This window comes from Kitasatospora sp. NPDC089913 (assembly GCF_044748625.1).
Lineage (GTDB): Bacteria > Actinomycetota > Actinomycetes > Streptomycetales > Streptomycetaceae > Kitasatospora.
Window position 1 is genome coordinate 1 of the sequence record NZ_JBIVGI010000006.1, and the last position, 55109, is coordinate 55109.

54 protein-coding genes, 2 tRNA genes, 1 other RNA gene and 2 pseudogenes (1 of these 59 running past the window's edge) are annotated in these 55109 nt (G+C 73.3%); 37 read left to right on the forward strand and 22 right to left on the reverse strand.

Annotated elements, in window-relative coordinates:
• From ACIPYS_RS11570 to ACIPYS_RS11610, 9 genes and pseudogenes are all read left to right on the forward strand, one after another.
• Positions 1-549: pseudogene (locus ACIPYS_RS11570) on the forward strand (ATP-binding protein); the annotation flags it as partial.
• Positions 550-778: 229 nt separating this feature from the next.
• Positions 779-988: a hypothetical protein gene (locus ACIPYS_RS11575; protein WP_400745489.1), complete on the forward strand. Its 210-nt coding sequence runs from the start codon at positions 779-781 to the stop codon at positions 986-988.
• Positions 985-1260 (forward strand): hypothetical protein, encoded by a 276-nt coding sequence (locus tag ACIPYS_RS11580; protein ID WP_400745491.1) that lies wholly within the window; start codon positions 985-987, stop codon positions 1258-1260. Before ACIPYS_RS11575 ends, ACIPYS_RS11580 begins: the two co-directional genes overlap by 4 nt.
• Before the next feature lie 11 nt (positions 1261-1271).
• The gene (locus tag ACIPYS_RS11585; RefSeq protein WP_400745492.1) at positions 1272-1451 is read left to right on the forward strand and encodes a hypothetical protein; all 180 of its coding nucleotides are present in this window, start codon (positions 1272-1274) and stop codon (positions 1449-1451) included.
• A 111-nt stretch (positions 1452-1562) separates the two neighbouring features.
• Complete coding sequence (locus tag ACIPYS_RS11590; RefSeq protein ID WP_400745494.1) at positions 1563-1769, forward strand: hypothetical protein; 207 nt, start codon at positions 1563-1565, stop codon at positions 1767-1769.
• Positions 1770-1855: 86 nt separating this feature from the next.
• Positions 1856-2710, forward strand: coding sequence for a bifunctional DNA primase/polymerase (locus ACIPYS_RS11595; RefSeq protein WP_400745495.1), 855 nt, complete (start codon positions 1856-1858; stop codon positions 2708-2710).
• Positions 2711-2712: 2 nt separating this feature from the next.
• Positions 2713-4188 (forward strand): ATP-binding protein, encoded by a 1476-nt coding sequence (locus ACIPYS_RS11600; protein WP_400745497.1) that lies wholly within the window; start codon positions 2713-2715, stop codon positions 4186-4188.
• A gap of 437 nt (positions 4189-4625) precedes the next feature.
• A complete protein-coding gene (locus ACIPYS_RS11605) occupies positions 4626-4862 on the forward strand; it encodes a helix-turn-helix domain-containing protein (protein WP_400745499.1) in 237 nt (78 codons plus the stop codon).
• A 13-nt stretch (positions 4863-4875) separates the two neighbouring features.
• Positions 4876-6120 (forward strand): tyrosine-type recombinase/integrase, encoded by a 1245-nt coding sequence (locus ACIPYS_RS11610; protein WP_400745501.1) that lies wholly within the window; start codon positions 4876-4878, stop codon positions 6118-6120.
• Positions 6121-6178: 58 nt separating this feature from the next.
• Here ACIPYS_RS11610 and ACIPYS_RS11615 read toward each other — a convergent pair whose 3' ends face one another.
• The 5 genes from ACIPYS_RS11615 to ACIPYS_RS11635 form a co-directional block, all read right to left on the reverse strand.
• On the reverse strand, positions 6179-6394 hold the full coding sequence (locus tag ACIPYS_RS11615; RefSeq protein ID WP_400745503.1) for a hypothetical protein: 216 nt from the start codon (positions 6392-6394) through the stop codon (positions 6179-6181).
• 160 nt (positions 6395-6554) lie between these two features.
• Positions 6555-6644, reverse strand: a tRNA-Ser gene (locus ACIPYS_RS11620).
• Positions 6645-6654: 10 nt separating this feature from the next.
• Positions 6655-7221 (reverse strand): tRNA adenosine(34) deaminase TadA, encoded by a 567-nt coding sequence (gene tadA / locus ACIPYS_RS11625; protein ID WP_400745505.1) that lies wholly within the window; start codon positions 7219-7221, stop codon positions 6655-6657.
• A 57-nt stretch (positions 7222-7278) separates the two neighbouring features.
• Entirely contained in the window at positions 7279-7776 is a 498-nt protein-coding gene (locus ACIPYS_RS11630) for a hypothetical protein (protein ID WP_231978635.1), read from the reverse strand.
• Positions 7777-8065: 289 nt separating this feature from the next.
• Positions 8066-8302 (reverse strand): hypothetical protein, encoded by a 237-nt coding sequence (locus tag ACIPYS_RS11635; protein WP_093861049.1) that lies wholly within the window; start codon positions 8300-8302, stop codon positions 8066-8068.
• A 173-nt stretch (positions 8303-8475) separates the two neighbouring features.
• Here ACIPYS_RS11635 and upp point away from each other — a divergent pair, with 173 nt between their 5' ends.
• Entirely contained in the window at positions 8476-9111 is a 636-nt protein-coding gene (upp, locus tag ACIPYS_RS11640) for a uracil phosphoribosyltransferase (protein ID WP_093861048.1), read from the forward strand.
• 89 nt (positions 9112-9200) lie between these two features.
• Here the strand turns inward: upp and ACIPYS_RS11645 are convergent, their stop codons facing one another.
• Together ACIPYS_RS11645 and ACIPYS_RS11650 are read right to left on the reverse strand one after the other, a co-directional pair.
• Positions 9201-9869 carry a LytR C-terminal domain-containing protein gene (locus tag ACIPYS_RS11645; RefSeq protein WP_231978794.1) on the reverse strand — a complete coding sequence of 223 codons (669 nt, stop codon included), beginning with the start codon at positions 9867-9869 and terminating at the stop codon, positions 9201-9203.
• 243 nt (positions 9870-10112) lie between these two features.
• A complete protein-coding gene (locus ACIPYS_RS11650) occupies positions 10113-10409 on the reverse strand; it encodes a type II toxin-antitoxin system VapB family antitoxin (protein WP_030061387.1) in 297 nt (98 codons plus the stop codon).
• 192 nt (positions 10410-10601) lie between these two features.
• Between ACIPYS_RS11650 and ACIPYS_RS11655 the strand changes: the two genes are divergently transcribed.
• Positions 10602-12200 (forward strand): helicase HerA-like domain-containing protein, encoded by a 1599-nt coding sequence (locus tag ACIPYS_RS11655; protein WP_400745508.1) that lies wholly within the window; start codon positions 10602-10604, stop codon positions 12198-12200.
• A 15-nt stretch (positions 12201-12215) separates the two neighbouring features.
• Here ACIPYS_RS11655 and ACIPYS_RS11660 read toward each other — a convergent pair whose 3' ends face one another.
• The 3 genes from ACIPYS_RS11660 to ACIPYS_RS11670 form a co-directional block, all read right to left on the reverse strand.
• Positions 12216-13214 (reverse strand): hypothetical protein, encoded by a 999-nt coding sequence (locus ACIPYS_RS11660; RefSeq protein WP_400745510.1) that lies wholly within the window; start codon positions 13212-13214, stop codon positions 12216-12218.
• Positions 13215-13324: 110 nt separating this feature from the next.
• The gene (locus tag ACIPYS_RS11665; protein ID WP_400745512.1) at positions 13325-14488 is read right to left on the reverse strand and encodes a hypothetical protein; all 1164 of its coding nucleotides are present in this window, start codon (positions 14486-14488) and stop codon (positions 13325-13327) included.
• Between the two features lie 99 nt (positions 14489-14587).
• A complete protein-coding gene (locus ACIPYS_RS11670; RefSeq protein ID WP_400745514.1) occupies positions 14588-15265 on the reverse strand; it encodes a rhomboid family intramembrane serine protease in 678 nt (225 codons plus the stop codon).
• 119 nt (positions 15266-15384) lie between these two features.
• Here ACIPYS_RS11670 and ACIPYS_RS11675 point away from each other — a divergent pair, with 119 nt between their 5' ends.
• Positions 15385-15903 carry a YbhB/YbcL family Raf kinase inhibitor-like protein gene (locus ACIPYS_RS11675; RefSeq protein ID WP_093861043.1) on the forward strand — a complete coding sequence of 173 codons (519 nt, stop codon included), beginning with the start codon at positions 15385-15387 and terminating at the stop codon, positions 15901-15903.
• A gap of 86 nt (positions 15904-15989) precedes the next feature.
• Here ACIPYS_RS11675 and ACIPYS_RS11680 read toward each other — a convergent pair whose 3' ends face one another.
• The gene (locus tag ACIPYS_RS11680; protein ID WP_093861042.1) at positions 15990-16955 is read right to left on the reverse strand and encodes a YafY family protein; all 966 of its coding nucleotides are present in this window, start codon (positions 16953-16955) and stop codon (positions 15990-15992) included.
• 228 nt (positions 16956-17183) lie between these two features.
• On the opposite strand from ACIPYS_RS11680, the gene ACIPYS_RS11685 reads away from it, so the two are divergent.
• Positions 17184-18602: an MFS transporter gene (locus tag ACIPYS_RS11685; protein ID WP_400745855.1), complete on the forward strand. Its 1419-nt coding sequence runs from the start codon at positions 17184-17186 to the stop codon at positions 18600-18602.
• A gap of 118 nt (positions 18603-18720) precedes the next feature.
• Here the strand turns inward: ACIPYS_RS11685 and ACIPYS_RS11690 are convergent, their stop codons facing one another.
• Positions 18721-19341 (reverse strand): HhH-GPD-type base excision DNA repair protein, encoded by a 621-nt coding sequence (locus ACIPYS_RS11690; RefSeq protein WP_093861041.1) that lies wholly within the window; start codon positions 19339-19341, stop codon positions 18721-18723.
• Positions 19342-19487: 146 nt separating this feature from the next.
• Positions 19488-20054: a class IV adenylate cyclase gene (cyaB, locus tag ACIPYS_RS11695; RefSeq protein WP_400745517.1), complete on the reverse strand. Its 567-nt coding sequence runs from the start codon at positions 20052-20054 to the stop codon at positions 19488-19490.
• Positions 20055-20334: 280 nt separating this feature from the next.
• Here cyaB and ACIPYS_RS11700 point away from each other — a divergent pair, with 280 nt between their 5' ends.
• From ACIPYS_RS11700 to ACIPYS_RS11710, 3 genes are all read left to right on the forward strand, one after another.
• The gene (locus tag ACIPYS_RS11700; RefSeq protein WP_400745518.1) at positions 20335-22830 is read left to right on the forward strand and encodes a germacradienol/geosmin synthase; all 2496 of its coding nucleotides are present in this window, start codon (positions 20335-20337) and stop codon (positions 22828-22830) included.
• 148 nt (positions 22831-22978) lie between these two features.
• A complete protein-coding gene (locus ACIPYS_RS11705) occupies positions 22979-23782 on the forward strand; it encodes a VOC family protein (protein ID WP_093861039.1) in 804 nt (267 codons plus the stop codon).
• Positions 23779-24300, forward strand: a complete 522-nt coding sequence (locus ACIPYS_RS11710) for a DinB family protein (protein ID WP_093861038.1) — start codon at positions 23779-23781, stop codon at positions 24298-24300. Before ACIPYS_RS11705 ends, ACIPYS_RS11710 begins: the two co-directional genes overlap by 4 nt.
• A gap of 62 nt (positions 24301-24362) precedes the next feature.
• Here the strand turns inward: ACIPYS_RS11710 and ACIPYS_RS11715 are convergent, their stop codons facing one another.
• Positions 24363-25127, reverse strand: a complete 765-nt coding sequence (locus ACIPYS_RS11715; protein ID WP_093861037.1) for a helix-turn-helix transcriptional regulator — start codon at positions 25125-25127, stop codon at positions 24363-24365.
• 144 nt (positions 25128-25271) lie between these two features.
• Here ACIPYS_RS11715 and ACIPYS_RS11720 point away from each other — a divergent pair, with 144 nt between their 5' ends.
• Positions 25272-26078, forward strand: coding sequence for an isocitrate lyase/phosphoenolpyruvate mutase family protein (locus tag ACIPYS_RS11720; RefSeq protein WP_400745521.1), 807 nt, complete (start codon positions 25272-25274; stop codon positions 26076-26078).
• Positions 26079-26099: 21 nt separating this feature from the next.
• On the opposite strand, the gene ACIPYS_RS11725 is transcribed toward ACIPYS_RS11720, so the two are convergent.
• Positions 26100-26588, reverse strand: coding sequence for an Lrp/AsnC family transcriptional regulator (locus tag ACIPYS_RS11725; protein ID WP_231978632.1), 489 nt, complete (start codon positions 26586-26588; stop codon positions 26100-26102).
• Positions 26589-26746: 158 nt separating this feature from the next.
• On the opposite strand from ACIPYS_RS11725, the gene ACIPYS_RS11730 reads away from it, so the two are divergent.
• Complete coding sequence (locus ACIPYS_RS11730) at positions 26747-28393, forward strand: histidine decarboxylase (RefSeq protein ID WP_400745523.1); 1647 nt, start codon at positions 26747-26749, stop codon at positions 28391-28393.
• Here ACIPYS_RS11730 and ACIPYS_RS11735 read toward each other — a convergent pair.
• Together ACIPYS_RS11735 and ACIPYS_RS11740 are read right to left on the reverse strand one after the other, a co-directional pair.
• The gene (locus tag ACIPYS_RS11735) at positions 28390-29100 is read right to left on the reverse strand and encodes a response regulator (protein ID WP_400745524.1); all 711 of its coding nucleotides are present in this window, start codon (positions 29098-29100) and stop codon (positions 28390-28392) included. The two genes, ACIPYS_RS11730 and ACIPYS_RS11735, sit on opposite strands and share 4 nt — an antisense overlap.
• Positions 29097-30365, reverse strand: a complete 1269-nt coding sequence (locus ACIPYS_RS11740) for a sensor histidine kinase (RefSeq protein ID WP_400745526.1) — start codon at positions 30363-30365, stop codon at positions 29097-29099. The genes ACIPYS_RS11735 and ACIPYS_RS11740 overlap by 4 nt, the downstream gene beginning before the upstream one ends.
• 260 nt (positions 30366-30625) lie before the next feature.
• Here ACIPYS_RS11740 and ACIPYS_RS11745 point away from each other — a divergent pair, with 260 nt between their 5' ends.
• On the forward strand, positions 30626-32833 hold the full coding sequence (locus ACIPYS_RS11745; protein ID WP_093861031.1) for an MMPL family transporter: 2208 nt from the start codon (positions 30626-30628) through the stop codon (positions 32831-32833).
• 62 nt (positions 32834-32895) lie between these two features.
• Here the strand turns inward: ACIPYS_RS11745 and ACIPYS_RS11750 are convergent, their stop codons facing one another.
• Positions 32896-34359, reverse strand: a complete 1464-nt coding sequence (locus ACIPYS_RS11750; protein ID WP_400745527.1) for a PLP-dependent aminotransferase family protein — start codon at positions 34357-34359, stop codon at positions 32896-32898.
• A gap of 271 nt (positions 34360-34630) precedes the next feature.
• Between ACIPYS_RS11750 and ACIPYS_RS11755 the strand changes: the two genes are divergently transcribed.
• From ACIPYS_RS11755 to ACIPYS_RS11790, 8 genes are all read left to right on the forward strand, one after another.
• On the forward strand, positions 34631-35419 hold the full coding sequence (locus ACIPYS_RS11755) for a B3/4 domain-containing protein (RefSeq protein WP_093861029.1): 789 nt from the start codon (positions 34631-34633) through the stop codon (positions 35417-35419).
• 55 nt (positions 35420-35474) lie between these two features.
• On the forward strand, positions 35475-36695 hold the full coding sequence (locus ACIPYS_RS11760) for an ATP-grasp domain-containing protein (protein ID WP_400745529.1): 1221 nt from the start codon (positions 35475-35477) through the stop codon (positions 36693-36695).
• A 5-nt stretch (positions 36696-36700) separates the two neighbouring features.
• Positions 36701-38077, forward strand: a complete 1377-nt coding sequence (locus ACIPYS_RS11765) for an MFS transporter (protein WP_400745531.1) — start codon at positions 36701-36703, stop codon at positions 38075-38077.
• A 52-nt stretch (positions 38078-38129) separates the two neighbouring features.
• Complete coding sequence (locus ACIPYS_RS11770) at positions 38130-39431, forward strand: TrpB-like pyridoxal phosphate-dependent enzyme (protein ID WP_360011105.1); 1302 nt, start codon at positions 38130-38132, stop codon at positions 39429-39431.
• A gap of 126 nt (positions 39432-39557) precedes the next feature.
• Positions 39558-40262, forward strand: coding sequence for a flavodoxin family protein (locus tag ACIPYS_RS11775; protein ID WP_093861025.1), 705 nt, complete (start codon positions 39558-39560; stop codon positions 40260-40262).
• A gap of 104 nt (positions 40263-40366) precedes the next feature.
• Positions 40367-40756, forward strand: coding sequence for an AraC family ligand binding domain-containing protein (locus ACIPYS_RS11780; RefSeq protein ID WP_400745534.1), 390 nt, complete (start codon positions 40367-40369; stop codon positions 40754-40756).
• On the forward strand, positions 40753-41145 hold the full coding sequence (locus tag ACIPYS_RS11785; RefSeq protein WP_093861023.1) for a chorismate mutase: 393 nt from the start codon (positions 40753-40755) through the stop codon (positions 41143-41145). Before ACIPYS_RS11780 ends, ACIPYS_RS11785 begins: the two co-directional genes overlap by 4 nt.
• Positions 41142-42617, forward strand: a complete 1476-nt coding sequence (locus ACIPYS_RS11790; protein ID WP_400745536.1) for a UbiD family decarboxylase domain-containing protein — start codon at positions 41142-41144, stop codon at positions 42615-42617. Before ACIPYS_RS11785 ends, ACIPYS_RS11790 begins: the two co-directional genes overlap by 4 nt.
• Before the next feature lie 23 nt (positions 42618-42640).
• Here ACIPYS_RS11790 and ACIPYS_RS11795 read toward each other — a convergent pair whose 3' ends face one another.
• Positions 42641-44179 carry a PLP-dependent aminotransferase family protein gene (locus ACIPYS_RS11795; protein ID WP_400745538.1) on the reverse strand — a complete coding sequence of 513 codons (1539 nt, stop codon included), beginning with the start codon at positions 44177-44179 and terminating at the stop codon, positions 42641-42643.
• A gap of 168 nt (positions 44180-44347) precedes the next feature.
• Here ACIPYS_RS11795 and ACIPYS_RS11800 point away from each other — a divergent pair, with 168 nt between their 5' ends.
• The 3 genes from ACIPYS_RS11800 (at position 44348) to ACIPYS_RS11810 (ending at position 46012) form a co-directional block, all read left to right on the forward strand.
• Positions 44348-45187, forward strand: coding sequence for an NmrA family NAD(P)-binding protein (locus ACIPYS_RS11800; RefSeq protein WP_400745540.1), 840 nt, complete (start codon positions 44348-44350; stop codon positions 45185-45187).
• Between the two features lie 145 nt (positions 45188-45332).
• Positions 45333-45617: a hypothetical protein gene (locus ACIPYS_RS11805; RefSeq protein WP_400745542.1), complete on the forward strand. Its 285-nt coding sequence runs from the start codon at positions 45333-45335 to the stop codon at positions 45615-45617.
• Positions 45599-46012, forward strand: coding sequence for a DNA-binding protein (locus ACIPYS_RS11810; protein WP_400745544.1), 414 nt, complete (start codon positions 45599-45601; stop codon positions 46010-46012). The genes ACIPYS_RS11805 and ACIPYS_RS11810 overlap by 19 nt, the downstream gene beginning before the upstream one ends.
• Before the next feature lie 185 nt (positions 46013-46197).
• On the opposite strand, the pseudogene ACIPYS_RS11815 reads toward ACIPYS_RS11810, so the two are convergent.
• A pseudogene (locus tag ACIPYS_RS11815) lies at positions 46198-46605 on the reverse strand (hypothetical protein); the annotation flags it as partial.
• A gap of 116 nt (positions 46606-46721) precedes the next feature.
• Complete coding sequence (locus ACIPYS_RS11820) at positions 46722-47669, reverse strand: SDR family NAD(P)-dependent oxidoreductase (RefSeq protein WP_093864964.1); 948 nt, start codon at positions 47667-47669, stop codon at positions 46722-46724.
• A gap of 131 nt (positions 47670-47800) precedes the next feature.
• Between ACIPYS_RS11820 and ACIPYS_RS11825 the strand changes: the two genes are divergently transcribed.
• The 3 genes from ACIPYS_RS11825 to ACIPYS_RS11835 all read left to right on the forward strand — a co-directional run bounded on the left by ACIPYS_RS11825 (position 47801) and on the right by ACIPYS_RS11835 (position 51388).
• Positions 47801-49060 (forward strand): sensor histidine kinase, encoded by a 1260-nt coding sequence (locus ACIPYS_RS11825; RefSeq protein WP_400745546.1) that lies wholly within the window; start codon positions 47801-47803, stop codon positions 49058-49060.
• Complete coding sequence (locus ACIPYS_RS11830; protein ID WP_400745548.1) at positions 49057-49740, forward strand: response regulator; 684 nt, start codon at positions 49057-49059, stop codon at positions 49738-49740. The genes ACIPYS_RS11825 and ACIPYS_RS11830 overlap by 4 nt, the downstream gene beginning before the upstream one ends.
• Positions 49741-49855: 115 nt before the next feature.
• Positions 49856-51388 (forward strand): ricin-type beta-trefoil lectin domain protein, encoded by a 1533-nt coding sequence (locus ACIPYS_RS11835; protein WP_400745550.1) that lies wholly within the window; start codon positions 49856-49858, stop codon positions 51386-51388.
• A 134-nt stretch (positions 51389-51522) separates the two neighbouring features.
• Here the strand turns inward: ACIPYS_RS11835 and ACIPYS_RS11840 are convergent.
• A tRNA-Ser gene (locus ACIPYS_RS11840) sits at positions 51523-51607 on the reverse strand.
• Positions 51608-51740: 133 nt separating this feature from the next.
• Between ACIPYS_RS11840 and ffs the strand changes: the two genes are divergently transcribed.
• The 4 genes from ffs to recR all read left to right on the forward strand — a co-directional run.
• Positions 51741-51831: signal recognition particle sRNA small type (ffs, locus tag ACIPYS_RS11845), an RNA gene on the forward strand.
• A gap of 77 nt (positions 51832-51908) precedes the next feature.
• Entirely contained in the window at positions 51909-54146 is a 2238-nt protein-coding gene (locus tag ACIPYS_RS11850; RefSeq protein ID WP_400745552.1) for a DNA polymerase III subunit gamma and tau, read from the forward strand.
• Positions 54147-54204: 58 nt separating this feature from the next.
• Positions 54205-54543, forward strand: a complete 339-nt coding sequence (locus tag ACIPYS_RS11855) for a YbaB/EbfC family nucleoid-associated protein (RefSeq protein WP_078879765.1) — start codon at positions 54205-54207, stop codon at positions 54541-54543.
• A 295-nt stretch (positions 54544-54838) separates the two neighbouring features.
• Positions 54839-55109: the beginning of a recombination mediator RecR gene (gene recR, locus ACIPYS_RS11860; protein WP_030392621.1), read on the forward strand. The gene runs 329 nt beyond the window's last position; 271 of the gene's 600 nt are visible here — the first part of the coding sequence; its start codon is at positions 54839-54841; its stop codon lies beyond the right edge, outside the window.

A 55109-nucleotide genomic window follows, 5' to 3' on the forward strand; every position in this document is an offset into this window, starting at 1 on the left:
CCGAAGATGGTCCGCGAGGGCGCCCACATTCGCGCGTCCCTGGTGCTGGGCACCGAGGAGCAGGCGCGAATGGCGCTGGGCGAGAAGGCCGTGGATGGTGGCGCCGCCCCGCACAAGCTCCGCCAAGGGCTCGACAAGGGCACGCTGGTGGTGGCCGGGGACGGCGTGAAGCTCGCCCCCGGGCAGAGCAGCATCACCATCCGCACGCACTTCGTCTCCGGCGAGCACGCCGCCGAGATCGCCGGCCGGGCCAAGGCCCGGCGTGCCGGGGTCACGACCCGGTCGTCCGTGGACCGGCCGGACGAGACGGATCCGCTCGCGGACGTCGCGGCCGTGCTCGGCGACGAGAAGCGCATGCGGACCCAGGAAGTGCTTTCCGGTCTCGCCGCCCGGGATCCGGGCGCCTACCGGGAGTGGACGTTCGGGGACCTGAAGACCGTGCTGGACGCGGTCGGCGCCGCCCCCTACAAGTCCGACGGACAGATGGTCGTCTCCCGCGCCAAGGTCGAATCCGCCCTCCAGCTCCGCGCCGAGGACGCCGGAGCGTAACCGAAGCGCGTGAGGGAGGCCGGAGGGAGGCAGGGAGTTCTCCCTGACCGCCTCCCTGAACCCCCACCCTGCCCCTGATCAGCGCAGATCAGCGCGCCAGGGAGGCAGGGAGGCGCCACCCCCACCCCTGCTGGGGCCCCGGAAACCGGCTCTTCGGCCCGGGGGCCCTCTCCCTCCCTGTCCGAACGCCGTCACTCTCCGCATCCATTGACGAGAGGGGATCCACCGCATGAGCACCCCCGTCCGCGTGCGGCCGCTGGCCGCCGTCCACCTGCGCGACGCGCTCACCGCCGCTGCCGACCATCGGCCGGCCGCCGCCCTCGCGGCCCTGCTCCACATCGACCCCGAGTCCTGGACCGGCATCGAGCAGCGCGCCGCCGCGCTCGGCACCACCGTCCTGGACCTGCTCGCCACCGCCACCCGGGAGGGAACCCAATGAGTCTCACCACCGACGCGATCACCGCCGCCGTCCTCTTCGGCCCCGGCGCCGTCCTCGGCGCCGCCGCCCTCATCTCCCAGCGCGGCGACAGGGCTGAATCCGCCGCCGTCCGGCAGGTGCTCGCCGAATCCGCCGCCGAACGCGCCCACCGCGCCGCCCGGCAGGCGAGCGCCCCGCCCGACGGCGGCGAGGGCGCCCCCACCCCCACCACCGAGCAGCACGTCCCGCTCGCCACCGTCCTGCCCTTCCCTGCCGCCCGCCGCGCTGCCTGAAAGGACTTCCCGTGTTCGACGACTTCGACTGTGCCCCCGACGAGGACACCGAGGACTGGACGCCCGGCGAGTGTGACCACTGCCCCGGCGGCGAGCCCATCCGCGTGCCGTTCGGCTTCATCTACTGCGCCTGCCGGATCGGGCAGGGCGCCGACCCCGAGGACTGCGTCTGCGGCTCCGAGAGCGAGTGACCCGGCCTGTGCCGAGCCCGGTTCCGCCCGCCCCTCGCCCCTGCCGGGCGCGGTGCGGGCGGTGCCGGGGACGGACAGCCCGCTCCCACCCAGTTGCCCCGGGAGGGCCGCATGGCCAAGCGCACCTATCTCGACCCCCGCCAGATGGGCGCCGACAACATCGGCGACGCCGCCCGCCTGTTCCTCATCGGCGTGCGCGTCGTCCGCGCCGAAAGCCGCGGGAAGTCCACCAAGCGGCTGGAGAACCGCGCCGACCGCATCCAGCAGGAGGCGTTCGACCGCTGGGACGCCAAGTACGGCGCCCCCGACGAGAGCTGACTCAGCCCGGAGCGGCCGGCACATCCCGCCAAGGCTTCCGGCCGCTCCGGTTCCCCTGCTCAATCGAGATGAGGAGACCACCCAGCATGACCCATCCGACCACCATCCGGGGAGAGCACCTGCTCGCCGCTCTCTCCCTCGCCGCCTCCGGCGTTCCCGTGCTGCCGCTGCGGGCCGGGAAGGTGCCGTTCGGCAACTGCCCGCGCTGCGTCGACGGCGCGTGCGGCGGCCGGCCGAACATGAAGTCCCCCGGGGCCTGCGCCTGCCCGTTCCCGTGCCACGGTTGGGCCGCCGCCACCACCGACCCCAACGTCCTGACCAGCCCGGAGTGGGCGCGGACGTGGCGGGACGCGGCGGCCGTCGGCTACCACCCCGGTGGCGCGGGCGTGACCGTCGTCGACCTCGACGACGCGCAGGCGATCGCGTGGGCGCGGGAGACGCTGCCCGCCACCCGGGTGGTGCCGACCACCCGGGGCGAGCACTGGCTCTACCGGGGCGCCATGCCGTCCGCCAACGCGGTCCGGCCCGGCGTGGACGTCAAGTCGTCGATGTCCTACGCCCGGTGGCTCGGCCCCGGCACGGGCACCATGGCGGCCCTGCCGGACGTCGTCCGCGCCCTGGTCGTCAGGGAGCCCATCCCGGTCCGGCCGGCGGCCGTCACGGTGTCCGTCCCGGGCGGGGGCGGGAAGTGCCCGCACCGCACGCCCACGTTCCTGGCGCGGGGCATCGCCATGGCCGAGCAGCGCATCAGCGAGGCCGCCGCCGCCGTGCACAACACCGTGTTCGGGGTGTTCCTCGCCGTGCTGTCGACGCACGGGCGGTGCGGGTGCCTGACCGTGGCCCACACGGAGCGGCTGTTCGCCGCCGCGCAGGCCAAGGGGGAGTCGCCCCGGCACTGCGCCGACGCGTGGGCGAACGCCTTGATCCGGTTGGGGCTGTAGCCGTGGCCGATGACGAGAAGAACCCGGCGCGGGAGATCATCACTGAGTACGCGCAGGCACACTTCCGGTACTTCCGCACCGCCGACGGCACCGTCTACGCCCAGCGCAACGGCCACCCGGTGGCCCGCCCGATCCGATCCCAGGGCACCACCGGCAGCCACCGCCAGGAACTCCTGGTAGGCCTGTACAAGGATGGGCGCGGTGTCTTCAACGGAACCTCGATGAAGGAAGCGCTGGACCTGATCGAGGCTCTGGCCCTGACCGAGGAGGTGCAGCCCGTCCACATCCGGGTGGCCCCCGGCCACGACGGGGCGACGTGGCTGGACCTCGGGCGCGCCGACGGCCTGTCCGTGCGCATCCACCCCACCGGGTGGGACACCGTCGTCCCCGACCCGCGCGAAGTCTGCTGGCGCCGTACCCAGCTCACCGGTGAGCTGCCGGTTCCGGTGAAGGACACCGACGGCAAAGGCATCGACCTGTTGCTGAGGCTGACGAACTTCACCGACGCCCAGACCGAGTGCCTGGCCATCGCGTGGCTGATCGGGTGCCTCGGGCCCGGGGTGCCGGTCCCGGCCCCGTTCCTCACCGGACCTCAGGGGGCCGGGAAGTCCACGGCCGGCCGGATGATGGTGCGGATCATCGAGGGCATGAGCGGGGACCTGCGCCGGGCCCCGAAGGACGAGGAGAACCTGGTCGCGGCCGTCGCGGCGGGGTGGGTCACCGCCCTGGACAACCTCTCCCACATGACCCCGGACCTGTCCGACGCCATGTGCTGCATCGTGACCGGCATCGAGTCCGTCAAACGGGCGCTGTTCACCGACGGGGACGTCCACCGCTCCGCCTACCGCCGGCCCCTGCTCCTGACCGGCATCGACGTCGGCGTCATCCGCCCCGACCTCGCCGAACGCCTCCTGCCCCTGCGGTTGGAGCGGCCCAAGGTGAGGCGCACCGAAGCGGAGCTGTGGGCCGAGTACGCCGAGGTGCTGCCCGTCGTCCTCGGGTCCCTGCTCGACCTCACGGTCCAGGTCCGCGCGGCCGAGGTCGACACCCCCACCGACCTGCGCATGGCCGACTTCGCGCACCTGTGCGCCCAACTCGACGCCGCGACCGGGTTCGGGGTGCTCCCGGTCTACCGGGCCAGCCTGAACGACCTGAATGACGACGTGATCGAGGGCGACCTCTTGGCGCAGACCGTCCTGCGGCACGCCGAGACCATCGAGCCGGGCGGAGCCCAGCGCATGACGTCGACCGAGTGGCTGCACTGCCTCGGGCGCCTCCACAGCGGCGACGACTTCCGCGCCCTGCCCAAGGGCTGGCCGACCACCGGAAAGGTGCTGTCCGACCGGCTCAAGCGCCTTCAGCCCACCCTCGCCGCCCGGGGCGTCCTCATCGACACCGGCCGCACCCACGAAGGCCGCTACCTCGAAATGGCCCGCCCCGCCCCCGCCCCGACGCACGAACAGCCCGAGCTGGGCTGACCGCCCGAACAGCAAGAGGAGCACCGGCGTCGCCGACGGGTGCTCCTCTTGCTGTTCGGCGAAGCCGCCCCAGGAGCGCGCCGCGAAGCGGCTCCGCTTCATGCCCTGAGGCGCACCGAACCACAGCAGAAACCCCCTCCCTTTTTCCTAAGAGAGGGAACGCTGCGTCATGTGCGACATGGAGACCGGCAGACGGCCGCTGACCTGCGACGAAGGCCATGACGCAGGCGCCGGACGCTGCGTCATCCTGCGTCATGTGCGACATGCCATGACGCAGCCCATGACGCACCCATGACGCGGCCCCCGGGCGCCGCGTCATACAAAGGCGCAGGTCAGAGGCCCGCATGTCGCTGATGACGCAATGACGCAGAAATCCCCACCTCGGACAAACGCGCTCGGACCTCACCAACGGCTCCCCTCGCCAAGGAGTAACCACCATGACCACCACCGCGCCCGAGGACACCCCCGAATACGACCCCACCCTCGTCGCTCTCAGGGTCGAGGAGGCTGCCCGCCGACTCAGCATCGGCCGCACCACCATGTACGCCCTGATCCGCGACGGTGAAATCGAGACCATCCCGATCGGCCGGGCCCGCCGAGTGCCGGCCGAGGCCGTCATCGAGTTCACCCGCCGCCGCATGCAGCAGCACGCCACCACCCCCATCGCAGCCTGAGGAGGCAGCACCCTTGGCGACCCGTCAGCCGAACGGCGCATCGAGCATTTACCAGGACAAAGACGGCAAGTGGCACGGCCGGGTGACCGTCGGGGTCAAGGACGACGGCACGCCGGACCGTCGGCACGTCCGGGGGAAGTCCCGGGCGGAGGTGACCAAGAAGGTCCGGGAGCTGGAGAGGAAGCGGGACGACGGCAACGTCCAGAAGGCCGGCAAGAAGTGGACCGTCGCGGCCTGGCTCACCCATTGGGTGGAGAACATTGCCGCGCTGCACGTCCGACCGAACACCCTCGCCGGGTATCGGGTGGCGGTGAACGTCCACCTGATCCCCGGGGTCGGCGCTCACCGGCTGGAGAAGTTGGAGCCGGAGCACCTCGAACGGCTCTACAAGAAGATGCAGGACAGCGGGAGCAAGCCCGCCACCGCCCACCAGGCGCACCGCACCATCCGGACAGCGCTGAACCAGGCGATCCGACGCGGGCACCTCACCCGGAACGTCGCGTCGCTGGCCGTCGCGCCCAAGGTGGAGGAAGAGGAGGTTGAGCCGTACGAGGTGGAGGAGGTGCAGGCGCTCCTCCTGGAGGCGGGCAAGAACCGGAACAGCGGTCGGTGGGCCATCGCGCTGGCGCTCGGCCTGCGGCAGGGGGAGGCGCTCGGGCTCCAGTGGCGGGACATCGATCTGGAGCGGGGCAGTCTGCGGGTGCGGCAGGCCCGACAGCGACCGAAGTACCGGCACGGCTGTACGACCCCGTGCGGGCGGAAGCACGCCGGCAGGTGCCCGGAGCGGGTGCAGACGAACGCCGATGCTGCTCTCACGAAGTCGCGGGCGGGTAAGCGGCTGATCGGCCTTCCGGATCAGCTGGTGAAGCTGCTCAGGCTCCACAAGGAGGAGCAGGACCGGGAGCGGCTGGCCGCCCGTCAGGAGTGGGTGGAAGGTGGGTGGGTCTTCGCCTCCGAGACCGGCCACCCGCTCATCCCGCGCACGGACTGGGATCGATGGAAGGAACTGCTCGCCGCCGCCGGCATCCGGGACGGGCGCCTGCATGACGCTCGTCACACCGCCGGGACGATCCTCCTCCTGCTCGGCGTCCCCGAGCGCATCGTGATGGACATCATGGGGTGGTCCAGCACCGCCATGACGCATCGGTACCAGCACGTGACGGCCCGGATCCGGCGGGACGTGGCGATGCAGATCGGCGGCCTCATCTGGGAGGTGGCCAAGGAGGCTGACGCGGGTGGCGTGCTGCCACGTGACTGATGGAGGTTCGTGTATCGACCTGCAGCGCGACACATGAGTCCCGGCATCCACTGCGGACTCAGCAGCCCTGACCCCTGACGCACTTGTTCTCAGACGTGCGGTAGTGATGGCACGATCGGCACATCCAGCCCTTGTCGAGCCCGATCGTCTCAGCCATTGAGCCGGTGATTTCCATAGCGAGGCCCAGGTGCTCGAACGCTTCCGCGAGCCTCACCTTGATGTGGTCGGTGATCGTCTTGCATCTGTGGCAGTAGTGGTCTCTGCTGTTCGCCATGCCACTTCCCCTTGCCGCGCGAGGTCGAGTTGCCTAGGTCACATCGTGGCAATCATCTGGCTTCCCCGTGGCGGAACTGGTTGAACTGAGACCAAAACTGAGACCAGACGACGAGGGCCCCCGACCGTTCCCGGTCGGGGGCCCTCGTTTGTCCTGCTCGTGGCGGTAGCGGTGGGATTCGAACCCACGGTGAAGTTGCCCCCACACACGCTTTCGAGGCGTGCTCCTTTGGCCGCTCGGACACGCTACCGAGGGGAACTCTACCGGACGGGTGGCGCGGGAACGAAATCCTTGTCCGGGGCGGCCGCGGGGGTGGGTCCGCGCTGGGTGTCGAAGAAGGCGCGGAGCTGCTCGCCGCATTCGTCGGCGAGGACGCCCGGGATCACCTCGGGGCGGTGGTTGAGCCGCCGGTCGCGCATCACGTCGAAGAGCGAGCCGGCCGCGCCGGCCTTCTCGTCGAGGGCGCCGTAGACCACGCGGTCGATCCGGGAGAGCACGATCGCGCCCGCGCACATGGTGCACGGCTCCAGGGTGACGACGAGGGTGCAGCCGCTCAGCCGCCATTCGCCGACCCTGCGCGCGGCCTCGCGGACCGCGACCACCTCGGCGTGGCCGGTCGGGTCCCCGACGGCCTCGCGCACGTTGTGGCCCCGGCCGATGATCTCGCCGTCGGGGCCGAGGACGAGCGCCCCGACCGGGACGTCACCGGTGGCCGGCGCCAGGGCGGCCTCGGCGATGGCGAGGCGCATCGGCGCCGCCCAGCGGTCGCGGACCGGATCGGGGCGGACGGGAGCGGGCAGCGGCGGGATCGGGCGGGCGGACTGCATGGCATCCAGTGTCGGGCATGGCGGGGGTCCGGCCGTGCGGGCGGTGGACACGGGGTGTTACCGGACGGCCTCCAGCACCTCGCCGCAGCCGAGCGCCTCGGCGATCTCCTCCAGGGCGTCGCCGGGCACCGCGCCCTCGCCGCTGAGGGAGAGCAGGGCGTCCGCGGCGAGTCCGAACTCGGTCAGCAGGTGCGCGTCGCCGAGCGGGCCGACCGGGACACCGTTGTGGCCCTCGCCCTCCTCGTCGTCCTGCTCCTCGGCCTCGGCCTCCTCCTCCAGCTCGGCGACCAGGTTGTCGAGGTCGCCGAACTCGCTCTCGCCGGCCTGGTCCACCAGTTCGTCGGTGAGGACCGAGCCGTAGGAGCTGCGGGCGGCGGCGGCGCCGTCCGACACGAAGATGCGCGGGTCCTCCTCGCCGTCCACCCGGACGATGGCGAACCAGGCGTCCTCCTGTTCGATGAAGACCAGGACGCTGTCGTCGTCCTGGGCCGCCCCGCGGGCCAGATCGGCCAGGTCGGCGAGGGTTTCGACGGAGTCGAGCTCCGTCTCGCTCACGTCCCACCCGTCCTCGGAGCGAGCAAGCACTGCAGCGAAGTACGCCACCAGGGACACTCCCAAGATCTCGTCTCGGCTGTCGGCGCGCTCGGGCGACGCGGAACTGGCCGCCCCCGCGCCAGAGGCGGCCCGCTGTTCGGACCGTCCCATCGGAATCGTGACAGAAAGCCAGGCTCTGCGGGGGGTGTTCTGCAGCGCGTCTTTGCAGGTCGTGTCGGAAGGGTTGGCCGCCGGACGGTGTACGGCGACCGGGTGGCAGCGGGACTGTGGAGAACCCGTGGAGAGCCCGTCAGATCCGGAAGGTTCGCATCCGCATCGCCTCGCGCATCCGGCGTTCCTTGGTGCGGCGCGGCTGGACCCGCTCACGCAGTTCGCGGGCCTCGGTGAGTTCGCGCAGGAAGACAGCGCGGCGCCTGCGGCGCTCCGCCTCGGTCTCCGGACGGTCCGGGGGCGGGCCCGAGAGGCCGCCCGACGAGGTCGGGGCCCCGTCCGCCGAGCCGTTCCCGTGGTGCGGGTTGCTCGTCATAGGACCTGACTTTCCCAGATCGGCCGGGTTGATACCACAGGAGGCCGTTCCGTCCGGACATTCGCGGTGCGTCACCGCGCGTCACGGCAGAGTGAGGGCCGGTCCGGGCGGCGCGCGGCGCGGTCTGGCACGGCGTGTCGTACGGGCGTCCGGGCGCGGGCTAACCTCGACGCATGCGGATCCACGTCGTCGACCACCCCCTGGTCGCCCACAAGCTCTCCACCCTGCGCGACGAGCGCACCGACTCGCCGACCTTCCGTCGCCTGACCGACGAGCTGGTGACCCTCCTCGCGTACGAGGCCACCCGGGACGTCCGCACCGAGGAGGTGGAGATCACCACCCCGGTGGCCGTCACCACCGGCACCCGGCTGTCCTACCCGCGCCCGCTGGTGGTGCCGATCCTGCGGGCCGGCCTCGGCATGCTGGACGGCATGACCCGGCTGCTGCCGACCGCCGAGGTCGGTTTCCTGGGCATGGTGCGCAACGAGGAGACCCTGGAGGCCTCCACCTACGCCACCCGGATGCCGGACGACCTGTCCGGCCGCCAGGTGTACGTGCTCGACCCGATGCTGGCCACCGGCGGCACGCTGGTCGCGGCGATCCGGATGCTGATCGAGCGCGGCGCCACCGATGTCACCGCCGTGGTGCTGCTGGCCGCCCCGGAGGGCGTCGAGGTGATGGAGCGCGAGCTGTCCGGCCTGCCGGTCACCGTGGTCACCGCGGCCGTCGACGAGCGGCTGAACGAGAACGGCTACATCGTCCCGGGTCTCGGCGACGCGGGCGACCGCCTGTACGGCACCGCGGGCTGAACCCGTCCGGACACGGATGCGACGGAGCCCCCCGGTGGTGAACCGGGGGGCTCCGTCGCGTTCGGGTCCGGGGTCGGGCCCCGGGCGGGTCAGCAGCTGCCGGTGCTGCTCGGGGCGGGGACCGGCCGGGTGGCCAGGGCCAGCGCGGCGGCGGCCTGGGTGTCGTCGAGCAGCGTGTTGTAGCTGTCGCCGATGACGAAGTCCACGGTGCCGTCGGTCCGGGCGTCGGCGGTGCTGGTGGCTCCGGCGATCACCGAGCCGACCAGGGTGGCCGCTCCGGCGCCGGCCGGGCCGGCGACCACCTGGGCGGTGCCGGGCACCTTCTTGTCCAGCTCCGCCGGGGCGTTGCCGACCTTGCCGATGGTGAAGCCCCGCTTCTTGAGCTCCTCGGCGGTGCGGGCGGCCAGGCCCGCCTTGGCGGTCGCGTTGTAGACGTTCACGGTGACGGCCGCGGGCTGCGGGACCGCCGCCGGGTCGATCGGGGCGGCGGCCGTGCCGGGGACGGTCGGCGCCTCCGGGGTCGGGGCAGCCAGCGGCTTGCCGGAGGGTCCGGCGCAGGCCTGGGCGGAGGCGTTCTTGCCCTTGCCGCTGAAGATGTCCCAGAGCTGGACGCCGCCGAGGCCGATCAGCGCCAGCGCGAGCAGCGCGCCGAGCAGTGCGAACACCTTGCGGCTCTTCTTCGGCGGGCGGCCCAGTCGCGGATAGGCGTTGCCGGTGATCCGGTACTGCTTCCCCTTCAGACCTTGGGGAGTCAACATGCTCACGGTTTGTCTCCCCCTCGTGCCGGGGCGGGGATCGGGTGAAGGTGCGGCGCGGCGTCGCGGGAAGGCGATCGCGGCCGTAGTCAGCAGATTAGTGCCGTACTGCCGCGAAGGTACTAAACGATCATCATCCGGGGTACTCCGGGACCCGAATGGCGGCACCCCGGTACGAACGGACCGCCCCCCGGTACTGACCGGGGGGCGGTCCGACACGTGCGGCCGGGTGAACCGGCCCGGTGGTCATTCCATCTCGAGGACACGGGCGTGCAGCACCTGGCGCTGCTGGAGCGCGGCGCGGACCGCGCGGTGCAGTCCGTCCTCCAGGTACAGGTCCCCGTGCCACTTCACGACGTGCGCGAAGAGGTCCCCGTAGAAGGTGGAGTCCTCCGCCAGGAGGGTCTCCAGATCCAGTTGTCCCTTGGTGGTCACCAGCTGGTCGAGTCGCACCGGGCGCGGGGCGACGTCCGCCCACTGGCGGGTGCTGGTACGGCCGTGATCCGGGTACGGCCGACCATTGCCGATGCGCTTGAAGATCACACGGAAAGCCTACCGTTCGGACGGCGGATGGCCCAGCAGCCATGGGGTCGCCACGCGCACCGGTGCGAGCTGCGGGCGGTGGATTGCGGCTGTTTCATGGGAAATGTCGTGTAGATCCCTCGAGGGATCTCGCGGGATCGATACCCGTTCCTCCGGCCCGCGGGGCCGCCGCACCGCCCGGGAGGGTGCCCGATGTCCGCTCTCGTTCCGTCCGCCGTCCGGGAGATCGCCGACGGGTACGCCTTCACCGGGCCCGCGCTGGACCTCGGGGCGGTGCTGCTGGACGGCACCGCGTACGCCGGTGCCCCGGTGCGGGTGCCGCTCGCGGTGCTCAACCGGCACGGGCTGGTGGCAGGAGCCACCGGCACCGGCAAGACCAAGACCCTCCAGCTGATCGCCGAGCAGCTGTCCGCCCAGGGCGTGCCGGTGTTCCTCGCCGACATCAAGGGGGACGTCTCCGGGGTGGCCGCCCCCGGCGAGCCGGGGGAGCGGACCGCGGCCCGGGCCGCCGAGGTGGGCCAGGACTGGCGGCCGCACGGCTGCCCGGCCGAGTTCTACGCGCTCGGGGGCCTGGGCAGCGGCATCCCGCTGCGGGCGACCGTGACCAGCTTCGGCCCGCTGCTGCTGGCCAAGGTGCTGGACCTGAACGAGACCCAGGAGGCCTCGCTCGGTCTGGTCTTCCACTACGCCGACCGCAACGGTCTGGAGCTCTACGACCTCAAGGACCTCACGGCGGTCATCGCCTTCCTGACCTCGCCCGAGGGCAAGGAGGAGCTGAAGGGCATCGGCGGGATCTCCGCCGCCACCGCCGGGGTGATCCTGCGCTCGCTCACCCTGCTGGAGAACGAGGGGGCCGGGGCGTTCTTCGGCGAGCCGGAGTTCGACACCGCGGAGCTGCTGCGGACGGCGGACGGCGGGGCGGGCGTGGTCTCGGTGCTGGAGCTGCCGGCGGTGCAGGACCGGCCGCGGCTGTTCTCGACCTTCCTGATGTGGCTGCTCGCCGATCTCTACCAGGAGCTGCCGGAGGTCGGGGACCTCGACCGGCCGAAGCTGGTGTTCTTCTTCGACGAGGCGCACCTGCTGTTCAAGGGCGCCTCCAAGGCCTTCCTGGAGGCGATCACCCAGACCGTCCGGCTGATCCGGTCGAAGGGGGTCGGGATCTTCTTCGTCACCCAGACGCCGAAGGACGTGCCGGCGGACGTGCTGGCGCAGCTGGGCAACCGGGTGCAGCACGCGCTGCGGGCGTTCACCCCGGACGACGCCAAGGCGCTGAAGGCGACCGTCTCGACCTTCCCGAAGTCGCCCGCCTACGACCTGGGGGAGGTGCTGACCTCGCTCGGGACCGGTGAGGCGGTGATCACCGTGCTGTCCGAGAAGGGCGCGCCGACGCCGGTGGCGGCGACCAGGCTGCGGGCGCCGCAGTCGCTGATGGGGCCGATCGGGCCGGCGGTGCTGCAGGCCGCGGTGGACGGGTCGGCGCTGGCCGGGAAGTACCGGGACGCGATCGACCGGGAGTCGGCGTACGAGAAGCTGGCGGCGCGGGCGGCCCGGCCGGAGGCGGAACCGGTGCCGGAGCCCGGGGGCGGTGCGGAGCCCGAGCGGGAGCGGGCGCCGGAACGCCCGTCGGAGCGGGCGCCGGAGCGGGCGCAGGAGCGGGCGCAGGAGAGCGGCGGGCTGCTGGGGTCGCTGATGAACAACCCGGCGCTCAAGTCCTTCGCCCGGTCCGCCGGGACCCAGCTCGGGCGGGAGATCTCCCGGAGCCTGTTCGGGACGTCCCGGCGGCGGCGGTGAAGGGGCGCTCCCGGCTCAGATGCTGTCGGTGAGCCAGACCCGGCCGGCCGAGATCGGGCGCTCGGCGACGGAGCGCGGCACCGTGCTGTTGAGGCTCCACCGGTAGCCGGCGAACAGCTTGGTGTCGGCGTCCGCGTAGAAGACCATGTGGCCGTAGCCGACGCCGTCGTGCTCCCGCCAGGCCGAGGTGCCGCCGGTGGTGGGGACCTCCTCGATCCGGGTGTCGGGGAAGGCCCGGTAGAGGTCGGTCGCGGTGCCGCCGTTCGCCGGGTTGCCGTGCGGGTCGCTGGTGCAGTCGATGATCTCGAAGACGTACGGCACGACCGGACGGCCGAGCCTGGCGTCCACCGCCGCGTCCGACCAGGTGCCCTTGCGCTCGCGGATCATGACGATGTGGCCGGTGTACGGCTTGGAGCCGTCCTCGTCGGGGTGGTAGTCGAGGGCCACCAGGTCGCCGGGGCGCAGGTTCACCGGCTTGGTGACGCGGGTGAAGTGCGGGAGGGCGTCCGGGTCGAGGAAGGCCTGCTGGTACTTCTCGGCGGTCGGGTAGGGGTTGGTGTTGGCCGGGTCCTTGATGAAGTACTGCTGGAAGTACTCCCGGGTCGCCCAGCCGTAGCTGTAGCCGCCCCACGGCATCGGCGTGCCGGCGGGCACGGTGGGCTGGGTGCCGTAGGCGCGCTGGAGGGCCAGGGTGATGAAGGACGAGCACTGGGCCAGGTTGTAGAACTCCTCCGGGTGGCCGGCGGTGCCCCAGCGGACGGTGGTGTGGACGTCCTCGAACTCGCCGGCCGTCTTGTACCGGTTGGCGTTCTGGTCCCAGGGACGCAGGCGCAGGTTGTCGACCAGGGCCTCGGCCTCGATCTGGTGCGGCAGCTTCAGCGTGTACGGGCTGGGCGCCGGGACGGTGGCCGCGGCGGCCCCGGTGGCGCCGACGGTGCCCGCCAGGGCGGCGGCCCCGGCGGTGCCGGCGGCTCCGGCGAGCAGACGGCGGCGGCTGATCGGTGATGCGGTCATGGGTGCTCCCCCTCGTCGGACGATCACGACTGAGGGGAGCTTAGGGAGCACGTGTCGGCACGGCCAGATTCAGCCGTACGGGTGAGCGATCGGTTCCGGCCGTGGCAGCTTCAGGCCAGGGCGGCGCCGATCCGGTCGAGGGAGGACAGCCGCATCAGGCCGTAGTGGTAGAACTCGACCTCCGGGACGCCCAGCTCGCGCAGCACGGCGATCTTGGCGGCGAGGTTGGCCGGGCCGTCGCAGTCCGAGGCCATCGGGCGCAGGATCACCGCCATGTCCTGCGGACGCACGCCGTGCAGGGCGAAGGCGGCGAGCTTCTCCCGGACCGCCTCGGGCGTGCGGGCGTAGCCCAGCGTCTCGATCTGGTGGGCGGCCTTCGCCAGCCCCGGCAGGTCGATCCCGGAGAGCCAGCCGGTGCCCGGGCCGCCGCCGTCCATGAAGCTCAGCCGCATGCCGTGGCCGGCCGCCTCCTCGGTCAGCTCGGCGGCCAGCGAGGTCACGGTCGCGGCCGAGGCGTCCACGTAGGCGGCCACGGCGCCGCCGGCCAGCTCGTCCAGTGCGGCGGGCTCGGCGGCGGCGGTGTCGTCGGCCAGCCGGCGGCGCAGCTCGGTGCGGACCGCCGCGGCGGCCTCCTCGGCGGGGACGCCCGCGCGGACGGCGGCGGCCCGGCAGTGCGCGCAGAAGCAGAGGCCGAGCAGGGCCTCGGCGGCCGCGCCCAGCTCCTCGAAGTAGCGCTCGTGGTGGTAGCCGTGGCGCAGGCCGTGGAAGTGCAGCGACTCGGCCCGGACCGCGTCCACGCCGTACCGGGCCAGCTCGGTGACCAGGGTGCGGGCGTACGCGCGGACCTCGGGGTGGGCCGGGCAGAGCTCGGTGAGGTGGCGGTCCCCGAAGGCGTTGGCGGGGGCGCAGTCCGGGTGTTCGAAGCCGAGCCGGTCGTTGTGGCAGAAAACCGTCCACGCGTGCAGCTTCAGGCCACGCCGGCGGGCCTCCTCGGCGGCCTCGGCGAACGGATCGCGGTCGCCGATCGCGGTGGAGGGCACGGGCCGCAGCCGCTGCCCGGACCAGCGGGCCGGGTCGGGGCGGAAGTAGGCCGCGCCCGGCTCCAGGTAGCGGATCACCCGGCGGGGGTTGTGCGGGAAGACGTCGCGGGCCTCGTGGTAGACCGAGGCGAGGGTGACACCGCCGACCCCGGCCCGGTCGGTGAGGTTGCCGAAGAAGGTGTCGGCGCCCTCGTCGAGGAGGTCGGTGGCGAAGGCGAGGACGGACGACTCCACGGTGCGGCTCCGGAGCAGGGGGCAGGTGCCCGTTCACGCTAACCGCCGGGGCGGGGAATGGTCTATACCTGGCCGGGGTGGCGTGGTCCGGAAGAGGGCCTAGATGCCCAGGTCGTCGAGCTCCTTGAGCAGCGCGCCGGCGGGGCTCGCGGGGGTCGGGCCGGTGCCCGCGGCGGCCGTGGCCGCGCCCGCCGTGCGCCGCGGGGTGCGGTCGCGCAGCAGCCAGGCGCCGGCCAGCCCGCCGATCAGCCCGCCGAGGTGGCCCAGCCAGCTGACCCCCTGGGCGCTCGGCAGCACGCCCAGCAGGAGGTAGGAGTAGAGCGCGGCGACGACCACACCGATCACCGTGTCCGCCGGGTTGCGGTCGAAGATCCCGCGCAGCACCACGTAGCCGAAATACCCGTAGACCACGCCGCTGGCGCCCGCCGTGACGGCGTCGGGGCGCTCGAACCACCAGACCGTCAGTCCGCTGGACACCACGATCAGCGCGGTCGCGAGCAGGAAGCGCCTCATGCCCCGGTACGCGGCCAGGAAGCCGAACGCGAACAGCGGCCAGGAGTTGGCCTCGATGTGGTCCCAACCGAAGTGCAGGAACGGCATGGTGAGCAGGTCGGGCAGCTCGTCGAGCCGTCCCGAGCTCATGCCGTACTCGTAGGAGAGCCGGTAGTCGTCCAGCCAGTTCGCCACCTGGACCGCCCAGATGACGGCCAGCACGCCGACCATCGTGAGGAGTGCGGCACGGGAGTCACGGAGCAGTCGGGCGAATCTCGGAGCCATGTCCCGACTGTAGGGCCGGGCAGCGCGGTTGGTCACCCCACTAAGGTGAATCCTGTCCCTGGTCCGCGTGTCCGGGTCCGGGCCTCCCCTTTTCCCGCCGTGCCGAGAGGTGACCCTCCATGAGTGTGCGTCCGCCGCTGCCGTACGAGTTCCTGCCGCAGGTGCCGTCCTTCGAGCTGACCAGCCAGGACATCACCGAAGGCGGCACGCTGGCACAGGAGTTCATCCACGCCGGGGGCAACCTCTCGCCGCAGCTGGCCTGGTCGGGCCTGCCGGAGGGCACCCGCTCGATCGCCGTCACCTGCTACGACCCGGACGCGCCGACCGGCTCCGGCTGGTGGCACTGGCTGGCCCTCGGGCTGCCCGCCGACACCGCCGGCCTGGCGCGCGGCGCCGGGGCCTCCGACGGCGACCTGCCGGGCGAGCGATCCTTCCACGGGCGCAACGACTTCCCGGGCAACCAGTACGACGGCGCGGCCCCGCCGCCCGGGCCCGCGCACCGCTACGCCTTCGCCGTGCACGCCCTCGACGTGGACGCCCTGGACGTCACGGCCGACACCCCGGCGGCGCAGATCGGCTTCCACATCACCTTCCACACCCTGGCGCGGGCCGTTCTCACCGCCGAGTTCGGGGTCTGAGGACCGTTTCCGACCGCGGCGCCGCCGCCCGTGATCCGCGGGCGACGGCGCCGCCGTCCGTTTCGGCCCCGGCTCAGGAACCCGGCTCAGGCCGGGTCGGCGGCGCGGTCGGCGCGGTCGGCGAGGGTGCGCAGGAGGGTGCGCAGCTCGGGCGGCGAGTGCACCTCGAAGTCGCAGCCGGCCATCAGCAGGCGCATCGCCAGCCAGTCCAGGGAGTCGGTGCGGGAGCGCACCCGGCAGCTGTGCTCGTCGACCGGTTCCACCTCGGTGTCGCCGTAGCCGCCCAGACGCCGCCGGGCTTCCTCGGCGGACAGCCGCAGGGTGGCGTCCAGGGTGTGGGCGGAGGACTCCCGGCGGAGCTTGCTCGCGACGTACGCGGCCGCGTCCTCGGCCGGGAGCGGGCGAGGGGTGAAGCGGGCACCGGTCGCGAAGGGGTCGCTGACCCGGTCCACCCGGAACAGCCGCCAGTCGTCCCGGTCGAGGTCGAAACCGACCAGGTACCAGCGGCGGCCGGCCGACACCAGGCGTTCCGGCTCGACCTGGCGGTGGGTCTCGGCGCCGTTGCCGGCCCGGTAGCCGAAGCGCAGGCGCTCGTGGTTGGCGACGGCGTTGGCCATCACGGTGAGGTCCTCCGGGTCGACGGTCGGGCCGTCGCCGCCGAGCAGCGGGAGGGTGGCCCGGTCGAGGGTGGAGACCCGGTGGCGCAGCCGGGAGGGCAGCACCTGGAGCAGCTTGCCGAGGGCACGCACCGAGGCCTCCTCGATGCCGACCACGGCGTGTCCGGCGGCGGCGCGCAGGCCGACCGCGATCGCCACCGCTTCCTCGTCGTCCAACAGCAGCGGCGGCATCGCGGTGCCCGCGACCAGCCGGTAGCCGCCGATCGGGCCCATCGAGGCCTCGACCGGGTAGCCGAGCTCGCGGAGCCGGTCGATGTCGCGGCGGATGGTGCGAGGGCTGACCCGGAGCCGTTCGGCGAGCTCGCTGCCGGGCCACTCGCGCGGGGTCTGGAGCAGGGAGAGCAGGCTGAGGAGTCGTGCCGGGGTATCGGTCATGGGTTCCAGGGTGCCCGAAGTCGCGGTCAGGATCTGACCTAGATGCTTCCTAATGTGGTCCGTGTGCTGATGACGGACGGCGACGAGGAGCGTGCGGTGCAGAAGGAATCGGGTTCGGGGGCGGGGACCGGGCCGGTGACGGGGCCGGTGTCGGTGACGGGGCCGGTGCCGGGAGCGGCGCCGGTGTCGCTGTCGGACCGGCGGAGGTGGATCGCGCTGGCGATCGTGATGACGGCCTCCTTCATGGACCTGGTGGACGTCACGATCGTGAACATCGCGATCCCGAGCATCCAGGAGTCCACGGGGGCGTCGTTCTCCGCCGTGCAGTGGGTGACCGGCGGGTACGCGCTGGCGTTCGCGATCGGACTGATCACCGGTGGTCGGCTGGGTGACATCCACGGCCGGAAGCGACTGTTCCTGATCGGCATGGCCGGCTTCACGCTGACTTCGGCGCTCTGCGGTCTCGCGAGCGGTCCGGAGGTGCTGGTCGCGATGCGGATCCTCCAGGGCGGGACGGCGGCGCTGATGGTGCCGCAGGTGCTGTCGATCATCCACGCGACCTTCCCGGCGGAGGAGCGCGGCAAGGTGTTCGGCATGTTCGGCGCGGTGGTCGGGCTGGGCGCGGTCAGCGGTCCGCTGATCGGCGCGGTGCTGACCGAGTGGGACGTGCTCGGGCTCGGCTGGCGTCCGATCTTCCTCATCAACCTGCCGGTCGGGATCGCCGGACTGCTGCTCGGCCGGATCTTCATCACCGAGTCCAGGGCCGACCGGGCGCTCAAGCTGGACCTGCCGGGTGTGGTGCTGGCCAGCCTCGGCCTGCTGATGCTGATCTACCCGCTGACCCACGGCCGGGAGGCCGGCTGGCCGCTCTGGGGCCACCTGACGATGGCCGGGAGCCTGCCGGTGTTCGCGCTGTTCGTCGCGTACGAGCGGGTCAAGACCCGGCGGGACGGTTCGCCGCTGGTGGAGCTGTCGCTGTTCCGGACGAAGTCCTTCGCGGCGGGCATCGGTGTCGAGCTGACCTTCGGTGTGGTCTCCGGGATCTTCTTCCTGGTCTGGACCCTCTACATGCAGCTCGGGCTCGGCTGGAGCCCGCTGAAGGCCGGTGCGACGGGCATCCCGTTCTCGATCGCGATCTCCGTGGCGGCCGGTGTCTCGGTGCAGCAACTGGTGCCCCGGTTCGGCCGGAAGGTGCTCCAGGCGGGCGCCCTGGTGATGGCGGCCGGCGTGCTCGTCTACATCGCGGAGGCGCACCGGTACGGCACCGGGATCGCGCCCTGGCAGATGGCGCTGCCGCTGGTGGTGATGGGTGCGGGGATGGGCCTGATCGTCGCGCCGATCACCGACGCGGTGCTGGCGGAGGTCCCGCAGGAGCACGCCGGTTCGGCCTCCGGGCTGATCAATACGGTGAACCAGGTCGGCCTGGCGCTCGGCCTGGGGCTGGTGTCGGTGGCGTTCTTCGACGCGGTGCCGGCCGGGGCGGCCGGGGGCCCGGCGTTCGTGGGCGCGTTCCAGCACGCGATGTGGTGGGTGCTCGGGGTGCTCGCGGTGGTGTTCCTGCTGATGTTCGCGCTGCCGGGGCGGCGGAAGGCGCAGGCCGCTCCGGACGTCGCCGAGGAGACCGAGCGGGAGCCCGCCCTGGTCTAGGGGCCGGGCGTCCCGCCTCCGTTCCGTGCCGGGGGCCGGAGAGGAAAGTCCTCTCCGGCCCCTGCCGCACGTCCGGCCCCTGCCGCGCGTCCGGCGCCCGGCGGGAGGGGCCGGAGGCTCAGGCGCGGACCTTGGACCTCGCCAGGGCGTCCTTCGCGGCCTTCTCCTCCTTGGCGGCGAGCTTCAGTTCCTGCTTGGTGGCCCGCACCCGCTCCAGCGACTCGGGGCCGGTGATGTCCGCGACCGAGCGGAACGCGCCGTCCTCGCCGTACGCCCCGGCCGCCTCGCGCCAGCCCTCCGGCCGCACGCCGTACTGCTTGCCGAGCAGGGCGAGGAAGATCTGCGACTTCTGCTTCCCGAACCCCGGAAGGGCGTTGAGCCGGCTGAGCAGTTCCCGCCCGGTCGCCACGTCCTTCCAGAGCGCGGCGGCGTCCCCGTCGTACTGCGCCACCAGGAACTGGCAGAGCTGCTGCACCCGTTTGGCCATCGCCGCCGGATAGCGGTGCACCGCGGGCTTCTCGCAGAGCAGGGCGACGAACTCCTCCGGGTTGTAGGTGGCGATCTCGTGGGCGTCCAGGTCCTCGTGCCCCAGCCGCCCGGCGATGGTGAGCGGTCCGGTGAACGCCCATTCCATGGGCACCTGCTGGTCCAGCAGCATCCCGACGAGCGCGGCGAGCGGGCTCCGCCCGAGCAGTTCGTCGGCCTCGGGCTGCTGCGCGAGCCGCACGGTGACGTTCATGGGCTGACCTCCTCGGAGCATGGACTCGGGTCGCGCCCAGTCTGCCGGGCGGGCGCCGAAGGGGCCCTGTCAACACGCCATGACCAGCTGATTCCTTGGAGCGGCCGGTTGGTTCGTCGGCGGACTTCTGCGCGCCGGCGGCGCCGTCACTCCAGACCGAGCGTCAGATGGGGGTAGCCGAGGCGGACCCGCTCACCGAGCCCGGCCCCGGCGCCCGGTCCGAGACCGTCGATGAACGCCTCCAGCCGGGCGGTCGCCTCGGCGACGGTGGCCGCTTCCCCCTTGAACTCGAACTCGACGAACTCGCCCAGCCCGGCGACCAGGTCGAAGGCCACCGCGATCCCGTCGACGTGCCACTCCTCGCGGGTCTTGTCCACGACCGTCAGCTCGGTGAAGTCGAGCGAGGCGAGCAGCCGCCGCACCGCCTCCGCGTCGGCCACCGTGCTCTCGTACTCGTCGCAGTGCGTCTTCACCGGCGAGGCGATCGGGTGGAACCGCTTGAAGTTGACCGACGCCGCGCCGTCCTCGACCCGCACCCGCAGCCACTCGGAGACCACCTCCTGGTCGAGGAAGTCCCGGTGCGGCGCGTTGTAGTAGGTGTCGACCTGCCGGGACGGACTCCCCGGCCGCGCGCCGAGCGCGGCCAGCCGCTCCCTCAACCCGTCGGCCGGGCCGACGAGTCGGAACTTCTGCTCGACCTCGGTGTACTCCACGACCTGCGCCCCTGTCGGTTGCCGGATGCCGGATTCGCCGGTGCGGGCGGCGCGGTGACGCCCTCGGCCGGCGCGGTCCGAGCGTAGTGGACCGGTGGGGGCCGGAAGGGTGGGGTGGAGCCGACCAGTCGCACTGATGATCCAATGGCGCGAGGTGAGTTGATCAGGTGTTCGATCGAACTGGTCCATCTCATATGACTGTTCCGGTTCTCCGGCTGAGAGCGGTGGAGTCGGGTAATGCTGTGTCGGCCTTGTCGACGCGCCCAGAAAGGCTCGCCCGGTGTCCCAGCCGTTCGAACTGCCCTCCTTCTACGTGCCGCACCCGGCGCGGCTCAATCCGCACCTCGACCAGGCCCGGGCCCATTCCTCGGTGTGGGCGCGGGAGATGGGCATGCTGGAGGGGTCGGGCATCTGGACCCGGGCGGACCTGGACGCCCACGACTACGGGCTGCTCTGCGCCTACACCCACCCCGACGCGTCGGCCGAGGTGCTGTCGCTGGTCACCGACTGGTACGTGTGGGTGTTCTTCTTCGACGACCACTTCCTGGACGTCTTCAAGCGCACCAACGACCGGGTGGGCGGCAAGGCGTACCTGGACCGGCTGCCGCTGTTCATGCCGGCCGACCCGGCCGCGGAGACGCCCGAGCCCACCAATCCGGTCGAGGCCGGGCTGGCGGACCTCTGGCGGCGGACGGTGCCGGCGATGGGCGAGGACTGGCGGGTGCGGTTCGCCGAGAGCACCCGGAACCTGCTCGACGAGTCGCTGTGGGAGCTCGCGAACATCGACGCGGGCCGGGTCGCCAACCCCGTCGAGTACATCGAGATGCGCCGCAAGGTGGGCGGCGCGCCCTGGTCCGCGGGGCTGATCGAGTACGCGGCCGGGGCCGAGGTGCCGGCCGCGGTGTCGGGGTCGCGACCGCTGCGGGTCCTGATGGACGCCTTCTCGGACGGCGTCCACCTGCGCAACGACCTGTTCTCCTACCAGCGCGAGGTCGAGGACGAGGGCGAGCTCAGCAACGGCGTGCTGGTGCTGGAGAAGTTCCTGGAGTGCACGACGCAGGAGGCCGCGGACGCCGTCAACGGCCTGCTCACCTCGCGCCTCCAGCAGTTCGAGAACACCGTGGTGACGGAGCTGCCGCAGCTGTTCGCCGACACCGGGCTGGACGCGCGGGAGCAGGACCGGGTGCTGGCGTACGTCAAGGGGCTGCAGGACTGGCAGGCCGGCGGGCACGAGTGGCACATGCGGTCCAGCCGGTACATGAACGGCGGCGGCGCGGCGGCGGACGCGGCCACCTGGTGGGACCCGTTCGCGATCGGCGGGGTCGGGACGTCGGCGCTGGACGTGCTGCGCTCCGGCGGGGCGCTGGGCGATCTGGCCGAGGAGCTGGGCTCGTTGAGCCGGACCGGGCCGGTGATGAAGGACTGGGCGCCGACGGTCGGGGCCTCGCCGGTGGCGGCCCTGCTCGACGTCCTGCGGGGGGCCGGCGCGTCCCTGGAGTCGCCCGGGACGGGGCTGGTCGGCGGTTCGCGCGGGGACGTCGAGCCGGGGGTCCGGCGGGCGCGCTCGCACGCGCACGTGCCCTTCCAGGCCGTCGGACCGTCCCTGCTGCCGGACTTCCGGCTGCCGTTCACGGTCGAGCCGAACCCCTGCCTGGACGCCGCGCGGCTGCACACGATCGAGTGGGCCGGCCGGATCGGCCTGCTGGAGGCCCGGCCGGAGGACCCGACCGCGGGTGTCTGGAGTGCGGCGGACGCGGCCGACTACGACCTCGCGCTCTGCGCGGCGGGCATCTACCCGGATGCCAGTGCCGGCCAACTCGACCTCGCCACCGACTGGTTGCTGTGGGGAACCTACGCCGACGACTGGTTCCCGAAGGCGTTCGGCCGGCCCGTCGACCTGGCCGGTGCCAAGGCGGTGCGGGCGAGGTACCTGCTGCTGATGCCGGTCGACGGCGAGCCGGGCGCGGAGCCGCTGAACGCGCTGGAGCGCGGGCTGGCCGACCTCTGGGAGCGGACCGCCGGTCCGATGACCGCCGAGGGCCGCTCGACGCTCCGTGCCTCCGTCGACACGATGCTGGAGGGCTGGATCTGGGAGATCGACAACCAGGCCCAGAACCGGATCGCGGACCCGGTCGACTACTTGGAGATGCGCCGCGCCACCTTCGGCTCCGACCTCACCATGAGTCTGTCCCGGCTGGCGCACGGGAAGGTCGTGCCGGACGAGATCTACGCCAGCGGCTCGATGCGCTCGCTGGAGAACGCGGCCTCCGACTACGCGGCGCTGATGAACGACCTCTTCTCGTACCAGAAGGAGGTGGAGTTCGACGGCGAGCTGAACAACGCCGTGCTGGTGGTGCAGAACTTCTTCGACTGCGACTACCCGGCGGCGGTGCGGATCGTCGACGACCTCATGCACTCCCGGCTGGACCAGTTCCGGCACGTGGTGGCCGAGGAGTTCCCGGTCCTGTTCGAGGACTTCGGGCTGGACGGACCGGCCAGGGCGATGCTGGCCGGGTACGTGAAGGAGCTGGAGAACTGGCTCGCCGGGATCCTGGTCTGGCACCGGGACTGCCGCCGGTACCGCGAGGAGGACCTGCTGCGGCACTTCGGGCGGGACGCGGCCGGGGAGGCGGCGGAGCAGGCGGTGGCACCGGCCGGGGAGGGGGAGGAGCCGGCCGCTTCGGCGGTGGGCGCGCTGCTGGTGCGGCCGACCGGTCTCGGTACCTCGGCGGCCGCGGTGGCGGGCGGACCGGGCCGGGTCGCGGTCGGTTCCTGAGCGGGCCGGTTCCCCGGCGGGCCGGGGTGTGCGGCGGCCCGCCGGGGTCCGGTTTCCCCGGCGGGCCGCCGGCCTTTTGGCGCGCGCGTCGGCAGGGTACTGACTAGGGTGGCGAACCGGGACAAAACGCCACACGAGAGGCTTTGCCATGCCGGTACTGCCCGAGGGAACGCCCTGCTGGGCCGACGCGATGTTCACCGACCTGGAGGGCGCCAAGGCCTTCTACGGCGACGTACTCGGCTGGACCTTCGGTGAGTCCTCCTCCGAGTACGGCAACTACACCCAGGCCTACTCCGACGGAAAGGCGGTCGCGGCGATCGTCCCGCCGATGCCGGGCCAGGACGGGACCGCGGTGTCGGCCTGGTGCCTCTACCTCGCCTCGCCCGACGCCGCCACCAGCGCCGAGCGGATCCGCGCCGCCGGGGGCGAGGTCCTGATGGGCCCGATGGCGGTCGGCGAGTTCGGCTCGATGGTGATCGCCAAGGACCCGGCCGGGGTCGTCTTCGGCGTCTGGCAGGCCGGTACCCACGAGGGCTTCGAGAAGCAGGGCGCGTCGGGCGCGTACACCTGGGCCGAGGTCATCACCCGGGACGAGGCCGCCGCCGACCGCTTCTTCCCGGCCGTCTTCCCCTACGCGGTGAAGCGGATGGACTCGGAGCAGGTGGACTACAAGATCTTCCACGTCCGGGAGCAGCCGGTGCTCGGCCGGATGCTGGCGGGGCCGACCGACCTTCCGGCCGAGGCGCCGAACTACCTCAGCGTGTACTTCGCCGTGGACGACTGCGACGCCACCGTCGCCAAGGTCACCGGCCACGGCGGAAAGCTGTACTTCGGCCCGACGGACAGCCCGTTCGGGCGGTTCGCGGCGGTCGGCGACCCGCAGGGCGCGGCGTTCGGTGTGATCGACCTCGGCCGGACGGCCGGCGACATGCCGGTCATGGTCGCGGAATGAGCGCGCCGCGGCCGGCCGGGGCGGCCGGGCTCGGCGGCGAGCGGGCCGACCTGCTGCAGACCCTCGACAAGCACCGGGGGTTCCTGCGCTTCACGGTCCGCGACCTCACCGACGAGCAGGCCGCCCGGCGCACCACGGCCAGCGAACTCTGCCTGGGCGGGCTGATCAAGCACGTGGCCGGGACCGAGGCGGGCTGGATGCGGTTCGCGGTCGGTGGCGCGGACGCGATGGCGTCCGAACCCGTCGACTGGGAGGGGCAGTTCAGGATGGCCGAGGGGGAGACCCTGGCCGGGCTGCTCGCCGGGTACGAGCAGGTGGCCGCCGCGACGGACGCGCTGGTGGCGAGCCTGCCGGACCTCGACCTGGCGCATCCGCTGCCCGCCGCGCCGTGGTTCGAGCCCGGCGCCTCCTGGTCGGTGCGGCGGGTGCTGCTGCACCTCATCGCCGAGACGGCGCAGCACGCCGGGCACGCCGACATCATCCGGGAGTCGCTGGACGGGGCGAGGACGATGGGCTGAGGGTTCGGCGGGTCGGTGTGTCGGCGGGTCGGTGGGTCGGTGGACGCCGGGGCGCCGTCGGCTCAGGCGGGCAGGAGCTCCACGCCGAGCAGCTCGCGCAGGGCCAGCTCGCCGTCCGGGGTGACCCGCAGCGCGCGGCCGGAGCCGATCCGCTCCACCCAGCCCCGGTCCAGCGCCGTCCGGCAGAGCAGCGCGCCGAAGGCCCCGCCCAGGTGGTTGCGCCGCTCCGTCCAGTCCAGGCAGGTGCGGACCACCGGGCGGGCGCCGGCGCGTCCGGCCCGGGGCGGCAGCTCCGCGCCCAGCTCGGTCAGCCAGGCGCGGCCGCGGGCGGTCAGGGCCGGGCCGTCCTCCTCCGTCACCAGGCCGCGGGCCAGTACGGCGTCGCCGACCGCCACGCCCAGCCGTCCGGCGAGGTGGTCGTAGCAGGTCCGGGCGCGGGCCTCGGCGCTCAGCCGGCTGCTCTCGCGCAGGGAGCGCGGGGCCGGGGAGCGGGTGGCCGCCGGGGAGCGGCGGGCCGGTGTCCCGTCGGGTGTCCCGGCCGGCGGCCCGCCCGGTGTTCCGGTCGGGGGAGTGAAGGCGGACAGGTCCTCGATCAGGGTGGCGACCTCCGGTCCGGCCAGCCGGACGTAGCGGTGCCGGCCCTGCCGTTCCTCGGCCAGCAGGCCGCCGTCGATCAGCCGGGAGAGGTGCTCGCTGGCGGTGGAGGGTGCCACGCCCGCGTGCCGGGCGAGTTCGCCGGCGGTCCAGGCGCGGCCGTCGAGCAGGGCCGTGCAGAACGCGGCTCGGGTGGGATCGGCGAGCAGGGCGGCCAGTCGGGCGAGGGACATGGGTCCATGGTGCCCCCGGGACGGTTCGGCGGGCGCCGAAACGTCCCGGTCCTACCGTGGGGGGCAGGGCCGGGGCCACCGCTTCCGTCGCCCCGAGCGGCCGGCGACCCGAGCCGGTCCCCGTTCGTACGAGAGGACCGTCCGATGAGCACCGCCCCGCTGGACACCCCGTTCGCCGCCCTCCACCGTCGCCCGGGTGAGCCGCTGATGCTCCCCAACGCCTGGGACCACGCCTCCGCCGCCGTCCTCGCGGAGCAGGGCTTCGCCGCGATCGGCACCACCAGTCTCGGTGTCGCGGCGGCGGCCGGGCTGCCCGACGGTGCCGCCGCCACCCGGGCCGAGACGCTCCGGCTGGCCCGGCGCCTCGGCCGGTCCGGACGCTACCTGCTCTCGGTCGACGTGGAGCACGGGTTCAGCGACGACCCGTCCGAAGTCGCCGATCTGGCCGTCGAGCTGGCGGAGGCGGGGGTGGCCGGCATCAACCTCGAGGACGGCCGGCCGGACGGCACGCTGGCCCCCGCGGCCGTGCACACCGCCAAGATCGCCGCGATCAAGGCCGCCGTGCCGCGGCTGTTCGTCAACGCCCGCACCGACACCCACTGGCTCGGCGTGCCGGATCCCGCCGAGGAGACCGACCGTCGGCTCGCCGCCTACGAACGGGCGGGCGCGGACGGCCTGTTCGTCCCCGGGCTGACCGACCCGGCCGCCGTCGCGCGGATCCGCGGCACCGTCACCGCCCCGCTGAACATCCTCTACTCCCCGACCGGCCCCACCCTGGCCGAACTCGCGGCCCTCGGGGTCGCCCGGGTCAGCCTCGGCTCGTTGCTCTACCGGGCCGCGCTCGGGGCCGCCGTCTCGACCGCCCTCGCCGTCCGCGACGGCGCTCCGGCGGCCCCCGCCGGCACCCCCGGGTACGCCGCGGTCCAGGCCCTGCACACCGACGGGCGGTGAGGCGGGTCCCGGCCGGGGGCGTCAGTCGTTCGTGAGGTACCGCCGGCCGGGTATCTGCTCGAAGATCAGATTGGTCCGGGTCTGCGCCACCGCCGGGTGGGTGGTGAGGTGGTCCACGACGAAGTCGCGCAGCTCCTCCGGCCCGGCCACGCCCACGTGCAGCAGGTAGTCGTCGGACCCGGCCATGTGGAACACCGCCAGGACGCCGGGCAGGTCGGGCGCGGTGCCGCGGAAGCTCTCGTTCTGCTCGCGGGTGTGCGCCCGAAGCCGGACCGAGATCATCGCCTGCAGCGGCAGCCCGATCGCCGCCGGGTCGATCTCGGTCCGGAAGGCGCGGACGATGCCGCGTTCGCGCAGGGCGCGCACCCGTGCCAGACAGGTCGAGGGGGCGATGCCCACGGCCTCGGCGAGCGCGTTGTTCGGCGTGCGGGCGTTCTCGGCGAGGACGCGCAGGATCGCGCGGTCGATGTCGTCGACGGGCGCCCGGTGGGCCTGCGGAAAATTCGGCACGTCGCCCAGAGTCGCCGACCCGGCCGCAGATTGGCAAGGCAGAAGTGATCGATTCCGAATCTTGTTCGGAAGACTTTCGCCAGGATGCGGAGAAGTTCCATTCTGGCGGGTGAGCGGCTCCGGCCGACCCCGCCCAGCGAACCCGGAGTGCCGCGCCCATGAGCCCCACCACCGTTCCCGCCCCCGGTCTGCCGCTCCGGACCCGGGCCCTCGCCGCCGCGCCCGCCCCGGCGGACGCCCCGGTGGACACCGCCCCGGTGGACACCGCCCCGATGGACACCGCCGACCTCGACGCGGAGCCGGAGCGCGGGGACTTCGCGATACCCGCCGAGGGGCTCACCGACGGCGAGCGGCTGCGCGCGCTCGACCGGATGGACGGCTACCTCACCCGCAAGCGCCGGCACCTGGTCGGCTACCAGGCCACCCAGGAGCTCGCGGGCAGCGCGCTCGACCTCGCCCGCTTCATGCTCAGCAACATCAACAACCTCGGCGACCCGTTCCAGAGCGGCGGCTACAAGCCCAACACCAAGGTCGTCGAGCGCGCGGTGCTCGACTACTACGCGCGGCTCTGGCACGCCGGGCCGTCGTACGACCCGGCCGACCCCGAGTCCTACTGGGGCTACATGCTCTCCATGGGTTCGACCGAGGGCAACATGTACGCGCTCTGGAACGCGCGCGACTACCTGACCAGGCCCGGCGCACCCCGGCCGGTGGCCTTCTACTCCGAGGACACCCACTACTCCTTCGCCAAGGCCGTCCGGGTGCTCGGGGTCGACACCTTCGCCGCCGTGGGTGCGGCGGACTACCCCGGTGAGTGCCCGCTCGGCGGGGACTGGCCCGCCGAGGTGCCCTCGATGCCCGGCCCGTCCGGCCGCTCCTGGGACGGATCCGGGGCCGTCGACGCCGAGGCGCTCGCCGTCCTGGTGGAGTTCTTCGCGGCGAAGGGGCACCCGATTTTCGTCAACTTCAACCTCGGCAGCACCTTCAAGGGCGCCCACGACGACGTCCGGGGCGCGTGCGAGCTGCTGCTGCCGGTCTTCGAGCGGCACGGACTGCTGCCCGGTGCCGGGGACGACGCCCGCCGGGGCTTCTGGATCCACGTGGACGGCGCGCTCGGCGCCGGCTACGCGCCGTTCCTGCGGATGGCCGCGGCGGACCCGGCGTTCGGCTGGACGCCGGAGACCGAGCTGCCGGAGTTCGACTTCGGCCTCACCCTGCCGGCCCGGGACGCTCGGGAATCAGGGGAGACCCGGGAGGTCGACATGGTCGCGTCGATCGCGATGAGCGGGCACAAGTGGGCCGGTGTGCCGTGGCCCTGCGGCGTCTTCATGACGAAGACCAAGTACCAGCTCGAGCCGCCGACCCAGCCCGAGTACATCGGGGCCCCGGACAGCACCTTCGCCGGCTCCCGCAACGGGTTCTCGCCGCTGGTGCTGTGGGACCACCTGTCCCGCCTCTCCTACCGCGACCAGGTCGACCGGATCCGCCGCTCCCAGGAGCTGGCCGGGTACCTGGAACGCGGGCTCCGCGACCTGGAGCGGGAGACCGGCGCCGAGCTCTGGCCCGCCCGCACCCCCGGCGCGATCACCGTGCGCTTCCGCAAGCCCAGCCCCGCGCTGGTGGCCAAGTGGTCGCTCTCCTCCGAGAACGTCCTGACCACCCCCGGCGACCCGGCCGGCCTGCGCGGTTACGTGCACGTCTTCCTGATGCCCTCGGTCGACCGCTCCAAGCTGGACGCCCTGCTGGCCGACCTCGCCCGGGACCCGGTGGTCCTCGGCACCGCCCGGGCCGTCGGCAACCCCTAGTCCTGCGCCCCGGTCCGGTCGCCGGTGCCCGCGCGGGCGGTGATCAGGCCGGACTCGTAGGCGGCGATGACCGCCTGGGCGCGGTCCCGGACGTCCAGCTTGCCGAAGATGCTGGTGATGTGGTTCTTCACCGTGGAGTGGCTGATGTCCATGGACCGGGCGATCGCGGTGTTGTCGAGGCCGGTGGCCATCAGTCGCCAGACCTCCACCTCGCGCGGTGTGAGCTCGCCCGTCACGGCGGCGGCGGGCGGCGGCGGGACGTCGGCGGGCGCCCGGACGTAGGTGGAGATCAGCCGGGAGAGCAGGCGCGGCGCGACCACCGCCTCACCGGCGTGCACGGTGCGGATCGCGGCGCCGAGGTCCTCCGGCGAGACGTCCTTGGGCAGGAAGCCGTGGGCGCCGGCGCGCAGCGCGGCCACCACGTACTCGTCCATGTCGAAGGTGCTGAGCGCCAGGACCTTGCACTCGGGCAGGGTGCGGGACAGCTCCTCGGTGGCGCCGACGCCGTCCAGGACGGGCATCCGGATGTCCATCACCACGACGTCGGGGCGCAGTCGCCGGGCGAGGGCGACGGCCTGTTCGCCGTCCTCGGCCTCGCCCACGACCTCGACGGTCGGGTCGGGCGACAGGATAAGCGACAGACCGCGCCGCACCAGCGGCTGGTCGTCCACGAGGAGGACCCGGATCGGGGGCGTCGTGGTGGTCATCGGGGCACCTTCCCGTGCTGGACGGCCGCCTCGGCGGTCTCGTCGGCGGCCAGTGGCAGTTCGGCCAGGACGGCGAAGCCGCCCTCCGGCCGGGGACCGGTCTCCAGGGTGCCGCCGTGCAGGGCGACCCGTTCGCGCATGCCGATCAGGCCGTACCCGCCCCGCTCACCGGCGGCCGGACCGGCGTCCGGCGACGCGGGGCCCGTGCCGTCGTCCCGCACCTCGACGGTGATCCCGTCCGGGCGGTAGCCGAGCCGGACGGTCGCGCGGGCCGGTCCGGCGTACTTGCGGGCGTTGGTGAGGCCCTCCTGGACGATCCGGAACACCGTCAGGCCGACCGTCGGCGGCAGCGGCTGGGCGGGTCCGTCGACGACCAGGTCGGTCGGCAGCCCGGCCCGGCGGGACTCCTCGACCAGCCGGTCGAGGTCCTCCACCCCGGGCTGGGGCGAGGGCGGGGCGGCGTCGGGCTCGTCGCCGGCCCGCAGGACGTTCAGCAGTTGGCGCATCTCGCGCAGGGCCAGCCGGCCGGAGGACTCCAGGGTTACCAGGGCGTCCCGGACCACGTCGTGGTTGTTCAGATTGGCCCGGGCCCCGCCCGCCATCAGCTGCATGGTGGTGATGTGGTGCGCCACGATGTCGTGCAGCTCGCGGGCGATGCGGCGGCGTTCCTCGGCCACCGCGCGGTCGGCCAGCAGTTGCCGGTTGGCCGCGACCTCGCGCTGCCAGCGCGAGATCGCGAGGCCGCCGGCGGTCACCAGCGCGGTGGAGGCGGTGGCGGCGATGAACTGCTCCCCGGAAGGGACGCCGAAGTGGCCCTGGCTCAGCATCGTCGTCACGGCCGTCACCACGCCCGCGACGGCCGTGACGCGGCCGCTGCAGTGCCGGGCGACGGTGTACACGGCCACCGTGATGACGGCGCCGAAGCGGGACCCCATCGGCGCCAGCACGTTGACCAGGGTCTCCATGACCAGGACGGCGGCGAGCGCCTGGGCGGGGTACTGACGGCGGGCGAGCAGCGGCAGGCCCGACAGCAGGAGGACGAGGAAGCCCGGCACGCTGATGCCGACGGAGCTGTTGACCTGGCTGAAGAGCAGGTAGGCCACCAGGTCGAGCAGGCCGGCGCCGACGGCGACCATCGCGTCGGTGTGGCTCCACGGGGTGCCGTCCGCGAAGCGGGCCAGCAGCGGGGAGCCGGACGGGTCCCCGGGGCCGGGCCCGCCGTCGGGGTCGGCCGCGGCCGCTGCGGGGCGCTGACGCCCGTCCATCTCGGTCCTCCCGGGCTGATCAGCGATGACGCCCCCATTCTGGCACCGGCCCGGCAGGCCGGTCGTGGTCCCCGGGGCCGAGAGCCGGAGGCCGGGCCCAGGACCGTGGTCCCGGGTCCGGGCCGGCCGGGGGAGCAGGACCCCCGGCGCGGATCGTCCGTCGCCCCGACGTCCGGCGCCGCTCGGCCTGATGTTCTGGGAACAGGCCGGGAACCCCCGGTGCCGAAGCCGACGTTCGCGTCCAGCCACCGGAGGGCAGCGTGATCCGCGCACTGACCCGTTTCTCGACCAGGAACGCGTGGAAGGTCATCGCCCTCTGGGCGGTGCTGGGCATCGGGCTGACACTGCTGACCCCGATGCTGATGTCCCGCGTCACCCAGTCGCAGAGCGGCGACTTCCTGCCCGCGAGCTACGACTCGGCGGCGGCCCTGCGGATCGCCGAGAAGAACTTCGGGATCGATCCGGACGCCACCACGGTGACGGTGCTGGTCGCCCGGGCCGACGGCAAGGCCCTCACCCCCGCCGACGAGAAGCGGATCGAGGGCGAGGCGGCGAAGCTGGCCCAGCGCCGGGTGGAGATGCCCCGGGAGAAGGACGAGCCGTCCTTCCTGGTGCCCGACCGCTCGCAGACCCCCAGGGTCGCGCCGGCGATGGTCGCCCCCGACCGGACCTTCGAACTGCTCACCGCGGAACTGACCGGGAACGCCGCGGACGACGGGGTCCGCAAGGTCTACCGGGCCTTCCGGGACGCCACCCGCGCGCAGTTCACCGAGGCCGGGATGCGCACCGGCTTCACCGGCGGCCTGGCGGAGGCGTCCGACACGGACGATGCCAACAGGACCGCCGCCACGGTCGGCGGCGCCCTGCTGATGGGCCTGATCGTGCTGATCAACGTGCTGGTGTTCCGCAGCGTGCTGGCCGCGGTGCTGCCGCTGCTGGCCGTCGCCTTCATCAGCGGCGTGGCCGGCGGGGCGGTGGCCGGTGCCGCGTCGCTGACCGGACTCAAGCTGGACACCACCACCCCGGGCCTGATCGCCGTGGTGCTGCTGGGCATCGGGATCGACTACCTGCTGTTCCTGCTCTTCCGGTTCCGCGAGCACCTGCGGGCCCGGCCCGAGCAGCCCGCCCGGGAGGCGGCGGCCGAGGTGGCCGGCCGGGTCGGCACGGCGATCACCTCCGCCGCGCTGACCATCGTGGCCGCCTTCGCCACCCTGGGCGTCGCCAGCTTCGGCCAGTTCCGCTCGCTCGGCCCGGCCATCGCGGTCGCCGTCCTGGTGATGCTGCTGGGCAGCCTCACCCTGATGCCGGCCCTGCTCGCCGCCTGCGGCCGCAGGATGTTCTGGCCGTCCAGGAGCCTGCGCCGGCAGCCGCGCGAGGGTGTCGCCGCCCGCTTCGGCGCGCTCGTCGCCCGCCGGCCGGCCGCGATGCTGTTCGCCTCCCTCGCGCTGCTCGGCGCCCTGGCCGCCGGGACGGTCGGGATCCGGATGGACTACGGCCAGGGCGGCGGCTCGAAGACCGCGGCCGCGGCCACCGCGACCGAGATCTCCCGCGCGCTGCCGGCCGGAGTGTCCGACCCGACCGGTGTCTACGTCACCGCCGCCGACAAGGGCGCCGTGGACCCGGGCAGGCTGGCCGGCCTCTCCCGCGCCCTCGGCGGGGTCGAGGGGGTCGGCCAGGTCGGCGGCACGGTGCTGAGCCCGGACGGCCGCGCCGCCCGGATCGACCTCTACCTGACCGCCGACCCGCAGAGCGCGAAGGCGCGCGAGCTGGTCTCCGGCCCGGTCCGGGACGCCGTCGCGGCGAACACCCCGGCCGGGACGAGCGCCCATGTGGGCGGCACGGCGGCGATCTTCGCGGACATCTCGGTCGCCGTGGACCACGACCTGGCCGTGGTCTTCCCGGTCGCGGCCGCCCTGATCGCCCTGATCCTGCTGCTGCTCCTGCGCAGTCTGCTGGCCCCGCTGGTGCTGATGCTCGCGGTCGGGCTCGGCTTCGCCGCCACCCTCGGCGCCGCGACGCTGGTGTTCCAGCACGGGCTGGACAAGCCCGGTGTCAGCTTCACCCTGCCGCTGGTGCTGTTCCTCTTCGTGGTGGCGCTGGGCACGGACTACAACATCCTCATCACCGACCGGATCCGGGAGGAGATGGAGCGGCCCGGTCCGGTCCGCGGCGCCGTGGCCCGCGCCGTCCGGCACACCACCCCCGCCATCGCCACGGCCGGCCTGGTCCTGGCCGCGTCCTTCGCCTCCCTCGCCACCACTCCGGGCAGCGAGCAGGTCGCCTTCGCGATGACGCTCGGCATCCTGCTCTCGGCGCTCGTGCTCTCGCTGGTCCTGGTCCCGGCGATGGCCGCGCTGCTCGGCCGCGGTATCTGGTGGCCGCTGCGGCCCACCCCGCGCCACGCGTCGGACGGTGCGGAGGCGGTGGCGCCGCACCGGGAGGCCACCCCCGAGCGGCTGAACGCCTGACGCTCACGACCCCCGGTCCGCCCCCGGTGCCCGGCCTGCCCCCGCAGGCCGGGCACCGGGGGTCACGTCGTCTCCCCCGCGGTCTCCCCCATCTCCGCCCCCGGCAGCAACCGCCGGTAGGCGAAGCCGAGTTCGGTGATCCCGCGGGCCAGGCCCTGGCACCCGACGGTGGCGTAGCTGAGGACCAGCGCCGGTGGCCGGCCGGTGTCGGCGAGGGTGTGGAAGCGCCCGCCGCGGATCAGCACCGAGCGGCCGCGGGCCGCGCGGATCAGGGCGTCCTCGTCCACGGCGGGCGGGAGTTCGAGGTACGCCTGCAGCCCGCCGTCCCCGCCGAGCACCCGGGTGCCGGGCAGATGGAGGGCGACCTCCCGCCGGACGACCTCCCGGCGCGCGGCGAACTCCGCGCGCAGGCGCCGCTGGTGGCGGTCGAGCCCGCCGGTGTCGATGAAGCGGGCGAAGGCGAGCTGTTCCAGGCCCGAGCAGCCGATGTCCCAGCCCGCGCGGACGTGCTCCAGCGAGGCCATCAGCTCGGACGGCGCGGCGAGCCAGCCCAGCCGCAGCGCGGGCGCGAGGACCTTGCTGGCGCTTCCCGCGTAGACGACCCGGTCCGGCGCCAGGCTCTGCAGGGCCGACGGCTGGCCGGAACGGCTGCGGTAGGCGTTGTCGTAGTCGTCCTCGATGACGTAGCCGTCGACCGCCCGGGCCCAGGCGATCAGCTGCTCCCGGCGCTCCCGGCTCAGGCACGCGCCGGTGGGGAACTGGTGGCCGGGGGTGGTCAGGACGGCGCGGGCGCCGGACCGCTCGAGCAGGTCGACGCGGATGCCCTCGGCGTCGACCGGGATGCCGACCGGCCGGATCCGGGCGCTGGCGATGAACTCCCGTTCACCGGGGTGCCCCGGGTCCTCCACGGCCAGGGTCCGGTGGCCCCGGTCGCCGAGCACGCGGCAGAGCAGGGCGAGTCCCTGGGCGAAGCCCGAGGTGATCATGAGGTCCTCGGACCGGGTGCGCACCCCGCGGACCCGGCCCAGGTAGCCCGCCAGGATGTGACGGGTGAGCGGGACCCCGGCGGGCGGGGAGTAGCTGAGCTCGCGGTGGCCGGCGGCGCCCAGCGCGACGGTGACGCAGCGGATCCACTCCTGGCGCGGGAAGGCGAGCAGGTTGGAGGTGCCGGTCCGCAGGTCCCAGGCGGCCTCGCCGCCGTCGCCGTCCGCCGGGGCGGAGGCGGAGGTGGCGGCCGCGGCGGTGAGCGCGGAGGAGACCGGGGCCAGTCCGCCGCCGTCCTCGGCGACCGAGGTGCCCGAGCCGCGCCGGGTCACGAGGTAGCCCTCGGCGGTGAGTTGTTCGTACGCCTCCACCACCACACTGCGCGAGACGGCCAGGTCGGTGGCGAGCTGACGGCTGGAGGGTAATCGCGTTCCGGCGCGGAGGGTCCCGTCCTCGACCAGGCGGCGTACCGCGTCACGCACTTGCAGGGCCAGTGGGACGCGGGAGCCGCGATCGACGTCGAGGGCCAGATGCCAGGCCAAGTGGCCTCCTGTGCAGAGGGCGAAGTGGTATGGACCGAGCATTGTCACATTTGATGGACTCGTTCCGCACAGGCAACCGCCGCGCGGGAACGCGCGAGGGGCCCGGGGCCCGTCGCGGGGGCGGCAGGGCCGTCGACCGGGCGCCGTCGGGTGGCCGAGTGGACGGAAGTGGCACCAACAGATGTCCGGGAATTGGCCGCAGTCGGACGCGGCCCGGCTCCCTATCGTCGGTCAGGTCATCAACCCAGCTCGGACGCGAAGGACTCACCTCATGGACCGGACCAGCGCCCTGAAGGTCATTCTCGACGAAAGTCTTCTGGCGCGGGTGCCCGGCTACGTCCTCGGACTGATCGCCGTCCCGGTGGTCGACGTCGTGGCGGCGGCGCCGGAGGTCGACGACCTCCTCACCGCCGCCGAGGACGCCGTCCACGGGCTCTCCCTGGGCAAGGCGGAGGTCTCCGCCCTGCCCCCGATCGCCGCCTGGCGGGACGCGTACCGCAGCGTCGACGTCAACCCCAACCGCTTCCCCTGCGCGGCGGAATCGGTGCTGCGGCGGGTGGCCAAGGGCGACCGGCTGCCGCGGATCAACGCCCTCGTGAACCTCTGCAACGCCGTCTCGCTGGACAGTCGGCTGCCGGTCGCCTCCTGCGACGTCGGCGACATCACCGGCGAGCTGGCCGTCCGGCTGGCCCACGGCGGCGAGACGTACCTTCCGCTGGGCGCGCCGGAGGCACCGGAGCGCCCGGAGCCGGGCGAGGTCGTCTACGCGGACACCCAGGACCGGGCGCACTCGCGGCGGTGGAACTGGCGGCAGAGCGAGGTGATCAGGACCGATGTCGGCCGACGCCGGCTGCTGCTCACCGTCGAGGCGGTGCACGAGGGCGGCCGCGCGGACGTGGAGCGGGCGCTCGACCGCCTCGCCGCCGCGCTCGACGCGCTCGGGGCGGTGCGTCAGCGGCCGGTCGTGCTCGACGCCGCCGAGCTCGGGGCCGAACTGTTCGTGCCGGAGCAGAACGTCCAGGAGCAGTCGGCAGCGGAGTCGTCCGTCGTCGCGGGTTGATCGTCGTGGGAGCCGGCCCCGGTGCCGGACCGACCGCTACCTCCAGGAGAACCCGATGAACCCCGCGATTCTGATCGTCTACCGCCCCGCCGCCGGCCGCTACCTCGCACAGTTCCGCAGCGTGGTCGAGGTCGCCACCGAGCTCGGTCACCACCCCGTCGTCCTGGTGCCCACCGGCGAGATCCCGCCCGAGGTCGAGGGCCTGACGGTGCGGGAGGCCGACCTGGACTCCACCCCGGCCTTCCGGTCCGCCGTGGACGCGATCGCCGCCGAGCACCGGCTGGTCCGGATCTTCCCGCTGTTCGAGGGCGACGTGCTGCCCGCGGCCCGGGCCCGCCGGGACCACGGCATCCCCGGGCTGACGCCCGACCAGGCGCTCAACTTCCGCGACAAGAACGTGATGCACCGCCGCGCCGAGGAGCTGGGAGTCCGGGTCGCGCGCTCCTGCCGCCCCGACACCCTGGGCGCGGTCGAGGAGTTCGCCGCATTGACCGGCTACCCGGTGGTGATCAAGCCGTACGCGGGCTGGGCCTGCGGAAGCACCTACCGGGTGGACGGGCCGGAGCGGCTGGCCGAGGTGTGGGAGGAGATGGGCGACGACCGGCACGAGTACCGGGTCGAGGAGTTCGTCCGCGGCACCGAGTTCCATGTGGACGCCCTGCTCCAGGACGGCGAGGTCGTCTTCGAGCAACTGTCCCGCTACACCTACTCGGTGCTGGAGTACCGGGACGAGCCGGGCGGCACCATCTCCCGCAAGCACGACCTCGGCAAGCACGAGCGGCGGATCCTGGAACTCAACGCCACGGTGCTGCGCGGTTTCGGGATGCGCACCGGCGTCGCGCACGTCGAGTTCTTCCTGGACGCGGACGGCGAGGCGGTGTTCGGCGAGGCGGGGGCCCGGGCCGGCGGCGGCTCGATCGTCCCGGCGATCCAGGCCGGGCGCGGCATCAACCTGGCCGGCGAGTGGGCCCGGCTCGAACTCGACCCGGAGCACCGCACCGAGGCCCGGATCGGCCCGGAGATCGGCACCGAGTACCTGTCCTCCGCCAAGTACGGGCGGATCACCGGGATCAGCTCGCCCGGGGACCTCAACGCGCTCGACGGCGTCCTGGACGCGGACGTCTGGAAGGGGGTCGGCGACGTGCTGGCCCCGCCGGTCGCCTCCAACGACGTGCTCGGCTGGTACGTGTGCGAGGGCAGCGACTACGACGACGTGCTGGCACGGTTCCGCACCGTCCGCCGGGCCTTCCGGGTCGAGACCGAGCCGGCGGTCTGACCGGGATGGCCACGAACACCGGAGAAGGGGCCGCCGCCGCCCCGAAGGCATGGCCGGCCAGGTTCAAGGAGTTACCGCTCCCGCTGCGGGTGCTGTTCGTGACGTCCTTCGTCAACCGCGCGGGCATGTTCGTCTTCCCGCTGCTCGCCGTCTACCTGGTGCGCAGCAAGGGCCTCGGCACGGCCGAGGCGGGCCTGCTGATCTCGGTCGGTTCGACCGGCCTGCTGGTGGGATCGCTGCTCAGCGGGCCGGTGTGCGACCTGCGCGGCCGCCGGGACGCCCTGGTCGCCGCCCTGGTGCTCAACGCGGTCGGCTACCTCGGCCTCGGCACCCTGGACGGCCCGCCCTGGACGTACGCGCTGTACCTGTTCGTCGCCCTGGTGGGGATGGGCATGTTCGGCCCGGCGGCCAACACCCTGATCGCCGACCTGGCGACCCCCGAGCAGCGGCCGTTCTCGTACACGGTCAGCTACATCGGCAACAACCTGGGCATGGGCATCGGCCCGCTGCTGGGCGGGGTCGCGGCCGCCTACTCGTACCACGTGATGTTCGCGGGCAACATCGTCGTCGGGCTGCTGTGCGCGGTCGTGATCCGGATCTGGGTGCCCCGGGACACCCGTACCGGCGCCGCCGCACCCAAGGCGTCCGGCGGGAAGGTCCGGTTCGGCGGCGTCCACGGCCATGTGCTGTGGATGGTGCTCGCCTCGTTCTTCTACGTGGCCCCGTTGATCGGGCTGGAGTACGCGCTGCCGCTGGCCGTGACCACCGAGCTCAACGCCTCGGCCGGGCTGGTCGGCGTGGTGTACACGGTGAACAGCGTCGTGGTGGTGGGCCTCGGGCTCCAGCTGGAGAAGCGGATCGCCAGCTACCCGATCCGTACCCTGCTGCTGGTGGCCGGGGTGCTGTGGGCGCTGGGCCTGGCCGTGCTCGACTTCGGCTTCTCGCTCGCGGCGGTGCTGGCGTCCACCGTGGTGTGGACGCTCGGCGAGATCATCGCCTCCGTGGTGGTGCCCACCTACATCGCCGACCACGTCGACGAGAACCGGGTCGGCCGCTTCATGGCGCTCAACGGCTTCGTGCTGGGCCTGGCCCGGCTGGTGGTGCCGTTCGGCCTCGGGCTGATCTGGCAGAACCACGGCGCGCGTCCGGTGCTGCACACCATGCTGGTCACGCCGCTGGTCGGCATCGCGGTGTTCGCGGTGCTCCGGATCCGGTCCTCGCCCGCGAGCGCGCCGGCCACCGCGGCCGTCGGCCCGGAGCCCGCCCCGGCTTCCGGTGCCGCCTCACCCTCACCTTCAGCCTCACCCGCTGCCGCTGCCGCTGCCTCCGCTTCCGTCGAAGCCGGACCCGGACCGGCCGATGCCGTCCGCTCCGGCACCTGAACCGTGTGACCGTCCGATCGACCGCCGTATCCATGCATTCCGGGAGGGCCCGATGATCACCAAGTTCTTGCTGCCCGAGGACCGAATCCCCACCACCTGGTACAACGTGCTGGCGGATCTGCCGAAGCCGGTGCCGCCGATGCTGCACCCCGGGACGAGGGAGCCGCTCACCCCGGCCGACCTGGCGCCGCTGTTCCCCGAGTCGCTGATAGCCCAGGAGTTCAGCACCGAGGCCGAGATCGACATCCCCGGCGCGGTGATCGACGTCTACCGCCAGTGGCGTCCCAGCCCGCTGATCCGGGCCCACCGGCTGGAGCGCTCGCTCGACACCCCGGCGCGGATCTACTTCAAGTACGAGGGCGTCAGCCCGGCCGGCAGCCACAAGCCCAACACGGCGGTGCCGCAGGCGTACTACAACAAGCAGGCCGGTGTGGAGAAGCTCACCACCGAGACCGGCGCCGGCCAGTGGGGCAGCTCGCTCGCGATGGCCTCCGCCTACTTCGGCCTCGAGTGCGAGGTCTTCATGGTCAAGGTGAGCCACCAGCAGAAGCCCTACCGCCGGGCCCTGATGGAGACCTTCGGGGCGACGGTGCACGCCAGCCCCAGCGTGCTCACCGACGCCGGGCGGGCCGCGCTCGCCGCCGACCCCGACGCCAGCGGCAGCCTGGGCCTGGCCATCTCCGAGGCCGTGGAGGCCGCGGTCAAGAGCGGCGGCCGGGCCAAGTACGCGCTCGGCTCGGTGCTCAACCACGTGCTGACGCACCAGACGGTGATCGGCCAGGAGGCGCTGCTCCAGATGGAGCTGGCGGAGGACTACCCGGACATCGTGATCGGTGCGGCGGGCGGCGGCTCCAACTTCGGCGGCCTGGTCCTGCCCTTCCTGCGCGAGCAGCTGCGCGGCGGCCGCTCGGTGCGGGCGCTGGCGGTCGAGCCGGCCTCGTGTCCGACCCTCACCCAGGGCCGCTACGAGTACGACTTCGGCGACACCGCGGGCCTCACCCCGCTCACCATGATGCACACCCTCGGCCACGACTTCGTGCCGCCGAGCATCCACGCGGGCGGGCTGCGCTACCACGGCATGGCGCCCATCATCAGCGCCCTGAAGGACCTCGACCTGCTGGAGGCGCGGGCCGTCCCGCAGACCGCCTGCTTCGAGGCCGGCGTCCTGTTCGCACGCAACGAGGGCATCGTCCCGGCGCCGGAGTCCACCCACGCGGTGCGGGCGGCCATCGACGAGGCGCTGGCCTGCAAGGAGAGCGGCGAGGCCCGCACCATCCTGTTCACGCTGTCCGGCCACGGGCACTTCGACATGCAGGCGTACACCGACTACTTCGCCGGAAAGCTCAAGGACTGACGAGCCGGCTCGAGGACCGACGAGTACTGAGCGGTGACAGGCGGGCGAACAGCCGGACGGGCCCTCGCACCACGGGCCCGTCCGGCCGCCCGCCCCCGTAGGGGCAGACTACGAGGGGGGAACCACGTGCAAGGATCAACTCCGACTCCGATCGTGCTCGGGATCTGCGGCTCCGAGCGACCGGGCGGCAACACCGACCTCGCGCTGGAGTACGCCGGCCGCCTGGTCCGGGAACGGGGCGCCGAGTTCCGGACCGTTCACCTGCGCGAGCACCGGATCTCGCCGTGCAGCCCGTGCGGCGACTGCAACCAGCGGACCAAACCCTGCGAACTCCGCGACGACATGCCCGCGATCGTCGAGCAGATGAAGCAGGCGGACGCCATCGTCTACGCGACCCCGGTGCACGGCTTCGGTCCCGCCCATCTGATGCAGATCTTCATCGAACGGGCCGGCGTGGGCTTCCTGCGCTTCGACCGCCCTCTGGCCAACAAGGTGGGCGGCATCATCGTCGTCTCGCGCCGGTACAGCGACGCCGCGGTGCACAGCCAGCTGGTCGACAACCTGCTGCTCAACCGCATGATCCTGGTCGGCAGCGGCTTCCCGGCGCTGCTGCGCAACACCTCGCCGCAGCCGCAGCTCCAGGACGCCGAGGGCCTGGAGGCACTGGAGCGGATGCTCCACCGCATGATCGACATGTCCCTGCTGCTGCGCCGCCACGCGGCCGACGGTCGGCCCGTGCTGCCGCTCGACGACCGCAACGAGCGCGTGTCCCGCGCCCCGCGCGTGGTCCTGCCGGGGCAGCGGACCTCTTCGGAGAAGCAGGCCAGCTGAACCGGAGAGGCAGGCCGGCCGCACCGGAGAGGCAGGCCGGCCGGAGCGCCGCCGATCCGCCGATCCACCGATACCCCATTTCCGACGTGTTGTTGAGGAGTGCCATGTCCACCGAGACCGAGACCGAGACCGGCGACCAGCACGGCAGCCAGACCGGGGACCCCGTCCTGGTCGGCGTCGACTTCGACCTGATCCCCTGGGAGAAGTGGCAGAAGCCGGGCGCCGAGGGCCGGGTGAAGATCGCCTACACCCAGGGCCTGCGGGTCCGTCTGATGGAGCTGCCGGCCGGCTTCGACGAGCACGAGTGGTGCCTGCGCGGACACCAGGGCTACGTGCTGCAGGGCGAGTTCACCATCCACTTCGAGGACCGTTCGGTGCCGTGCCGCCCCGGCATGGGCTTCGTGATCCCGGACGACGAGAAGCACCGTTCGCAGGGCGCGGAGGGCGAGCCGACCGTCGTGTACGTCGTCGACAAGGTGGTGCCGACCGCATGAGCGCCGACCTCACGGGGGCGGACGGTACGGCGACCGGTCCGTCGGTGCCCGCGATCGATCCCCGGATCGACGAACTGCGGCTCTCCGTCGACGCGCTGGACCGCCGGATCGTCGCGCTGCTGGCGGAGCGCACCGCCGTGGTGCGGGAACTGACCGGGTTCAAGCGGGACGAGGAGACCGTCCGCTCCCCGGGCCGGGTCGAGCAGGTCGTCGCCAAGGTCCGGGGCCTGGCGGACGAGCACGGCATGCCGCCGGGGATCGCCGAGGCCACCTACCGCACGCTGATCGACGAGCTGACCCGGATGCAGATGGTGCTCCTGGAGGAGCGCCGGGCCGCTTCGGCCGCCGCCGGGGCCGGTTCCGGGGGCGCCGCCGGGGACGGGCCATGAGCCGTCGGCACCCGGCCGACCTGCGGGCGGCGCTGGCCGCGCTGGACCTGATGCCAGGAGAACTGGTCCGGGTCCGGGAGGAGGTCCCGGCCCGCTTCGGGGTCTCCTCCCGCTACGCCCGGTGGGCCGGCGCCCCGGCGGCGCCGCCCACCGGCCCCGGCCCGGCCGTCCTGTTCGAGCAGGTGACGCCCTCGGGCGTCGCGCCGCAGGAGGGCGCCGTCACGGCCGAGGACGGTGCGGAACCGGGGCCCGGCGCCGTACTGATGGGCCTGTACGGGACCCGGCGGCGGGCCGCCGCCCTGCTCGGCGCCACCCCCGCCGAGCTGGCCCACCGGCTGCTGGACGCGGTGGCCGCGCCACTGCCCCCGGTGCCCGCCGCCGACCCCGACCGGTGGGCCCGCAGCGACCGCAAGCCGGACCTCACCGCCCTGCCCGTCCCGGTGCTCACCGACGAGGACGCCGGCCCCTACCTGACCCTCGGCGCCGTCCTCGCCACCGATCCGGCCACCGGCGTGCGCAACCTGTCGATCCACCGGATGTGCGTCCAGGGCCCCGACCTGCTCACCATCTGGATGGTGCCGGGGCGGGACCTCGAGCAGGCCCACCGCAACTCGCTCGCCGCCGGGCGGCCGCTGCCGGTGGCGATCCACCTCGGCCTCGGCCCGGCCGTGCTGCTGGCCTCCTGCTGCCCCACCTCGCTCGTCCCGACCGGGACGGACGAACTGGCGGTCGCCGGGGCGCTCGCGGGCGCCCCGGTGGAACTGCTGCCGTGCCGCACGGTGGACGCCGAGTACATCGCCCACGCCGAGTACGTGCTGGAGGGCGAACTCCTGCCGGACACCATGCCGGAGAACCCGAGGGGCAGCGCCGCCACCCCGGAGTTCCTCGGCTACCAGGGCACCGCCCACCCGGCCCTGCCGACCGTCCGGATCACCGGGATCACCGCCCGGCGCGGCCCGATCCTCCAGGCCGTCTCCGGCCCGGGCCACGAGCAGTCCGTGCTGCTCGGCTTCGGGATGGAGGCGGCCGTGCTGGCCGTGCTGCGGCGCCGCGGCGCCCCCGTCCGGGCGGTGCACTGCCACACCGCCGGCGGGGGACAGCTGATGGTCGTGCTCCAGTGGGCGGCCAAACGCTCGGCCGAGGACGACGCGCTGGTGCGGGAGGCCTCCCGGGCCGTCCTGGAGGAGTTCCGGATGGCCAAGCTGGTGCTGTCCGTGGACGAGGACGTGGACCTGGAGTCGGACCAGGACCTGTGGTGGGCGATGGTCACCCGGTGGCAGGCCGACCGGGACCTGCTGGTCCTGCCGGACCGGGAGGGCTTCCCGCTCGACCCGACCCAGTCGGTCGCCTACTCGCCCCTGCTGTCGGCGGACGGCCGTACCGCGAAGGCGGTGTTCGACTGCACCGTCCCCTACGCGCAGCGGCGCCGCTTCCGCCGGGCCCGGTTCACCGACGCGCCCGGAGCCGGTTAGCGGCCGCCGCCGCCCGGAGCCGGTCAGCGGCCGCGGCCGCCCCTGCCCGCCTCCCGGACCGCCGTGGCCTCACGGACCGCTGTAGCCAGCAGCGCCGTGCCCTCGGCGATCCGGGTGCCGGGCAGGGCCGCGTAGCCCATCAGGAAGGTGGGTTCGGCCGGGGGCTCCCGCACGAAGTACCCCGAGGCGGGGTACACCCGGACACCGAGCGCCGCGGCCCGGCGGACGATCTCGTCCTCGCCGACGCCGCGAGCCCCGGTGAGGGCGACCAGGACGTGCAGGCCGGCGGCCGCTCCGGAGATCCGCACCTCGGCGCCGAAGTGCGTGTAGAGGCCGTCCAGCAGCGAGCGGCGGCGCTCCCGGTACAGCCGGGTCATCCGGCTGACGTGCCGGGCGTAGGCGCCGGTGGCGACGAAGTGCGCCAGCGCCTCCTGGGTGACCGTCGGGGTCAGCCGGTCGGTGATCCACTTGATGCCGAGGAAGGGCTGCACCAGCCGCTGGGGCAGGATCGCGTAGCCGATCCGCAGCGCCGGGAAGAGCGTCTTGCTGAAGCTGCCGACGTAGACCACCGTGCCCTGGTGCCGGGCGGCGGCCAGGGCCGGCAGCCGCTCCGCGGCGAAGGTGAACTCGTTGTGGTAGTCGTCCTCCAGCACCGTCGCCCCGCGCCGCGCCGCCCAGGCCAGCAGGGCCCGCCGCCGGGCCTCGGACATGATGAACCCGGTCGGGAACTGGTGCGAGGGCGTCACGTAGACCAGCCGCACCCGGTCCGGGTCCTGGCCGTGCGCCCGGACGCGGGCGTCGATGTCCGCGACCCGCAGCCCCTCCTCGTCCACCGGCACCGGCACCACGGTGCCGGCGGTGGAGCCGAAGACCTGGCGCAGCACGGTGTGGCTCGGGTCCTCGATCACCACCACGTCGCCCGGGCCGACCAGCAGCCGGGCCAGGATGTCCAGCGCCTGGGTGGCCCCGCTGGTCACCAGGATGCTGTCGGGCGAGGCGTCCAGTGCCCGGCTCTGCCGGACCAGGGTGGCGATCTGCGCCCGCAGCGCGGCGGAGCCCTCGGCCGGCCCGTACCCGAGCGCGGCGACGTCCGCCCGCGCGTAGGCCTCGTGCATCGACTGCCGCCAGCGCGACACCGGGAAGTTGGCCAGCGCCGGGGTCCCGTGCCGGAAGTCCAGCCCCGCACCGGCCTGTTGCATCGGCGGGGGTTCCCACGGCTGCCACAGCGCGTCCCCGCCGTCGGTGGCGAGCGGCGGCTGCGGCGCGAGCGCCGTCCGGGCCGGACCGGGCCCGGCCCCCTCCCCGGCGGCCCGCTCGGCCACCCTGGTCCCCGAGCCCCGACGGGCCGTCAGCAATCCGTTGGCGGTGAGCAGTTCGTACGCCCGCAGGACCACCGTGCGCGACACCCCGAGCTGGGCCGCCAGCTCCCGCGAGGCCGGTACGGCCTCCCCGGCCCGCAGCCGCCCCGACCGGACCAGCCCGGCGATCCCGTCGCACACCTGCTGCTGCAGGGGCGTCGTACTGCCCCGGTCCAGCACGATCAGCAGCTCCGACGATCCCACGCCTCTCCTTCCGGGCTCCGCTCTCCCGAAGTGTCGCATGCACGACACCCCGTCAGCGTGGCCCGGCCGTGGTGGAGTCGGCGCCAGCTAGGACCAGAACTGACCTAGATGGCCTCTACTGTCTGTTCCGAAGGAAGTGACCGGAACGGTGATGGGGAGGGATCCGTCGTGATTCTTGTGATCGGTGCGACCGCGCACTTCGGGCGGCAGACGGTGGAGGTGCTGGCGGGCGCCGGACGGAAGGTGCGGGCGCTGTCGCGCACCCCGGAGCGGGCCGGACTGCCCGAGGGCGTCGAGGTGGTGCCCGGGGACCTCACCCGGCCGGAGACCCTCGGGGCCGCGCTGGACGGCGTCACGGAACTGTTCCTGGTGCTGCCCTACGGCCTGGACGTGCAGCCGCTGCTGGAGGAGGTGCGTCGGTCCGGGGTGCGGCAGATCGTGTTCCTGTCCTCGGGGGCCGTCGTCGACGGCGCGGACCCGCAGCCCGACGTGATCGCCGCCTACCACGCCCGGGTGGAGCGGGAGATCGTGGCGACCGGCGTCGACCGGACGTTCCTGCGGCTGTTCTTCCCGGCGATCAACTCGCTCTCCTGGGCGATGCAGCTGCCGGGCGGCGACATCCTCCGCGGCCCGCATGCCGAGGCCGCCGCCTCGCTGGTGCACGAGCGCGACGTCGCCGAGGCGGCCGCGGCCGTCCTCGGCAGCCCCGAGCACTCCGGCCGGATCTACGAGCTGACCGGCCCGCAGTCGCTCACCCAGACCGAACAGGTCGAACTCCTCGGCCGGGCCCTCGGTCGCGGGCTGAGCTTCGAGGAGGTCCCCGCCCCGGCCGTACGGCAGCAGCTCAGCCAGTTCATGGACGCCGACTTCGTGGCCGCCCTGCTGGACCTGATGGCTGCCACCGTCGGCAGGCCCGCTCCGGTGAACGACACGGTCGAGCTCCTGACCGGCCACCCCGCCCGCCCGTACACCCAGTGGCTCGCCGACAACCTGGCCGCCTTCGGCTGACCGGCCCGGCCCGGCCCGAACATCGACGGCCCGGACCGCCTGCTGCGGTCCGGGCCGTCGGCCGGCGGATGACGCGAGATTCGAACTCATGAGGTGCGGGCCGGACGGGGAGCCTTATTCCTACTCCTTTGATAATCTGAGTGCCATGACTGACATGCCCTACAGCATCGGTGAGGGGCCGGCCACCAGGGTCAGCCTCTCCCTGCCCGAAGGTACGGCCGAGGCCATCCGTCAGCGGGTGGGCAAGCGCGAGTTCTCGGCGTTCATCACTGCGGCCGTCGAGCGGGAACTGCGTGGTCGGATCCTGGACGAGTACCTGGCCGACTACGAGCGTCGGAAGGGATCGATCTCGCCGGCCGAGCAGGAGCGAGCGCGGCACGTCTTCGACGAGGTGTTCGCCGAGGAGGGCGGATGGCCCGTCGCAAGCTGACCCACGAGGGCACCCTGGTGCTCGACTCGGAGGGTCTTTCCAAGCTGATCGGTGACCATGAACCGGCCGTCGCGCTGGTCGCGGAGGCGCGGAAGCGCGGAATGGAGGTGGTGATCAGTGCTCTGACCATCATCGAAGCTGTTCACAGCCGAACCGACCAGGCCCGGCTCCGATGGATCCTGTCCGGCGTGCGGATCGCGCAGGTGGGCGACGAGGAGGCTCGGGCGGCCTCCGCGATGCTCATCGCCGCCGGCCTGCACGGCCACAAGTACGCGATCGACGCGGCCGTGGCCGAGATGGCACTGCGGCAGCAGCGGCCGGTCGTCCTGCTGACGTCGGACATCGACGACATGACCAAGCTCTGTGGGGACCGGGTGCGGCTCGTGGCCGTCTGACGGGTCGCCCTGGGCGTGGGTTGCGCCGGGCGGTGCGCTCGTCGGTCGCGACCTCGGGCACGGCCGGCGGTCCGGACACGAGGCGCCCGGCAGAACGCCGGGCGCCTCGGCCTCACGGGGTGTGCTGCAGCTCCTGGGCGGGCGCGTCCTCGGCGGGCGCGTGCCTGGTGCCGGCGGGAGCGGCGGCCGTGCGCGCCGCCGACCTGGCGGAAGGCGTTGTTCCCCGCGGCGGCCACTCCGGCCAGGTGGTGCGGGACGGCGGAGACGGCGGAGGCCGTCATCGGGGTGAGGACGGTGCCCACGCCCAGGCCGAGCAGGACCAGGCGCCAGGCGAGGGACCCGTAGGAGGTGGCGGCGAAGGCGGGGCTGCGGAACAGCGCCAGGTCGAGCATCGGGCTGCTGCTGCGGCGCTCCACCACGACGAACGCGACCGCGCTCACGGCGCCGAGCACCAGCGCGGCCAGCACCGGGGGCGAACCGAAGCCGTCGGCGCCGCCCTCGATCACGCCGTAGACGACCGCGGTGACCGCGACGGCCGCGGTGATCTGCCCGGGCCGGTCGAGCCGGCGGCCGTTCGGCGCGCGGGAGTCGGGCCGCCTGGTTCACCCCGGAGTGGGCTGACACGAGCCGGCCCCGTCCGCCGCGGGACCGGCCGTCCGGATGCGGGGACACGGGACCCGGACCGACGGACGAGTGGTCCGCCCCGGCCTCAGCCGCGGCTCGGCTGGATCATCTTCCGGCCGGCGGTGCTTCCGCCGTCCACCGCGACCGAGGCACCCGTCATGTAGGGGAAGTCGTCCGACGCGAGCCCGAGCACGGCGCGCGCGATCTCCTCGGCCTCGGCCATCCGCTCCAGGCCGTCGATGTTGAGCGGGCCGAACGCCTTCTTGTACGCCGCCCAGGCCTCGTCCGGGATGCCGGGCGGGCGGACGAAGGGGGTGTCGGTGGTGCCGGGCAGCAGGGCGTTGAGCCTGATGCCCCGGGGTCCGTAGGCGAGCGCGGCGGCCTTCACGATGCCCTGCACCGCCCGTTTGCTCGCGGTGTACGCGGCGCTGTTCGGCCGGGCCAGGTCGGCCGCCGAGGAGGAGGTGCAGACGATGACGCCGTGCCCGGCCCGGAGCATGTGCGGGATCTCGTACTTGATGGCGAGGAAGACGCCCCGGGCATTGGTGGCCTGGACGTCGTCCCACTCCTCGACGCTCAGCTCGTGCGGAAGCTTGTTGCTGCCGATCCCCGCGTTGTTGAAGGCCACGTCGATGCCGCCGTACCGGCTCGCGACCCGGTCCGCGAAGGCCTGCATCTGGTCGGCCACCCGCACATCGGCCTGGATGTACGTGGCCTCGCCGCCCGCGTTCCGGATCTCCCGTTCCACCTGGCGCCCCAACTCGGCCCGCCTGCCGCAGAATCCGACCTGGGCACCGGCCGCCGCGAAGGCGTGGGCGGCGGCCCTGCCGATGCCCGAGGTGCCACCCGTGATGAGCACCGACCTGCCCTGGAACCGCCCGTCCTGGACGCGGGGCCTGCCCTGGGCGGCGCTCGCCGTGCGAGCGCCCGCGCCGAGGGCCGAGCCCGCCACCCCGAGGGCGGCCGCGCCACCGAGCAGGGACCGCCGCCCCAGGGGACCGTTCTTCGTATTCCCGTTCGAGTTCGTGTTCATGGCGACCACGCTCGCAGTCCGGGCCGGGTGCCCGGCTCCACCCGCGGGCCGCTCGTCGCGGCCGGTGGGAGGAGGCGACCTCCTCCCGCGGCAGGACCCGGGCGCACGGGCGCCCGCCTATCGTGAAGCGCGTGAACCGATCAAGGATCGAGGGTCTGTTCGATCAAAGGTCCTCCGCCGCGAGGGCGGTGGTGCTGGTCGGCGTGCTCGTCGGTGATCTCCTGCTGGTGCACCGGCCCTCCGGGGGCCGGGACTGGGGCCTCGCCGCGGCCGGGATCCTGCTGTGCGCGGCCGCGGGCCGGTGGGCGTTCGGCGCGCTGGTGGCACTGTCCGGCCTGCTCGTTGTCGCGCACACGCTCGGCTCGGACATCGTCCCCGCGTTGAAGGTGCTGGCCGCCGTCACCCTCTTCGAGCTGTCCGTGCGGGAGTACGGCCGCCGCCCGGTGGCCGGGGCGGCGGTACTGGCGCTCGCCGTCGCCGTGAACCGCCTCGCCGACCTGCCCGGCGAACTCCCCTCGGTGCTGTACAAGACGGGCATCGTGGCCGGTCTGCCGTTGCTCATGGGCGGATACGTACGAGTCACCCGCGACGCCGCCCGGGCCGCACGCGCGCACGCGGAACAGGAGGAGGCCCGCGCCGGCCAGCGGCTGTTGGCCGCCCGCGCCGCGGAACGCACGACCATCGCACGCGAGTTGCACGACCTGGTGGCCCACCACGTCTCGTCGATGGTGCTGCGCGTCGGTGTCGCCCGGCACGTCGTGCCCGACACCGTCGACGCGCGGGTCATCGAGGTCCTCGACGACCTGCACTCCAGCGGCAGCGAGGCCCTGGCCGATCTGCGCCGCCTGGTGGCCGTACTGCGTGACCCGGACAGCGTCGCGGCAGCCGGGACGGCCTCCGCACTGGTCACGCCCGGGGCGCTGCCGGCCGCGCTGGAGTCGGTGCTGGAGGGCAGCCGCCGCGCCGGTCTGGCCGTCACCGCGGCCGTGGATCCGGTCCTCGCGCGCCTCGACGCGGTACGCGGCCTCGCCGTGCTCCGTCTGGTCCAGGAGGGTCTGGCGAACGCGGCGAAGCACGCCGGCCCGGGCGCACGGGCCGAGTTGACCGTACGAGTGGCCGACGACGCCGCCGTGCACCTGACGCTCCAGGACGACGGCGCGGGTCGTCCCGGGGTGTCGGCCCCGGGCCCGTCGGGGCACGGGCTGATCGGAATGCGTGAACGCGTGGATCTGTTCGGCGGCCGCCTCGACGCGGGCCCGACGCCCCGGGGCTGGCGGCTCACGGCCGAGCTCCCCGCACTGCGCGTCCCATCCGCACTCCCCGCACTCCCCGCACTCCCCGCCCCGCCCGCCCCGCCCGCCTCCGTACGAGTCCGGGAGCAGACCCCGTGATCCACATCCTGGTCGCCGACGACCAGCCGCTCGTCCGCATGGGTCTGCGCATGCTCTTCGAGCAGGCCCCGGACATCGACATCCTCGGCGAGGCGGACAACGGCGCGGAGGCGGTGCGGCTGGCCGAGCGCCTCCGTCCGGACGTCGTCCTCATGGACCTGCGAATGCCCCTCATGGACGGCATCACCGCCACCCGCCGCATCCTGGCCGGCTGCCCCGTCACTCGGGTCGTCGCGCTCACCACCTTCGACGACGACGATCACCTCTACCCGGCGCTCGCGGCCGGAGCCTGCGGCTTCCTGGTCAAGGACACCCCGCCGGCCGAGCTGGTCGACGCCGTACGCCGGGCCGCGGACGGCGAGGCCCCGTTCAGCCGGGACGCACTCGACCGGCTCGTCAGCCGCGCCGTCGACGCCCGCGCCGGGGCGTCCCCCGGTACTCGCGCCGACGTCCCGGCGGCGCCCGCCATCACTCCGCGCGAGCGGGAGGTGCTCGGCCTGATCGGCAGCGGCCTGTCCAACAAGGAGATCGCCGACCGTCTGCACATGGGCGTCACCACGGTCAAGACGCACGTGGCGAACCTGATGGCGAAGACGGGCCGGGACAACCGCATCCGCCTCGCCGTCCTCGCCGTCGCCACGGGCATCACCGCGGACCAGGGGCCGTCGACCACCCTCTAGCGTCCTGGGGCGACCGCGGAACGCCGAAGGCCCCGGCCGGTTTCCGCGGAAGCGGCGCGTGCGGCCCCAGGGCGTCGCCCCCTAGGCTCACCAGCACTACGACAAGGGGGGTCTCATGAGAGGCATCGACTCGGCACGACGCCGAGTGGCACTGGTGGGCGCCGCACTGCTGTGTGCGGTCGCCGGATCCGGCCCGTTCGCAGGGACGGCGGTCGCGGCGGCCGGCGAGGTGTGTGGGCAGGACACCCTCACCGTGTCGGGCGACTACGAGGTCGGGCCTGGTGAGTGGAACGCCGACCGCAGCCGGGTGCGGCAGTGCGTCACCACCGACGGCGGCGCGAATTTCACGCTCTCCACCAGCCAGTTGACCCCCGACACCATCTCGAACCCCGGCCTGGGGCCGGGGGCCTACGCGTACATCAAGCCCCTCCGGGGTCTACCGATACCGGTCGCCTCGCTCGGTGACGCGACGAGTACCTGGCACACGACCCAGGGCGTCGCGGGTACCTACGATGCCGCGTACGACCTGTGGTTCAGCAATGACGCGACCAGCTGTGACCCGACCACCAGCGACGAGCTGATGATCTGGCTCAACGGCCAGGGGCCCCAGGCCAAGCCCTACGGTCCGACCGACGTCGGCACGGTCGACATCGGCGGCACCGGCTACCGGGTGAGCGCGGCGACCGTCTCGCCGACCCACCATCTGATCAACTACCAGCTGCCGACCGCGACGAGTGCGGTCGACCGGCTGGACCTCCGGCTGTTCGCGATCGACGCGATCAGCCGGGGCCACCTGCCCCGGGCGCAGTACCTCTGCGGCGTCTCCGCCGGCTTCGAGATCTGGGAGAACGGCACCGGCCTGGCCACCAGCTCCTTCTCCTTCGAGCCCGTGACCGGCCTGCCCACCGGCACGGTCTCCTCGGGCATCCCGGGCCGCTGCCTGGACGACTTCCGCAGCGCGACGACCGACGGAAACCCGGTCGTTCTCTGGGGCTGCAACGGCACCGATGCGCAGACCTGGACCTTCGCCAATGACGGGACCCTGCGGGTGCTGGGCAAGTGCCTGCAGCCGACCGGTACGTCGTCCGGGAGCCCGATCGTGGTCGGCTCCTGTGCCGAGGCCGCCGCGAAGTGGCGGCCCGGGGCCTCGCACTCGCTGGTGAACATCGGGACCGGTCTCTGCCTGGACGACCCCGGCTCCTCCGCGGACTGGGGAGTGCAGATGCAGCTCCACCCCTGCAACGGCACCGCCGCGCAGCAGTGGCGGCTGCCGTACAACGGCGTGCCGATCTCCGGCGGACTCACCAACGCGGCAGCCCAGGAGTGCCTGACCGGCGGCTCGGCCGGTGCTCCTGCCGTGCTCTCGGGCTGCACCTACGACGGCTCACAGATCTGGACGCTCGGCAACGACGGGACTCTTCGGGCCCTCGGCCTCTGCCTCCAGCCGGCCGCCGGCTCGGCGGTCACCCTTGCGACCTGTGACGGCAGCCCGGCCCAGCAGTGGGTCGTCCACCCCAGCGGATACCTGAACCACCCCGCCGACGGCCTCTGCCTGGACGGCCCGCAGGGCTCGACCGCCGAAGGCCTGCCGCTCCGGCTCGCGGGTTGCGAACCCGGTCCCAGCCGGACGTGGTACCTGCCGGCCTGACCGGGCAACGGCCCCGTGCGTGCCCGCACGGGGCCGATCACCTCCGCGCGGATCGGCCCGCCCTGCCCCGGAAACGCCGAAGGCCCCGACCGGTTTCCCGGTCGGGGCCTTCGTGCTGCCATGGCTGGCAGAGGCGGAGGATACGAGATTCGAACTCGTGAGGGGTTGCCCCCAACACGCTTTCCAAGCGTGCGCCCTAGGCCTCTAGGCGAATCCTCCGTGGGAGAGCTTAGTACATGTTTTGGGGTGGTCGCGACCACGTATCTCGCAGGTAGGGGGTGGGGGTGGCCTGCGGATGGTGGGACGGGGTGGTGGTGGAGGGGTGGGCCCGGGATCCGGTAGTGTTGGGGCCAGCCCCTCGTGTGGCGTTATCTCTCTGAACCCCCCCAGGGCCGGAAGGCAGCAAGGGTAGGAGGGCTCTGGCGGGTGCACGGGGGGTCTTTGCGTTCCCGGGGGCCGGTGGGGCGCGGGGGGCCGAGGGGCGACGCGTTTGTCGGTCCGTCCCGATATCGTCGGGGGTGTGTCCCTAGCCCTGTACCGCCGCTACCGCCCGGAGACCTTCGCGGAGGTCATCGGGCAGGATCACGTGACCGCTCCGCTCCAGCAGGCCCTGCGCAACAACAGGGTCAACCACGCGTACTTGTTCAGCGGCCCGCGCGGCTGCGGCAAGACGACGAGCGCCCGCATCCTGGCCCGCTGTCTGAACTGCGAGCAGGGGCCGACGCCCACGCCGTGCGGTGAGTGCCAGTCCTGCACGGACCTCGCCACGGGCGGGCCCGGGTCGATCGACGTGATCGAGATCGACGCGGCCTCGCACGGTGGTGTGGACGACGCGCGGGACCTCCGCGAGCGGGCGTTCTTCGCGCCGGTGCACAGCCGGTACAAGATCTTCATCCTGGACGAGGCGCACATGGTGACCTCGGCCGGCTTCAACGCGCTGCTGAAGGTGGTGGAGGAGCCGCCGGAGCACCTGAAGTTCATCTTCGCCACCACCGAGCCGGAGAAGGTGATCGGGACGATCCGGTCCCGGACCCACCACTACCCGTTCCGGCTGGTGCCGCCCGGCACGCTGCGCGACTACCTGGCGGAGGTGTGCGGCCGGGAGGGGATCCAGGTCGAGGACTCCGTGTTCCCGCTGGTGGTGCGGTCGGGCGCCGGTTCGGTGCGTGACTCGATGTCCGTGATGGACCAGCTGCTGGCCGGCGCCGCCGAGGGCGGTGTGACGTACGGGATGGCCACGTCGCTGCTCGGGTACACGGACTCGGCGCTGCTGGACGAGGTGGTGGACGCGTTCGCCGCGCACGACGGGGCGACGGTCTTCCAGGTGGTCGACCGGGTGGTCGAGGGCGGTCACGACCCGCGCCGGTTCGTCGCGGACCTGCTGGAGCGGCTGCGTGACCTGGTGATCCTCGCCACCGTGCCGGACGCGGGGGAGAAGGGGCTGATCGACGCCCCGGCCGACCGGATCGCGGTGATGCAGGCGCAGGCGGACGCGTTCGGGGCGGCGGAGCTGAGCCGGGCGGCGGACCTCGTCAACACCGGGCTGACGGAGATGCGCGGCAACGCGGCGCCCCGGCTCCAGCTGGAGCTGATCTGTGCCCGGGTGATGCTGCCGGGCGCCTACAGCGACGAGCTGTCGTTGCAGGCGCGGCTGGACAAGCTGGAGCGGCGGGCCGCGAGCGGTGGCTTCGCCGGGGCCGGTGGCTTCGCCGTGCCCGGCGGTGTCGTCCCGGCCGGTGTCGCCCCGGTCGGTGTCGCCCCGGCCGGTGGTCCGGTGGCGGCGGCGGTCGCACCGCCGACGGCACCGGCGGTGCAGGCGCCGCCGGTGGTGCCGGCGGTCGTCGAGATGCCGCAGGTCGTGCCGTCGGCGCCGGTGCAGCCGACGCCCGCCCCGGCCCCCGCTCCCGCGCAGCCGGCCGGCCCGGCGCCCGGGGCGTGGCCGATCAAGCGGAGCTTCCCGCCCGCCGGGGAGGCGCCCGCGGCGGCGGCCCCGGCCCCCGTGGCCGCGCCCGCCCCTGTGCAGCCCGCTCCGGTGGCCGCTCCGGCCGCGCCCGCGCCGGCTCCCGTCCCCGCTCCGGCGCCCGGCGGGCAGCCGTCGGCGGCGGCGCAGCAGGGTGCGGGCCAGGTCCGGCAGCTGTGGCCGCAGATCCTGGAGGCGGTGAAGAACCGGCGCCGGTTCACCTGGATCCTGCTCAGCCAGAACGGCCAGGTGGCCGGGTTCGACGGCAGCGTGCTCCAGGTCTCGTTCATCAACGCGGGTGCCCGCGACAGCTTCGTGAGCAGCAACAGCGACGACGTGCTGCGGGCCGCGCTGGCCGACGCGCTCGGCGTGGACTGGCGGATCGAGTGCATCGTCGACCCGTCCGGCGGCGCGGGTGGCCCCGGTGGCGGTTCCGGTGGCGCCGCGGCCCCGAGCGGCAGTGGTGGCGGCGGGGGCGGTTGGGGTGCCCCACCGGCGCGTCCGGCGGCGCCCGCGCCCCAGACGGCGCCCGTCGTGCCGGCTCCCGTCGCCGCGCCCGCTCCGGCGCCCCGCCCGGTCGCCGCGCCGACCCCGGCGCCCGCCGCTCCGGTGCCGCCGCCCGTCCAGGCACCGCCGCCGTCGTCGTCGGCGTACCCGGCGCAGGGGGTGGCCCCGGAGGACGACGTGCCGGAGGAGGACGACCCCGATCTGAACGAGGACGTGTTCTCCGGCCAGGAGCTGATCATCCGCGAGCTGGGGGCCACGGTGCTGGAGGAGATCCGGCACGGTGGCAACTGAGCAGCACGTAGGCTCGTCGAGGACGATGCAGGAGCGGACCGAACGCAAGGAGTGAGCCGTGTTTCCCGGTGGTGGCCAGCCCAACATGCAGGCGCTGCTCAAGCAGGCGCAGAAGATGCAGCAGGACCTCGCCCAGGCACAGCAGGAGCTGGCCGAGGCCAAGGTGAGCGGATCGGCGGGCGGTGGCCTGGTCGAGGCGACGGTGACCGGTTCCGGCGAGCTGGTGGCGCTGACCATCGCCCCGGCCGCCGTCGACCCGGAGGACACCGAGACGCTGGCCGACCTCGTCCTGGCGGCCGTCCGGGACGCCAATCAGGCCGCGCAGAAGATGCAGGCCGAGCGGATGGGCCCGCTGACCCAGGGCCTCGGCGGCGGGATCCCGGGCCTGCCGTTCTGACGGTGACCCCGCCCGTGGCGGTGACGGCGCGCGTGTGACGGCCTGGCCGTGACGGCCCGCGGGTGACGGCCCGCCTGTGTCGTCCCGCGTGGCGGCCCGGCCGTGACAGCGGGTACCGACCGGGGCACCGGAGCGTACGGGGCGGACGGCCGGGTCCGGAGTTCGGACAACGGACCTGTGTGATTAATGCGGGAGTCGGGCGTCGGGCGGTGCGCCCGGCGTCCGATTCGTTGGATGATGGCACCGGAGCACCCCGCGCGGGTGCCACCGGTCCAACCCGAGGGAAGGCGCGACGTTGTACGAGGGCGTGGTTCAGGACCTGATCGACGAACTGGGCAGGCTGCCCGGCGTCGGGCCCAAGAGCGCGCAGCGGATCGCCTTCCACGTCCTGCAGGCCGACCCGGTCGACGTCCGCCGGCTGGCGCACGCGCTGCTGGAGGTCAAGGACAAGGTCCGGTTCTGCGCCGTCTGCGGCAATGTCGCGGAGGCCGAGCAGTGCCGGGTCTGCCTGGACCCGCGTCGCGACCTCGCGGTCATCTGTGTGGTCGAGGAACCCAAGGACGTCG

What these genes read in the sequence shown, in the direction of transcription:
- ACIPYS_RS11575 (WP_400745489.1), top strand. Translation starts at nt 779, where the DNA reads ATGAGCACCCCCGTCCGCGTGCGGCCGCTGGCCGCCGTCCACCTGCGC.
- ACIPYS_RS11580 (WP_400745491.1), top strand. Translation starts at nt 985, where the DNA reads ATGAGTCTCACCACCGACGCGATCACCGCCGCCGTCCTCTTCGGCCCC.
- ACIPYS_RS11590 (WP_400745494.1), top strand. Translation starts at nt 1,563, where the DNA reads ATGGCCAAGCGCACCTATCTCGACCCCCGCCAGATGGGCGCCGACAAC.
- ACIPYS_RS11595 (WP_400745495.1), top strand. Translation starts at nt 1,856, where the DNA reads ATGACCCATCCGACCACCATCCGGGGAGAGCACCTGCTCGCCGCTCTC.
- ACIPYS_RS11605 (WP_400745499.1), top strand. Translation starts at nt 4,626, where the DNA reads ATGACCACCACCGCGCCCGAGGACACCCCCGAATACGACCCCACCCTC.
- ACIPYS_RS11615 (WP_400745503.1), bottom strand. Translation starts at nt 6,394, where the DNA reads ATGGCGAACAGCAGAGACCACTACTGCCACAGATGCAAGACGATCACC.
- tadA (WP_400745505.1), bottom strand. Translation starts at nt 7,221, where the DNA reads ATGCAGTCCGCCCGCCCGATCCCGCCGCTGCCCGCTCCCGTCCGCCCC.
- ACIPYS_RS11635 (WP_093861049.1), bottom strand. Translation starts at nt 8,302, where the DNA reads ATGACGAGCAACCCGCACCACGGGAACGGCTCGGCGGACGGGGCCCCG.
- upp (WP_093861048.1), top strand. Translation starts at nt 8,476, where the DNA reads ATGCGGATCCACGTCGTCGACCACCCCCTGGTCGCCCACAAGCTCTCC.
- ACIPYS_RS11645 (WP_231978794.1), bottom strand. Translation starts at nt 9,869, where the DNA reads ATGTTGACTCCCCAAGGTCTGAAGGGGAAGCAGTACCGGATCACCGGC.
- ACIPYS_RS11655 (WP_400745508.1), top strand. Translation starts at nt 10,602, where the DNA reads ATGTCCGCTCTCGTTCCGTCCGCCGTCCGGGAGATCGCCGACGGGTAC.
- ACIPYS_RS11660 (WP_400745510.1), bottom strand. Translation starts at nt 13,214, where the DNA reads ATGACCGCATCACCGATCAGCCGCCGCCGTCTGCTCGCCGGAGCCGCC.
- ACIPYS_RS11670 (WP_400745514.1), bottom strand. Translation starts at nt 15,265, where the DNA reads ATGGCTCCGAGATTCGCCCGACTGCTCCGTGACTCCCGTGCCGCACTC.
- ACIPYS_RS11675 (WP_093861043.1), top strand. Translation starts at nt 15,385, where the DNA reads ATGAGTGTGCGTCCGCCGCTGCCGTACGAGTTCCTGCCGCAGGTGCCG.
- ACIPYS_RS11680 (WP_093861042.1), bottom strand. Translation starts at nt 16,955, where the DNA reads ATGACCGATACCCCGGCACGACTCCTCAGCCTGCTCTCCCTGCTCCAG.
- ACIPYS_RS11685 (WP_400745855.1), top strand. Translation starts at nt 17,184, where the DNA reads ATGACGGCCTCCTTCATGGACCTGGTGGACGTCACGATCGTGAACATC.
- ACIPYS_RS11690 (WP_093861041.1), bottom strand. Translation starts at nt 19,341, where the DNA reads ATGAACGTCACCGTGCGGCTCGCGCAGCAGCCCGAGGCCGACGAACTG.
- ACIPYS_RS11705 (WP_093861039.1), top strand. Translation starts at nt 22,979, where the DNA reads ATGCCGGTACTGCCCGAGGGAACGCCCTGCTGGGCCGACGCGATGTTC.
- ACIPYS_RS11710 (WP_093861038.1), top strand. Translation starts at nt 23,779, where the DNA reads ATGAGCGCGCCGCGGCCGGCCGGGGCGGCCGGGCTCGGCGGCGAGCGG.
- ACIPYS_RS11715 (WP_093861037.1), bottom strand. Translation starts at nt 25,127, where the DNA reads ATGTCCCTCGCCCGACTGGCCGCCCTGCTCGCCGATCCCACCCGAGCC.
- ACIPYS_RS11720 (WP_400745521.1), top strand. Translation starts at nt 25,272, where the DNA reads ATGAGCACCGCCCCGCTGGACACCCCGTTCGCCGCCCTCCACCGTCGC.
- ACIPYS_RS11730 (WP_400745523.1), top strand. Translation starts at nt 26,747, where the DNA reads ATGAGCCCCACCACCGTTCCCGCCCCCGGTCTGCCGCTCCGGACCCGG.
- ACIPYS_RS11735 (WP_400745524.1), bottom strand. Translation starts at nt 29,100, where the DNA reads ATGACCACCACGACGCCCCCGATCCGGGTCCTCCTCGTGGACGACCAG.
- ACIPYS_RS11740 (WP_400745526.1), bottom strand. Translation starts at nt 30,365, where the DNA reads ATGGACGGGCGTCAGCGCCCCGCAGCGGCCGCGGCCGACCCCGACGGC.
- ACIPYS_RS11755 (WP_093861029.1), top strand. Translation starts at nt 34,631, where the DNA reads ATGGACCGGACCAGCGCCCTGAAGGTCATTCTCGACGAAAGTCTTCTG.
- ACIPYS_RS11760 (WP_400745529.1), top strand. Translation starts at nt 35,475, where the DNA reads ATGAACCCCGCGATTCTGATCGTCTACCGCCCCGCCGCCGGCCGCTAC.
- ACIPYS_RS11765 (WP_400745531.1), top strand. Translation starts at nt 36,701, where the DNA reads ATGGCCACGAACACCGGAGAAGGGGCCGCCGCCGCCCCGAAGGCATGG.
- ACIPYS_RS11770 (WP_360011105.1), top strand. Translation starts at nt 38,130, where the DNA reads ATGATCACCAAGTTCTTGCTGCCCGAGGACCGAATCCCCACCACCTGG.
- ACIPYS_RS11780 (WP_400745534.1), top strand. Translation starts at nt 40,367, where the DNA reads ATGTCCACCGAGACCGAGACCGAGACCGGCGACCAGCACGGCAGCCAG.
- ACIPYS_RS11785 (WP_093861023.1), top strand. Translation starts at nt 40,753, where the DNA reads ATGAGCGCCGACCTCACGGGGGCGGACGGTACGGCGACCGGTCCGTCG.
- ACIPYS_RS11790 (WP_400745536.1), top strand. Translation starts at nt 41,142, where the DNA reads ATGAGCCGTCGGCACCCGGCCGACCTGCGGGCGGCGCTGGCCGCGCTG.
- ACIPYS_RS11805 (WP_400745542.1), top strand. Translation starts at nt 45,333, where the DNA reads ATGACTGACATGCCCTACAGCATCGGTGAGGGGCCGGCCACCAGGGTC.
- ACIPYS_RS11810 (WP_400745544.1), top strand. Translation starts at nt 45,599, where the DNA reads ATGGCCCGTCGCAAGCTGACCCACGAGGGCACCCTGGTGCTCGACTCG.
- ACIPYS_RS11820 (WP_093864964.1), bottom strand. Translation starts at nt 47,669, where the DNA reads ATGAACACGAACTCGAACGGGAATACGAAGAACGGTCCCCTGGGGCGG.
- ACIPYS_RS11835 (WP_400745550.1), top strand. Translation starts at nt 49,856, where the DNA reads ATGAGAGGCATCGACTCGGCACGACGCCGAGTGGCACTGGTGGGCGCC.